We start from the raw sequence: 57,671 nt of genomic DNA, 5'->3' as shown, positions 1-57,671 counted from the left end.
GCCAAGGAACGTTCGCGGATCGTGTTCTCGATTTCCTTTTTCAGTCCGCTATTTTCTTCAATAACCTTCGCCATTGCCGAAACAAAATCTTTCGGATTGTTCAATAATTCGCGCATCTTGCTCACCAATTCAAATTGTTCGCGGATCACGGCATAGGCATGCGTGCCGGTAATGGCTTCAATGCGCCGTACGCCCGCGGCGACAGCCGACTCTGACGTAATCTTGAAAAAACCGATTTGCCCGGTAGCAGGGACATGTGTGCCACCGCAAAGCTCTTTAGAAAAGCTATCCTCGAAGGTAATAACGCGCACATAATCGCCATACTTTTCACCAAATAGCGCAGTCACGCCGGCGTCGAGAGCCTCTTGAAATGGAACCATACGTTCTTCTTTCAACGGTATATTCTGTCGTATTTTAGCGTTGACAATATCTTCCACTTGCTTGACTTCTTCAGGCGTGATCTTGGCGAAATGAGAAACGTCGAAACGCAACAGATCGGCATTGACCAACGATCCTTTTTGATTGACATGATCACCCAACACTTCTTTCAACGCCGCGTGTAGCAAATGTGTCGCGGAGTGATTATTTTCCGTATCCACACGCTTGCTTTTATTCACGATAGCTTTGAAATTACCCTCTAGCACAGCAGGAAGCTCATTCACCAAATGAACAATAAGTCCATTTTCCTTCTTTGTGTCATGGATGACCACCTTTTCATTGGATTCAGCAAGTAGGATACCCACGTCGCCGACTTGTCCACCACCTTCTGGGTAGAATGGCGTTACCGATAAAACGATCTGGTATTGATCTTTTCCTTTTGCGGTTACCTTCCGATATTTCAACACTTGCGTAGTCGCTTCCAACGTATCATAGCCGACAAAAACACTTTCTTCATCTTCCTGCAGCACAACCCAGTCTCCCGTATCAATAGCCGTAGCCGCACGGGAGCGTTCCTTTTGCTGCTGCAAAGCCCGTTGAAAGCCTTCCATATCGACATGCAGCCCTTTCTCTCGCGCTAGCAAATCAGTTAAATCGATGGGAAACCCAAACGTATCGAAAAGTTCAAAAGCGAAGTCTCCATCAACAGCGGCGTGATCGGCAGCGTAGTTTTCAAAACGTTGGATACCTGTTGTCAACGTTCTCAAAAACGATACCTCCTCCTCTAATACCACTTTTTGTACAAAACCTTGTTGTTGTATCAATTCGTCGAAAACGCCTTCAAATTGTTTGGCCAGCAAGGGAACAAGTTCGTTCAGGAAAGGTGCCTTGAAGCCCAAGAAAGTATAAGCGTAACGCACAGCGCGACGCAAGATACGACGAATCACATAACCGGCTTTATTGTTCGACGGCAATTGACCATCTGCTATGGCAAAGCATACGGCACGAATATGATCAGACAACACGCGCATCGCAATATCAGACTTTTCATCGGCGCCATATGCGATAGCCGAACGCTCCGCGATATATTGGATAATAGGCTGAAATACATCCGTATCGTAGTTGGATGTTTTACCCTGGATCGCGCGCACAAGACGTTCAAACCCCATCCCGGTATCGATATGCTTCGCAGGCAAAGGTTCCAACGTCCCGTTCTTTAAGCGGTTGAACTGCATAAATACCAAGTTCCAGATTTCAATGACCTGAGGGTGGTCTGCATTCACTAAATCCTGGCCACGCTCTTGCTGGCGTTCAGCGTCATTGCGCATATCAAAATGGATTTCCGAACACGGCCCACAGGGCCCCGTTTCACCCATTTCCCAAAAATTATCTTTCTTATTCCCGAGTAAAATACGATCTTCCGGGATCAACGCTTTCCAAAAATCGAATGCCTCGTTATCGCGGCCCAAGCCCTCTCTCTCGTCACCCTCAAAAATCGTAACATAGAGACGATCTTTATCCAATTGATACACCGAGGTAAGCAGTTCCCATGCCCAGTTGATGGCTTCTTTCTTAAAATAATCGCCGAAAGACCAGTTGCCCAGCATTTCAAATAAGGTATGGTGATAAGTGTCAATCCCTACCTCCTCCAGATCGTTATGCTTGCCCGACACGCGCAAACATCGCTGTGTGTCGGCCACACGAGTATATTTGGGCTGCGCCTCACCTAAAAAATACTCCTTAAACTGGTTCATCCCCGCGTTGGTAAACATCAAAGTGGGATCATTTTTTACAACGACAGGTGCCGAAGGAACAATTTGATGGGATTTGCTTTTGAAAAAACTTAAATAAGCTTCACGTATCTCTTTACTGGTCATGGACTACTAAACTTTTTTTATTGTGCGAAGTTAATTAAAAATGATTGCTCTTCCAATCCACAATCTTCGGATGCATAGATTGGTGATTAATCATGCAAATTACTGGTCTAAACCGGATTTATTTTAACATATTATACGTACATTTATACAGTAACCCACATTTTTTTATGAAGAAACTCCTTGTTCCGACTGATTTTTCAGACAATGCATTTTTAGCCGCGCAGTATGCAGCAGAGCTTTGCCAGAAACAAAAATACAGCTTACACCTCATTCATTTCTATACGGCTACATCCTCTGCTTTTGATGATGCAGAACAACAGGCTGACGCCGACGAGTCTGATCTCTTAAAGGCCGATATCACAATAAAGGATTGGGCAGATCGGCTGGAAGCTCTTTATCCGGGCTTGTTGATCTCTTTTCATAACGAACGCGGTTTGTTGGATGAGGGATTACCGAAAGAAGCCGCTCGAGAGGGCTATGCTGCCATTGTAATGGGAACCACGGGCGTTACTGCAGACAAAAATATATTTTGGGGAAGCAATACAGCTTTGATAACAGCAAAGGCGCCAATTCCCGTGATCGCGGTGCCCAATAGGCCTATTGAGCACACCGTGAATAAGGTTGGCTTGCTGACCAATTTCAACCAAGAAGAGTTACTAACGTTGCATGAATTCACACACATTTTTAAAGACAGCATCGACCTCAGTTTGATTCACGTTTACAAGGAATCCGACTCTGAAGCATCAATCAGCGCGCGCTTAGACTCCTGGCTGTTCAATATTCGGGAATTTTCCGCCGTTCGCCATATTGACAAGCTTATTGCACCGATCGTGAAAGATGATAAAGATCTGGACACGATCCCAGAGGTCGTGGCCCAACTGATTGAAGAAAATCAGTTGGACATTATTTTAATATCAAAAAGCAGGAAGACATTTTTTGAGCGCCTATTCACACCATCAGTGTCTAAAGCGATCACGCTGGCGCTGCAAAAGCCAGCATTTTTCGGCAAAACAGTTTAACATTTTCCACCATGAAAAAAATATTGATTCCCGTAGACTTCTCTGAGTATTCTCAATGTGCGGTAGATTATGCCTGCCAACTTACGCTTGCCCATAACGATGCACAGGAACTGGAATTGGTACACGTGTTTACGAACCAATCGAATCTGTATGTGAACCGAGAATATGGTACGACCTTAAAAGATCCCCAAGTTGAGGTTGCGAAAGCTGAAATGGAGAAATTGAAGGAGGTTATTCGTATAAAGTATCCGCAGGTTCGCTGTCAGGAACTCTTTAAATCGGGAAACCTCTACGAAGAAGTGAGCAAGGTTACCGCTGAATTCCAGTATGACGCTGTGGTCATGGGCACTAAGGGAACATCAGGCTTGGAGGCCCTCTTCTTAGGGAGCAACACCTATGATGTGATATTGAATACGAAGACACCTGTCCTAGGCGTTCCGAAAGGATCCGATGTGTTTAAGAAAGAGCGTATTGGATTACTTTGCAACTTTAAACCAGCGGAAATCGAAGCCTTGCAGCAAGCTATCCAGCTCTTTGGAAACGGCTTTGAGCTAATTCTCATCCACGTCAATAAAGACGATCGAGATATTAAGCTCATTGACGAACAATTTAAAAGTTGGATAGCAGAAATTATTACAAGCACGGGCATAGACGACATTTCCTACACCGTCAAATCGCAGGCTTTGTATAACCGTGCTGTCGAAAATATTTCGCACGCGATCAACAACGCCCTTATAGACGAACAAATAGATATTATGCTGGTCACAAAAAGTCGAAAAAGCTTTTTCAGACAGATCTTGGGGGAAAATATTGTCCGTAAGCTAGCCTATCAAATGACAATCCCAACGCTATTTGCACGCGTACACGCAAAAGAATAAAAAAAACAAGTGGCATACTATTTTGCTACACAGACTATCTGCGATCTTGCTACAACATATTGCAGATAGTCTTCTAAAAAGCCTCAGCGCTGCACATGCGCACTCCTGACGACGAATTACTAAGCCGAATCATGTCGAAATCTACAGCCTTTTTTTTGTCGAAAAGAAACTACAAAAATTAGCGGTGAGACACAAAGCGTGTATTTTACTTTTTTTTTGGCAAAACAATTGCATAGGGTGAAACAATATAATATACTTAGTAACATTTCTTATATGGGAAACTTTAACTTTAAAAAAAACGTAGCCTTTTTAGGCTTATCTTTCATGATTGGCGGTCTGTCTATGGCACAAGCTCAAAACACGACAACTATTGAAGGAACCACACCACTGGGGTCGGAAACACAATACAGAACTTGGTCTATCGGCGTCAACGCGGGATTGTTGAACCAAGGAAATATCTTCGGTTTTAACCAAGATGGCTTTACCAAATTAGAGCATAACGTAGGCTACAGTGCATACATTAAAAAACAACTGTCGCCATCATTTGGTATCAAAGCACAATATCTGGGCGGTAAAGTGGGCGGCACCAATGAAGATGCTGTAACCGGACAGATATCCGCTTTTGAAACAAAAATGCCTTGGTCTGCAGCATTATCGGGTGAGTGGACGATGGCGAACACCAACTGGCGCTTATTTAACAGCATCATCAAGCCATATGCTGCGATCGGACTGGGTGCCTTGAATTTCGAAACTAGCACGACCATGGATGGAATGGTTTCTACGGCTGAGAAGCAAACGAAACTATACGTACCGGTTGATTTCGGGTTTAAATTCGCGGTAGCGAAAGGCATCAACCTTGATCTAGGCTACCAACTAAACTGGGCGAACCAAGATTTCGACGGAAAGCCAGCAGGCCAATATAAAAACGATCTGTTCTCTTATGCACATGCCGGTATCGAAATCGCGCTTGGAAATGGATCAAAACCTGCGCTTAACAACTCCAACCCTGTTGCCACACTCGTAAACGACTATACGGCGAAGTACGATGATTTAAAGGCAGAGCGTGACGAACTTGTCGCGGCAAACAATGCCTTAAAATCACAAATGGAGACGTTAAACCAAGAGCTACAAGACGATGACGGCGACGGTGTAGCCAACAAATACGATAAATGTCCAAACACACCTGCTGGGGTAAAGGTCGATGGAGCTGGATGCCCACTACCGGAAATGAAGAATGAAACCCGAGTGATCGAGAAAATTGTGGTTACTGAAGAAGACAGAAAAGTGGTTGACGAAGCCATCAAAAATTTAGAGTTCGACTTAAGTAAATCGACTATCCGTTCGACTTCATTCCCATCGTTGAATCGCGTAGCATCCTTGCTTATCGAAAAGAACTTCAGTTTGAAACTTGCAGGACACACAGATAATACAGGCTCAATGCAGGTTAATATGCGCTTGTCCAAAGAACGTGCGGAAGCAGTAAAAGCATATTTGGTATCGAAAGGTGCAAATGCATCACGCATCGAAGCAACGGGTTACGGACCAAACCAGCCGATTGCAACCAATGCAACTGCTGAAGGCCGTCAAGCTAACAGACGCGTAGAGTTTACATTGTATTAATAAATAAAAAAAGACTTCTCGATTGTGCGGGAAGTCTTTTTTTTGCAGTGCGTAATGGGTAATGCGTAATGATTTTAGTACTTAGTATGTAGATGTTAGATTCTAGTACTTTTTGATTTTAACTTTTCACTTTTCACTTTTGACTTCTCACTTTTAACTTTTTAATTTTTACTTTTTACTTTTTACTTTTTACTTTTCAACCGAACATCCCCTCATATTCCTTCGTATAGCGCTTCATGATTTCGCGTCGTTTCATTTTCAATGTCGGTGTGAGCTCACCACGCTCGATACTAAACTCCTCTGGTAGAATAGCTATTTTCTTAATTTGTTCCCAATTTCCGAAATGCTGGTTCGCCAAGCGGACCTCTTGATTGACCCGTTTATATATTGCAGGAGCGGATAAAAATTGGTCCTTAGGAAGCACCGCTAGAGCTGGCTCATGTTCTTTCGCCCAATCTTTGAGGTTCGCATAATGCGGAACAATAAATGCAGCAGCATATTTCATGCTATCGCCCACGACCATCGCCTGTTCGATAAAAGGTGATTCAACCAATTTTGTTTCCATAGGCTGCGGAACAATATATTTTCCGCCCGATATTTTAAACATTTCCTTTTTCCGATCGATAATTTTCAAAAAATTACCATCGACCCACTTGCCGATATCGCCCGTATACAGCCATCCATCTTTCAGCACCTCGGCTGTTGCTTCTGGATTTTTATAGTAGCCCTGCATCACGTTGGGTCCTTTTACCAAGATTTCGCCATCTTCTGCTAATTTAATCTCGACGTCTTTTACCGCATTTCCAACGGTTCCCACCCGAATACCACGGTTATAGAAATTCACGGCAACCAAAGGTGACGCTTCCGTAAGTCCATAACCTTCAAATATAGGAATGCGTGCGGCTAGCAACACACGGATAATTCTCGATTGCAGCGAAGCGCTGCCAGAAACTACGGTTACCAATTGCCCACCCAATGCTGCATGAAACTTATTCAACACCAAACGCCTGGCGAGTGCAAGTTTCTGTCTATAGACAAAGCCATTCGCTTGTTCGGCCGGATCGAAATTCTCGGCAACAGCTATCGCCCAATGGAAAAGCTTTTTTTTCATCCCCGTTAGGGTGGCTCCGGTCTTCATGATGTTTTCAAACACCTTCTCCATTATGCGTGGCACAGCTGTCATGATGTTCGGCTGTATCTCTTTCATATGTTCTGCAATACGTTCCAACCCTTCGGCCACATACACCGTTATGCCAATATAGAAATACGTATAGATGACCATGCGTTCGTAGGCATGGCATGGAGGAAGAAAAGTCAGGGCACGTGCATGGGCTTCCAAGGGCGTCGCCTCGCGCGCCGCAAAGACGCTGCTCAGTACGTTTTTATGGGTAAGCATCACACCTTTTGGTTTGCCTGTGGTACCCGATGTGTAAATTAGCGTAGCTAGATCATCCGTCTGCACGACCGCTTTCAGCCGATTGATATCTTCTTCCGATTGGTTGCGACCGATCTCAATAAGCTCTTGCCAATTTCTGGAGTCAGCAAATTCATTGATCGCAAAAATATGCTTCAGGGAATAAATGGAGTCCGTGAGGTCACAAATGCGTTTGTAGAGATTTTTATCACTCACAATACACAATCGTATCGCGGCATCGTTGAAAATAAATTGGTAATCCGCATCGGTGATGTTTGGATACATAGCCACGGTTACCGCACCAATCTGCTGGACAGCAAAGTCAACCACGTGCCATTCATAGCGGCTCTCGGCAACAAGTCCCACTTTTTCTCCAGGCTTCACATCAAGTGCCAACAATCCTTTCGACAGCGCACGTACATCGTTCAAGAACATCGAGGTCGTTATTTTTTGCCATTGTCCGGCAGCTTTACGTGCAAACATATCCAGATCAGGGTAAAGATCCAATTGCCGATAAGCCAAATCAAAGATTCTATGTGGAGTAGTCATATAACAATTTAATTTTACGGATAAAGAAGGCAAATTAGCCAGCTTAACCACTAGAAAACGCCGTTGCATGATATTTGTTCAATACGGAACTCAAGGCTGTAGCCAATAACATTTTGATGCTATACAACGAAAAAGGCCAGACATCTTGAAGAATGCCTGGCCTTTATCAAAAAAAGAATGCTTAATATTTAGAGCGCGATGTTGGCTTTTTACCAGAGAAATCTCTGAAACCACCAGCAGATTCGCTTCTGTCTCTAGATCCGCGTCTGTCACCGCCGCGTGATGAGCGTTCGCCACCACGATAACGATCACGATCGCCGCCACGGTTTCTATCACCACCGCGTGGACGACCACTGCGGCCTTCTGAACGACCTCCGCCAGCTTCACCGGATATCTCAACCCGTACCTGACGACCGTTGAAATCTACGCCTTTAAATCCGTCGAATACTTTGTTGACTTCTGCATCTTCCACTTCGAAAAAGGTGAACACACCTTTCAGGTCAATTTTACCAATTGATTTCCCAGAAATTCTTGTGGTGTTGCAAATGAAGCCCAACATATCTCCACGGGTAAACTCATCCACAGAACCTAAATTCAAGAATAGACGGGTATAACCTTTAGAAGACCGCATAGGACGTTCGCCGCGTTCACCTCTATCACCATCTCTTCTGCTATCGCGTGCGTCGATGTTGAGGTCCGGAGCATTTTGATAGTACTCCAAGAAGCGGTTGAATTCCAATGACGCAAAGCGCTTGATGATATCTTCTTTAGATAGATCTTGCATGCTTTCCATAATTTTAGGAATGAATGGTGCGATCTGCTCTTCATTGATGTCAACATTGTGCACTTTATCGATCATTTTGAAAAGTTGCTTTTCACAAACCTCAGCTCCTTGTGGAACTTCTTTCTTTTCGAAAGGCTTGCCGATAATCTTTTCGATATGACGGATTTTGCTTTGTTCTTTGATATTCACCAAAGATAGGGAAATACCTGTTTTACCCGCACGGGCAGTACGACCAGAACGGTGCGTATAGTTTTCAACTTCATCAGGTAAAGAGAAGTTGATTACGTGCGTAACATCATTCACATCAATACCACGAGCTGCAACATCCGTAGCGATTAATAATTGAAGGCTACGCTCGCGGTAGCGTTTCATTACTTTATCACGTTGTTGTTGAGACAAGTCACCGTGCAAGGAGTCGGCATTATAGCCATCTTTCACTAAAGCTTCTGCAATTTCTTGCGTTTCAATCTTCGTACGGCAGAACACAATACCGAAAATTTCGGGATAGAAATCCACAATACGTTTGAACGCCGCATATTTATCTTTAGCCTTAATTAAATAGTAATGGTGTTCAATGTTCGCGTTACCTGTATTTTTCGTACCTACGGTAAGCTCAAAAGGATTGCTCATATAGTTTTGTGCTATACGACGAACTTCCTTAGGCATAGTAGCCGAAAATAACCAAGTTTTTTTGCTGTCTGGCGTTTCCGAAAGGATGTTGTTGATATCCTCTTGGAATCCCATGTTCAACATTTCATCTGCTTCGTCCAACACGACATATTTTACGTCGGAAAAATCGATGGCATTTCTGCCGATGATGTCTAACATACGGCCGGGAGTAGCGACAACGATCTGTACTCCGCGACGGATTTGACGCAATTGATCGGAGATGTTTGCACCACCATATACCGCAACAACATTTACATTGTCGATGTACTTAGCGAATTTTTCAAGATCTTTTGCGATTTGTAAACACAGCTCACGAGTAGGACATAATACGAGTGCCTGTGGGTGTTTTTGAGTAAAGTCAATTAACTCTAATAATGGAAGACCAAATGCCGCGGTCTTTCCTGTGCCGGTTTGGGCTAATCCGACAAAATCGTCGTTACCAGTCAGTAATACAGGAATGGCTTTTTCCTGGATGGGAGATGGTTTTTCAAAACCGATCTCAGCGATGGCATTAACAACTTCATGACGGATTCCCAAGTCTAAAAATGGGTTCATGAAATAAAATATACAATAGGCTCTATTGCCTAAGGCGGTGCAAAGATAGGAATAATATCTGATTAAACGAAGCTTTTAATCATGCATATGTCACAAAATCAATAAGATTTGTAGAAAATCGTCGATCGCTATGAACGGCTATGCTGTTTGATTGCCCGACGGCGAGATGCGCGCAAGCGGGAATGTCTTGAGGGATAATGCCGTTTGCTCGTCATATTATTGAATACAAGCGCCACGACAAACAGAATAAGGCAACCGGTAAGTACTGGGCTCAAGACATACCAATAACCCATCGAAGCTATGGTTGTGCCGCTGCTTACGGCAATGAGTGCTGTCGCTCCTCCAGGCGGATGCAAGGTCCGCGTGACCTGCATGAGCACGATAGACAAGGCCACGGCCAATGGGGCGGTAAGCCAAATGATATCAGGCAGCACCTGGGCGACCGTAACCCCGGCAATAGCCGAAACTACATGTCCACCGATCAAATTGCGCGGCTGTGCCAAAGGACTTTCAATAGCCCCATACACCAAAACCGAAGAGGCTCCGAAGGAGCCTATCAGGAAAATATTTTCAGAAACCGGAAGCCGTAGTGACTGCAAAAAAGCAATCAAAAAGATCCCAACGAATGCGCCTAGGAAAGACCAAAAATGTTCGCGCGGATCAACAAGCGTCTCTTTGTAAAAAACGTAGCGATAAACGCGCAGCTGCCTATGTAGATGCTTTTTCAAACGAAACTAGTTGCTATTCCGCTGACGGATGGCCTCATAAATTACCACGGCGGCCGAAACAGAAACATTTAACGAACCAATTTCGCCAAACATCGGGATTTTCGCCAATTTATCGGAGATGCGAATGAGATCATCTGATACGCCTACATCTTCTGCTCCCATGATGATACAGGTCGGCGTGGTATAATTAACATCGTAAATAGAATCCTCCGTTTTTTCCGTGCTGACAACCAACTGCACGCCAGACTCTATCAAAAATCGTCCTACCTTGCCCAATGAATCTTGGCGGCAAACCGGAATTTTATATAGCGCACCTGCGGAGGTTTTGATCGCATCTGGATTGATCTCTGCGGATCCCTTTTTTGGAACTATAATAGCATGAATACCTGCACATTCTGCAGTACGGGCAATAGCACCCATGTTCCGTACATCCGTCACGCCATCCAGCATCAACAGAAACGGTGTCTCACCCTTCTCATAGATTGCCGGCAGAATATCTTCTATATTATGGTATGTTATCGGCGAAATCACACCGATAACGCCTTGATGATTTTTGCGGGTAATGCGGTTCAGCTTTTCCACTGGAACTTGCTGAAAACTTAGATTATGCTCTTTCAACAATGCTTTAAGCTCTAAGAATAAGCTTCCGCTTAATCCACGCTGAACAAATATGGATTCGATCTCTTTGCCACTGTCAATAGCTTCTATGACTGCACGAATACCAAAAACCATCTGATTTGACTCTCTCTTCTCGCCCCTATCGCGCTGTTGAAAATGTTGCATTATTGAATAATAAAAAAGTGAAAAAAGTGAAATTTTTGAGCTGGCTATTTACTTCCGCTATAGAATTTCGGGGGCAAAGATACAAAAAAGAACGTTCAATTGGGGAATATGCTCGATTAACTCAAACCAAGATTAAACGCTTTTCGCAGGGTTTCCAAAGCAGGATTTTTAGAAACCATGGCCTGATATTTTTCTTGTGCGGTGTAGGGCTTACGTACCTTGGTCATTTCCACCTGTACACCCTGCAGATCAAGCGCAAAATTGTTCAGTTGGACCCGTAGGTAATTTAAGATATCAATCTTACCCACTTTTAAGTCTTCCATCTGTACAGCATTTTCGACATCCACCTCAATCAGGGTACCGTTGAGTCGTGGCGTATTCGCGGTCATGATGGTGTATAGGGTAACACGCGTCGTCTTTTTTAGATCCTCCGCGAAAGCATTCCATTTGCTGAGAAAAACATTCAGCGTAATTTCCTGATAAGCATTCCCTTGTACCAGCGCATTCTCTTCCGATTCTTCAACGGGCTTTTCTTCGAAAATGGTGTTTAGGTTGGGAATATCAATAGAGGAAGAAACCTTGCCCCATCCTTTTTTAGGTGTTGCGTTGGCACCAATTTCCGCCGGTTTGGTAGTAGGTTCTACCCGGACTTGCACAGGAGGCACCGCTTTTTGTTCGGGCTGGCGCGCCACCACTGGTGGCTGAGCGGGAATGGCCATGCCATTGCTATCTGCTGAGGCCGACGCTTTTGGCTGGTTCGCTACGGATTGTTCAGGGAGTTTTTTTTTTACCTCAGTCGACGCTGAGGGCATAAAACTTCCTTGCTTACTCAGCAGTATAGCGGCCGAAAGATGGCACATCTTTAAGAGAGCCAGCTCAACCTGTAAGCGTTGGTTTTTGCTATTCTTGTAATTGATTTCGCATTGGTTGGCAATGTTCAACGCCGACAGCAATAGCCCCGCACTCAACGCTTGCGATTGCTCAAGGTACTTACGCTTAATAGTATCGCTGACGTCTAAAAGCTTCAGGGTAGCCGGCTCTTTTGATACCAAAAGGTTCCGGATATGGGTGGCCAAGCCACTGATAAAATGGCCCCCGTCGAAACCGCTGTTTAAGACCTTATCGAAAATAAGCAAGGCTTGTGCGGCGTCTTCTCCGGCAATGCGATCCACCAACTGGAAATAATAATCGTAATCCAGAATATTCAGGTTATCAATAACCGCTTGATAGGAGATGTTTTTATTGGAAAAGCTGGCGATCTGATCAAACATTGATAAAGCATCCCGTAGTCCACCATCAGCTTTTTGTGCGATGATGTGGAGACCATCGGATTCAAAAGTGATGGATTCTCGCTGCGCAATAGACGCCAGATGCGTAGCCATATCTTCTACCTTAATCCTGTTAAAGTCAAAGATTTGACATCGCGAAAGTATCGTCGGCAAAATTTTATGCTTCTCTGTTGTCGCTAAGATAAATATCGCATAGGAAGGTGGCTCCTCCAAGGTTTTTAGAAAGGCATTAAATGCTGCTTGGGAAAGCATGTGTACCTCATCAATGATGTATATCTTGTATTTTCCAGCTTGCGGCGGTATCCGCACCTGCTCAATCAAACTACGAATATCATCGACGGAGTTATTAGAGGCCGCATCAAGCTCATGGATGCTGAACGAATTTCCATTTTGGAAAGATTTACAGCTATCGCAGGTGCCGCAGGCTTCTACACTTTCTGTGATGTTTTCACAGTTTATCGTTTTGGCCAAAATACGTGCGCAGGTAGTTTTGCCCACACCCCTCGGACCGCAAAACAAGAAAGCCTGTGCCAGTTGGCTATTGTGGATAGCATTTTTTAGTGTGCCCGTAATATGGCCTTGCCCCACGACAGAATCGAAAGTGACGGGGCGATATTTCCGTGCCGAAACAATAAAATTATCCATTGCACGAAGATAGAAAGTAAAATTTGAAAATTGAAAAGTAAAAACAGGAAAAAGATAAGGCCTGTATGCGCCAATAACCAAAATAAAAATTAGGGTAACGACCGAAGGTCTTGCAAGATCAATACCTACACACCTCAAGGTATTATTTTTTTTAAAAAAAAATGTAATTTGTTATCCGTGTCAAACGTACCAAGTCATTACGCGTATGCCTTAACAAATTGATTTATGCAAAACACTTCCCGCTTGAGGAACATAGTATTGTTCAGCTTTATCATACTGAAGTTTATTCTTCAATATCATGTATTGGGCGATGCTTACGAATTGCATCGTGATGAATTTCTCCATTTAGATCAAGCAAATCATTTGGCTTGGGGCTACCTTTCGGTTCCGCCAATGACATCCTGGATTTCCTACCTAATCGGGCTATTGGGCAACAGTATTTTTTGGATAAAATTTTTCCCTACGCTCTTCGGCGCCCTCACTATGGTCGTCGTCTGGAGGGCGATAGAGGCCTTGCAAGGAACCCTTTTTGCCTGCATACTCGGGGCTACTTGCATCACGCTTTCTGTCCTTTGTCGGTTAAATGTGTTATACCAACCTAATTCGCTTGATGTCCTGTGCTGGACCAGCGTGTATTACTTTCTACTCCAGTATATTCGCAGCGACCGGCCAAAATGGCTTTACTTTCTTGCGGTAGCCTTCGCCATCGGATTCTTGAACAAATACAATATCGTTTTCCTTTTTATCGGCCTGTTTCCCGCGATCACGATCACTTCGGCAAGAAAAGTCTTTTTCTCGTCACACTTTTACCGCGCCTTGCTCCTGGCCTTCGTCTTAGTCTCGCCTAATCTATTTTGGCAGTACCGATATGACTTTCCGGTATTCCTTCACTTAAATGAGCTTGCCGATACGCAACTTGCCCACGTCAGCCGTTGGTCATTTATCAGTTCACCGCTTTTTTATTTCTCAGGATCTCTCATCCTTATGCTCGTCGGCCTCTATGCCCTCGCTACCCAAAAAGCTTGGATAACATATAGGCCTTTTCTTTGGGCATTTGTTTTGACGTTTGCGCTCTTCATTGCCCTGAAAGCAAAGAGCTATTATGCCATCGGCATGTATCCTATTTACTTTGCATTCGGAGCGGCCTACACAGAAAAACTTTTGTCTAACAGCACATGGTTCTATCGTGCCGCACTCATGATATTGCCCATCCTATTCTTTTTACCAATGTACAACATTGCATTCCCTAACAAACCGCCCGAGTACATTGTCAAACACCAGGAGATTTACAGAACATACGACATGCTACGCTGGGAAGATGGAAAGCAACATGCCTTGCCCCAAGATTTTGCAGATATGTTAGGATGGAAAGAGTTGGCGAGAAAAGTGGATAGCGTGTATAGCCTGATAGTATCTCCAGAGCAAGCACTTGTCCTGTGCGACAACTATGGTCAGGCGGGCGCGATTAACTATTACTCCACCAAAGGGATCCAAGCAGTTTCCTTCCAAGCAGACTACGTTAATTGGTTCAATCTCAACAAGCCTTATAAGCATTTGATCCGGATCAAACAATCGCGGGAAGAGGAGCAAGAAATGCGCACAACGGCTCCCTTTTTCCGAAAGTCTGTCAAGGCGGGTCAAGTCACTAATGTCTACGCGCGCGAATATGGCACCATTATCTTTCTTTTTACCGATTCCAAAATCGATCTCAACGAACGTATACGTGCGGAATTGCAAGTACAACCGGCGTTTTTTCACCGAGATAATTAGCGTACTTGTTAAAGCGTTTAGATACACACTCCCTGAAAAAGATTACCTTTCTAGGACCCGCTTAAACAATAAAAATCCCGTGTCTCACGACAGGGGACTTTATTAACAAAATTTAATTTCAAGTATTATTCCAACATATACAGGACAGTCGTAGCGGCCTTTTTGTTTAAAAAAATTTGATTTTTCTTTAACCGTTACGGATGTCCGCCCCCACCTGCTGCACCGTATATCTGCCCGTTAGCATAGCTTGCTTCACTATCCGCTAGCTGCACAAATATAGAGGCCAGTTCAGCGGGCTGTCCTGCCCTACCTAATGGCGTATCACCACCAAAGTCCACCAGCGTCTCCGGATCTTTACTGCAGGCCTGCAATGGTGTCCAAACTGGCCCAGGTGCGACACCATTCACGCGAATACCTTTCGGGCCTAACTGCTTGGCCAGTGACTTCACAAAGCTTACATTAGTTGCCTTGGTGAGGGCATAGTCCAATAGCGTTTCTTCCGGATCATATGCCTGCACCGAGGCCGTCACGATGATGGCCGACCCTTCCGGCATGTGCGGGATAGCGGCCTTCGTGATCCAAAATGGCGCGTATACATTGGTTTTCAAGGTGTCATCAAAGCTCTCATCGGGAATATCCAATATAGAATCATAGCTCTGCTGATAGGCCGCATTATTGACCAATATATCCAAACCGCCCAATTGCTCCACCACATCTTCTATCAGTTGACGACAAAAGCTTTTATCCCGGATGTCGCCGGGTATACCAACCGCTTTTTGGCCAGCCTCTTCTATAAGCGCAAGTACATCCGCAGCATCCTCCTCCTCGGCAGGCAGGTAGTTGATCGCTACATCCGCTCCCTCGCGTGCAAATGCAATAGCCGCAGCGCGGCCAATGCCGGAGTCGCCTCCGGTGATAAGGGCGAGCCTGCCCGCTAGTCTTCCGGCGCCGCGATACGACGATTCTCCATGATCGGGCACCGGATCCATCCTTTTCGCCAGGGCGGGAAAAGGTTGCGATTGCGCTGGGTATGGTGGCCGCGGATATTTATTTACAGGGTTCTCTCGTATTATTTTCTTTTCTTTCATAGCCAACTTGTTTGTTTCAACTAACGAACGGCGTTTGGGCCATTCGGTTTTGCGGAACTGACATCCAGGAAATCAACGACGCCTTGCAGCAGAGAAAAAGAGCTTATACAAAAGGCCATACTACCTCGCCAGGTAAGTAGGTTATCGCCAGGAAACACGGTTGAGAGCTCTGTCTTTTCCATTGCATGGTTGCGGCTATTCCGCGCTGAGAAACATCAACCTACGCTCATCGTGATGCTTTAGCCGCATCACGTAGGCGCTTGATTTCATCATGTCCTTCCTTAACACCAAAAGCTTGTTTCATTACCAGGGATAGGGCATCTCCGGCCAAGTTTGCGTGATCCAGCGTAGCCTTATAGGCAGCTTTAATCGCATCTTCGCCGCGCTCGGCCTCCTCCAGAATGCTCAATCGATCCGTACCGCCAAATAACGATTTAACATCAATCCATGCTCGGTGCAGCGCTCCGGTAACGCTCGTACCGGTTTCAGCATCGCCACCTTCCCGCGCAACAACTAGGCTTAGCTCTTGACTAAAGGTTCGACTCTGTTCGCTATAGCGCTGAAAAATGCTTTTCAGATCTATGTTTTCATCCTGAATATCGGCGATGGCTTTCTCAAAGCCTGCTACTCTATCGTTGTTGATTTCGATCAACTCATTTAAAACTGCTAGATTTCCCATAATAACTGTCTAAATATGTTTTTTAATTGTATTGTTGAGGTTTGTATGTTATTAACCCTCCGATTGCCGCTGCGTTATCCCGTTGGCCAAGCAAGCAAGAAACCTACGCCTGCTAATGCGAGTCTCGCGTCACCGCATCGCCAGAACTTCCACGCAAAAAATCGAAATCAGCACCTAAATGTGCTTGCTGCACATGGTCCTGATACAGTTTTGCATAGCCCCGTTCGGAGACGGGGTAAGAAGGTTTCCACATCGCTCTACGCGCGTCAATTACCGCTTGGGAAAGCTCCACATTTAATGTCCTTGCTATGGCATCCAGCGTGATCACATCGCCAGTTTCTAGAAGCCCAAACAAGCTGCCTGTAGCGGCTTCCGGCGACACATGTAACACCACCGTACCAAACGCTGTGCCGCTCATCCGCCCGTCAGAAATACGTATCATGTCTGTTATGCCACGATCAAGCAATTTCTTCGGAATACCCATGTTACCGACTTCGGGCATGCCTGGGTATCCTTTTGGCCCTACATTTTTTAAAACAAGGATCGTGTTTTCATCGACATCCAGATCAGGGTCATCAATGCGCGCTTTAAAATCCTCTATGTCCTCGAAGACAAAGGCCGGACCACGATGCCGCATCAAGTGCGGAGAAGCCGCCGATGGTTTCAAGACCGCGCCATTTTCGCAAAGGTTTCCTTTCAGCACCCAAATTCCGGAATCCACTTTTACCGGCGATGCCAATGGCGCAATTATAGCGTCGTTGTGCGTTTCTGCATGCGCTACGTTCTCGCCCATCGTTCGCCCAGTAACCGTCATTGCGTCGCCGTGTAGGCGTTCTTTCAAATTGCGCATAACAGCGGGCAATCCGCCGGCATAATAGAAGTCTTCCATAAAAAATTCACCAGATGGCTGCAAGTTTACCAGAAGTGGAATATTTTTTTCAATACTTTCAAAATCCTCGATAGCGAGCGAAACACCCATGCGACCTGCGATAGCCAACAAGTGAATGATAAAATTGGTGGAACCACCTACGGCGGCATTCGTCATAATAGCATTTTCAAATGCTTTGCGCGTCAAGAGGCTGGACAGCTTTACATCCTCGCGCACCATATCAACAATACGCGCCCCTGATAGTTGCGCTAGCACTTTTCTCCGTGCGTCGACCGCCGGGATAGCTGCATTATGAGGTAAAGTGAGTCCCATAGCCTCGACCATAGTCGCCATGGTGGAGGCTGTACCCATCACTGCGCAATGTCCAGGGCTGCGGCACATGGATGCTTCAGCCATATACATTTGCTCCTGCGTCATCAATCCGGCGCGACTCTCTTCACTAAACCGCCAGATATCGGAGGTTGCAATACTTTTATTCAAATACCGGCCCGTCAACATCGGCCCGCCCGACACCATTATCGTCGGAATATCCACGCTACAGGCGCCCATGAGTAACGCTGGCGTAGTTTTGTCGCATCCACAAAGCAGCACCACACCATCAAGTGGATTGGCACGGATGGATTCTTCAACATCCATACTTGCCAAGTTTCGAAACAACATGGCGGTAGGTTTCATCAAGGTCTCGCCCAATGACATCACCGGAAATTCTAAAGGATAGCCTCCCGCTTCTAGTACACCGCGTTTTACCGATTCCGCTAACTCTCTTAAGTGGGCGTTGCATGGCGTTAACTCTGACCAAGTGTTGCAAATGCCAATGATAGGCTTGCCCGAAAATTCATGATCCGGAATGCCCTGATTGCGCATCCATGCGCGATAGATAAAGCCATCTTTGCCCTTACGGCCAAACCATTCTGCACTTCTTAATTTTTTATCTCCATCCATGTAGGATTGTTTACGCCTTGTGTCTGCCATCGAATAGTGAACAAACGGCCTTACATAACGTTTTTTCCAATCCGTTGTTATATCTCGTCAGTCAGGACACGGACTCCAAAACTTTGCGAAAGCAATCCATGTTGCTCGAGATAAACGTTTTTCCCTTTCTTAAAACTTAAATGGTTTTTAACAGTTCTTTTTAAAACAATATGTACATCATATGGCAACAATTATAAATAAAACAGATACAGAAGAAGTGGGTCTGCATGTTGCGGACTATGGTTCGGGACAACCCATCATTTTAATTCATGGATGGCCATTGAGCCATAAGTCTTGGGAGCAGCAGATTCCTGCCCTGGTAGAAGCAGGCTACCGCGTTATAGCGTATGATAGACGTGGGTTTGGGGAGTCTGATAAACCTTGGGATGGCTACGATTACGACACGCTAGCCGGCGACCTACATAAAATAATTACGGAGTTGCAACTCAGCAACGTAATTCTAGCTGGCTTCTCGATGGGTGGTGGCGAAGTTGTTCGATATATCAGCAAATATGGGGAGGATAATATCTCAAAAGTGGTTTTAATCTCGTCGATCATTCCGTTGGTAAAGCAGAAAGACGACAATCCCGATGGGGTTCCGCCAGAAAAACTGGAGGAGATCGCCCAGGCTTTAAAAGATGATCGCGTGGGATTTCTAAAAGGCTTTCACGAGCAATTTTACGGTGTGGATAAAGATCCGTCTGCGGTATCGAAGGGTCAGTTGGACAATGATTTCATAATCGCGTCCCAAGCGGCGCCCCAAGCTACCACGAAAGCAGCAGATGCGTGGGCAAATACTGATTTCAGAGCGGAATGCGCCAACGTTAGCGTACCGACATTGATTATACATGGAAAAAAAGATGCGACTGTACCCTTCGCAAGCGCCGGCCAACAGGCTAGCCAACTGATTAAGAACAGTCTATTGATTACGTATGACGATGCCGCACACGGCTTAAACATCACGCATGCGGAACGCTTAAATAATGACTTGCTAGGCTTTCTGCGTGCCTAGATAACACGACTTTGGAGCAGCATTCGCTGGCGCCATTATCTAGAAAGTGTTTTCTGTTATATCCTTCTGTGGAAGGTAATAATGGGAAACGCTTTTTTTGTTTGCAGCTCGCCTAACGCGTTCGCTTTCTTTATTTTTGGATAACGCCCCGGCATTATCAATAAAATCTATGCAATAATTTGAAGACGGCTCGCTGTTTTAGCTATTTTTACCGAAATAGATAAAACCGAAATGGCGCAACAAATTAACTTACGTGTTTTTAAAGATTTTTTTAAGTCAAGCAATGCCGGTGGGATGTTGCTTTTCATGTGTGTGATTATGTCGCTTTTACTGGCGAACAGCCCTTGGGCTATGTCCCTGCAAAATCTATTGGACACTGGATTCGGCTATGAGAATGATACGATACACCTCAACTACTCCCTACTGCTCTGGATCAATGACGGCCTGATGGCGATCTTTTTCTTGCTCGTGGGGTTAGAGATAAAGCGGGAAATTGTGGAAGGGGAGTTATCATCCCCAAAAAAAGCATCCCTCCCCATTTTATGTGCCATTGGCGGCGCAATAGTTCCCGCCATAATTTACCTCAGTATAAATGCTGGTAGAGCAACCGCTGGCGGTTGGGGAATCCCTATGGCAACGGATATCGCTTTTGCACTTGCCGTTATCGGACTTCTAGGAAACCGAATTCCCGCAAGCTTAAAAATTTTCCTCGCTGCACTGGCTATTGTTGATGATTTAATTGCGATTCTAGTGATTGCCTTTTTCTATTCCTCGGGCATCCATGGTACGTATTTATTATACGCGGCTATCGGTGTTCTGGTATTGATCGCAATGAATCGGTTTAACGTTCGCAATCCGTATCTATATCTAATTCCCGGCGTTTTTATTTGGTATTTTATCCACCACTCCGGCATCCACGCCACGATAGCTGGCGTATTGGTGGCCATGACGATTCCCACGAACGATACTGCTGTCGAATCGCCTCTGGAACGTTTGGAACATGCATTGACGAAACCTGTCAATTTTATCATTATTCCGCTTTTCGCTTTTGCAAACACGAATATTACGCTTACGTCTGACATGTTTGCGGGTCTTACTTCGCCACTTGGGCTTGGTGTTGGTCTTGGTTTATTATGTGGCAAGCCAATTGGTATCCTGATCACCTCTCTTGTCTGCACCAAAACCAAAATAAGTGCTTTACCCGCAGGAAGTTCCTGGTCGCATATTGTTGGAGTTGGGCTACTTGCCGGAATCGGCTTTACGATGTCAATTTTTATAGCCATCCTGTCCTTCGATGATCCCTATCACATTGCAGAAGCGAAGTTAGCCATCTTAGTGACCTCGTTGCTTGCTGGAGTTGTGGGCTATCTACTATTGCGTAAGGTCGGGAGCGCGGCGAAGATGAATGGGTAAAGAGATGCCAAATTTTTCTAGATGTTGGGTTTATTTGAGGAATGGTGTGAGGATTCGATCCTGAATTTTCGGAGCGAGGCGACGAAATAGACAAGCTTCATCCGCATCCAAAACCGCAGTATGTTGCTCAATCTTTCGCCACAACTTTTTTGCTTTTTCAAGTTGATCCAGATCGGCATATGCCACAGCCAAATACATAGCGGTTTCAAGGGTATCCGTGCCTATCAAGTCTTCACGGAAGTGCTTTGCTAACAACGGTATCGCCTCCGTGGCACGGCCTTGTTCAACCAAAATATACCCATGTAACGATTCAACAGCCATAAACTTTCCCGCAAGCGCGCGAGCTTTCAGAATCATGTCTTGAGCTTCGTCTAGCTTGTCGAGCAGTAGATATACATAAGCTAGATTATGGTAGACATAGGTTTCAAACACTTTAACATCTGGATCGTTTATATGATGCAGCAAGTTCTGCAAAATGCTCTGTGCTTCGCTATATCGCCCTTGCTTGATGTGCAGCACGGCGACGTTGATATATTGTATTTTATTAGCATCAAGATTTGAAGCATATGTATCGTAAATTTTTAAGGCTGCATCATATTTCTTTTCTTCGATCAGATCGTTTGCCTTCATCCATTCGTCTTGTAGCGGATTCAGTGATAATTCCTCTTCCTTCATAAACGGGATGCCGAGCAACTGTCTGCCGTCGGAGTCGATTGCGATGCCCATAAATTTACCCTTAAATGGAATAAGGTTTACAACGCCCATAACGAGGTTTGCAGCACCGAATATGGGTAACCACTCGATACCATCTTTGCGCAGAAAAGAGTGTGGCCAATGGTATAAAAAGTTAATAGCGAAAAATAGATTGAACAATGGACCGCCCAATATGGTGATAAATCTTCGGGTTCGCCGCTTTGTACTTCTTCTATACACGGTAAGTACGGCTCCGGAAAACAGCGTGGCATGAATAGCGAGCTTGGCGCCAAAAAAACGCCAGACTGCTATCTTGGCACCCGTTCCCAAGGTTATCTGCCAAGGACGCTCCCCTACTAAGCGAGCAGCGACGTAGTGCCCTGCTTCATGACAGACCACACTCAGCGCTAGCGCATAAAGAAACCACAGGTAGCTCCCTACTAAATAAGCCAGCATAACGGTTTCTTTCATTGAAAAAAGATGGCCATAACGAGATAGGCAATCCAGATATTCCCAGGAAATACCACAATACGTATTTTACGAAGAGTAAGGCTTACAGTGTTTATAGCATGCACGATTTGGTACGTTTATACTCCAATAGCAGTAGCAAGATAATGAACGTTCAGCACATGCGCAACTGAAGCAGCCTATCTCTTTTAACCTAAACAAAAAGATAAACAGATCGACAAAAATATACAGTTTATTCTAAATAAAATTAAAAAGACGCTCATCCAACACGTCAACGGACTATCTACCACGTAGCGACTTCACAATTTACAGCTGTTGATCGTGGGCTAAGTGTGGGCGCGAAGATGTTCTTTTGTGTTACCCTTTTATTAGAAAAAGATGTAGCCTATCAATTTTTCAGAAAGCCTACCGTTCCCCTTCCGGACGAATGGGAACGAAGTAACTTCCCGTTAAGGTCATAAATCAATACCTGACTGTCATCTTCATAAGGGCTATAGGCAGAAAGGAAAATCCGATCATCAATAATCGCTAAACCGTCGATGTATTCACGCGTCTTGGGAAAATCCGAACAGGTGAATAATGGTTTTGCAGGAGCCTGTTGAGCCTTCACATCCAAAACATATACGTCAAGTCCTATTGTGAAATATAACTTACCTTTATTTACTTCGAGATCATAAGCGTCGGCCATACCGCTCAATTTGGTTTGATGAATGATTTTTCCACCTGAATCTAACGTGTATATGTAAGCGTTATTTTCATCCCATTCCCTGGTGAGCGCATAAACATTTTCGTTATCGGTAATCAATGAAACTACCCTTCCTTTAGGTAAAGTGCCGCCTCCTCTTACCGTGTTAGTCTCGCTATCGATCAAAGAGATTTGATTGCTATAAGAATTTTGATCCGGCACAAATAGTATTCCGTTGAGTATCACCATTGAGTTGACATAGCCGGGCAAAGATATTCTCCTGATTAGGGATAGGGAATGCCTGTCCAAAATTGAAAGCTGATTAACCCCGTCGTTGAACCTTGTGCCATTACTGACATAAATAAACTTATCGTTTAACACAATAGCGGTGGGGCTTTCTAAGCCAAAGGAAGTTTCAGCATTTTTTTTAGCCGTGTAACGATTACTAACAACCAATCTTTGGGAGTCATTGAAGACACAATAAAGTAAGCTATCTTTAATGGCCGCTCCACGCAGAACATTTCCCATTTCTTCCCCGTTGCTCTTTACGTAAATATCCAGATCGATCGTTTTTAAATCGCTCGAAATAAAGTCCAGTCCGCCTCTAAAGTCCGAAAAAGTACCTTCATTCAATACAAATACCCCACCGTCAAAAGTTCCTAAAGATTTTCTATCTTCTTCTATCTCTGGATCTTTTTTGCATGAGCTGGCTACACCAATTACAACAAAAAACCACAATTTAACCATGATTTGAATCCGCATATCGTTATCTGCTACTTATCCATCAAAGATAATTGAATTTGATTAAAAAAGAACAAATTATAAATTAAAGACAATAAATCACAAATATATAATTGAAGCAATCAGATAAGGAAAATTTAACTGCAAATATTTTGAAAAACACAACATTGATGAAACTTATAGTATTCAATTTGGCAACATATCCAGACATCTGCTACAAGAACAAGAGGTCGTACTCTATACAATCATATATACCGTACATAAATCACCATATCATCGGAGAATTCGATGACATGGTGATTTAAAGACCGTGAGGATCAATCAGCTATTTTGCAACATCCCACTTCACGTCAGTGACTAACTTATCTATATGTTCATAAAATTGCGTCAGTTCCGGTGTGCCACGTCCGCCGTAGTCATTGACTTTTTTTTCCTGCTCTTTACCGTACCGTATAGCGATATTGACCGATGGAAGATCAGAAACATTGCGGTTTCCATAGGTCTCTTTCAGGTTCTGGTAGTCCAATGTATGAAGCAGCTTGACTAAATTTTCCCAGTCTGCCTGTGGTACTTTTCCAATAAATTTACCTTTAAGCTTATTGGGCAGATGGTCGCGGGCATCTAACGTCGCTGTACCATCCGCGCTGATCTGCACTTCGTACATGGGGCAAAAGCCAAAACAAGGTGTGCGCTCAACCCATATACTGCTTATATTTCCAGCTTTACTACCCCTATCTTGCTTGGCTGTTTTACAAGAAGCAAACAAAAAGGCAACGATCGCAAAAAGATATAGATATTTCATAGCGTATTTTGGATAGTGATGACCAAAAATATTGCCAAACTATACCATGCAAAAAAGACGGCCCCATCGGAACCGTCTTTTTAAAACTATTTTTACGTTGGAAAGGTCTTATAGGCCTACTGTCCAACCCTGTGTCCAAGTAGGGGCATTTACACCATTACCAGCACCTGTTGCGTTAGCATTTTCAGTAAACAATCTAGATACATCAACTGCTGCACCAGCTGTCGAAGAGCCTTTTGATTTCGTAGTGACGTTATCAAATCTAACATTGGTCGCTTTTAATGTACCTGCAGTAACAAATGCAAGGCTCTCATCGTGTTGAATATCAAATCCTGTACTCCAATTGCTTAACACAATGTTATCGAAATTACCATTCGTTCCAACACGCATTTTAATAGCCTGCGGTTCAGATCCTACTGCACCAGCTCCTATCAATGTCATGTTTTTAATGGTAGGGTTAGACAAAGGAGTCGCAGCATGATTACTCGAGTTGTTATCAGCTTCTATACCTCTGTTGCCAGCGTTCGTTCTTTTTCCGTACCAGTTTTCACCTGTACCATTCCAACCTTCTGTCCAGTCAAAAATATCATCACCAACAACAGCCGTAGATGTATTAAGGGCAACTAAATATCTCGCATTCACCGTACCACCGAACCATTCAAAAGCATCATCCGATCCGTCTAGAGATTGCACGTATTCAACCGTTGTTCCGCTACCTACACCGAAGAATGAAAGGCCATTAAACTCTTTCTCACTGTTATAAGAGTATCCAGAATATTCAATTCTTAAATATTTAATGGATCCTGAATTGTCATTTGCAACTGTACCGCCATATGTTAAATCTGAAACCTCAGCAGAAGCCGTAGTTCCTCTATTGATTGGAGCGCGGCCGCAGATTACAAGTCCACCCCAAGCACCTGGAGTTTTCGTAGTTGACGTCATGACCACTGGGCTCGTTGCTGAACCTTCTACATTAATTTTACCACCTTGAGCAACACCTATATAACGAATCTCTTGACGAGTTGCTGAAATATCCGTAGCTTCAATTATTACACCCGGTTTGATCGTTAACGTAGCACCATTTCTAACGACTACTTTACCAGTTAGTTTATAGGTTCCAGATTCTAATACTACGTCTCCGTCATTGATATCGCCTTGGAAATCGTCGCGAATCAACTCAAATGATGAGTCTTCATCTGGACCAACTGGATCGCTATCACTACAGGCAGTAAAGGCCAATGACCCCATCAAAAACCCTAGACCTAAAACTCTAGCTTTCAAAAATGTAGATTTTCTCATTTTTATGTGATTTAAATTTATAATGCAAAAATAATTTCTCATAATTTCTTAATCATTAAGACAACATTACCATTATATTAAGCACTTAAAATATGTTATATTTAAGCCCCAGGGCGAATCTTACTCCTTTCTGATAGGATAAAATTGTCACCGGTGCATTTTGGTTCTCCTGCACTCTTTCATACGTTGGATCCAATAAGTTTCTAGCTGTAACATCGATACCAAAACGTCTATTCAGTTTATACTTCAAGATAAAATCCAACGTGCCGACACCTTTATCAACCTGATTGCCTTTGCCCTCTGTCCCTAACGCATACAATCTGTCAGAAAAATGATTGTAAACAACAGTCGCCATTAAATCTGATTCGGCATTCCATTTCTTCATGTACGATACGTCAGCATTCGCCAAGAAATCAGAGGCTCCAGTAAAACTCGCATTATCGTATGTAAGATTTAAATTGAAATTCGTCTCGTTTCTAACTTTCTCAGCACTTAGATCTTGATTGGTTTTCATATAGGCAGCATTAGCTCCTACCGATAACTTATCTCCATTTTCGAATGATAAGATATCTTTCTTAATTTCTATTTCCGCACCATACACGGTACCGTAGTCTCCAGTGTTTAGAAAAGAGATATCATTAGTAGACGATGCCAATGTCACTTCGTTTATAGGGTCTTTTATATATTTCCCGAAAGCAGTTACAGATAACAGCTCGCCCGACTTAGGAAACATTTCCCATTTCAGATCTAGATTATAATCTTCAGAAGGATACAAATCTGGGTTACCTATCTTGATCTCTGTTACGTCTTCGTAGATGAAGTATGCCCTCTCCTTGAACTGCGGAAGCGTGTATGTTTTGCTAGCTCCTAAACGAAGATTCTGTTTATCACTAACTTCATACTTCAACATTAGATTAGGAAGAAGACCATTGCGGTTAAATGTGTTCGTAGTTCCCGATCTATCCAAATTTGTCCGGTAAAAGATAGACTGCATAATATTCTCATACCTGAACCCTACAATTCCCGTCAATTTATCCGTCAACCTGTAATCCACATTAGCAAAAGCCGCATGTATATTTTGTCTACCCGTATAAACTTGAGGAAAGTCTTGCACAAAACCCTCTACCCCGAAATATTCGTTAGCATAATTTTCCCTATTGAAAAAAGCGTCTAAATTATTTGGGTCAACTTGCTGCTCTAATCCCGTAGCGCTAACGCGTAAGTTGAATTGGATATCCTCAAATTCTCTTCGTTTGATTTTTCCATTGTACCCGATTGACAACTTTCCCCGAGAGTTATCAGGATCTCCCAACTTATAATTACCTACCAAATTAAATGCAAGCTCATTTTCTGTCAAGTCTTGGTAATACCGATGGTTGTCCGTTGGTTGGTTTTGTGCGATAGCCCGGAAATTCAGATTATCATCGTGCCGCGTTATGTTCTGCGTACGGTCAGGTATGGAGCTCAACACGTTATTATAAGATGCGCCCCAGTCGATACCAATCTTTTCTGTAAACTGATGATTACCTAATAATTGCTGTACAAAAAGTTTATTTTGAATGAACGTTCCTCGTTGAATGATTCCTGTTCCGTTTTCCGCTAAATCACGGATAAAGCCGCTGTACGTATCGCGAAACTGATCCGAAGAATTAATGACCAATTCGTTATAGGTAATCTTATGGTTAGGGTTAATCATGTAGTTCACGTTAAACATTGCAGTAGAATTTGTTGAAAAACCAAACCGTGTTTGATTGAAATCTTTCAAGCGTTCTCCGCCTGCAGCAACACTTCTATTTACGCCTTCTCGGTAGTTAAAGTCGCTATTATAGTTTAAAACAGCGAAGAAACTTAACCGTCCTCCGTTCCTAAAGTTGATTGATTTTCCACCCAAAATCCCAAAATTGGCAGGTATTGGGGCTACACTGACAGGATTCAGGCTGTTATTAAAATTATACCCTCCTAATGGATCATTTGGAACGCCGTAATTCACAAAACCAGTCCGATTAGGTCCTTGCTGCAAATTGAAGTTGCCCCATTTATTTGCAACGTTTGTGTTTACACTGCTACCTAAGGAGATCTCAAGTAAACCTTTCCCTGAATAGTCTTTGGCAGCAATATCGACATTACCTCCTGCAAAATCACCAGACATGTAAGAATTGTACACCTTATCAATAGCTATAAAATCTACAATGTCTGTGGAGAAAATGTCTAAGTTGATATTCTTGCGCTCTGGATTATTAGATGGAATAGGTAGCCCATTGTATGATGTAGAATTATAGCGATCGCCCAATCCACGTACATAAACTTGATTACTTCCGTCTATCTTTGATACACCGCTCATCTTAGCCATGGCTGAAGCGGCATCGCCAACGCCTTTTCTGGCTAATTCCTGAGATCCCACTTTCTCCACCATAAGATTAGAAAGTCTTCTTTCGTCTAGCAAAGCGATTTCACTTGCGCGCTCGCGGCGTCTGGTAATGACAACTTCGTCCAATGTGGAGCTGGCATTTACCAGCGATACGGGAATAAACTCCCAGCTGTTTGTTTGTAGATTAAATTTTGTAGAATCGGCATTGTATCCCACAAAAGTACTGACCAATGTATATTCGCCGCCTTTGCTTGGTAGCGCAATAGAAAATTCACCACTTTCGTCTGTTGAGGTGGCGAGATTGCTGTTAGCAATCTTAATACTTACTCCGGGAATAGGTTGGTAGGTTTCTAAATCAAGAACCTTGCCTTTAACTCCAAATTGCTGTGCTCTAACCATGGAAACATGGATGGTTAATAATGAAATGATTAAAGCAGCATGATAGGCGAACTTGTTCATAGCGTGTTAAAATTATGTTGCAATATTATCACCTAAATATTAGCTCGGTGTTATCACACGGTTATCAAAACATCACCTGTTTGTTAAGGGAATATTAATAGAACAGTAAGTTTCTGTTACACTTGCTATGCTGCAAATAGTGACATCATTCGTCATACCTCCGCAAATGGACCGTAAAATAGCTTGTGGAGGCTTACGCCAGCAAAGGGATTGTATTTTTTTCGTTAATGAGAGTAAATGCAACCCTATTTCATTCGCCGTTCTATGGAATAGTTAGTAATTTGCAACATAAAACAAAAATGTATGGCCGATACCGTCTTATCTTCTGTTAAGCTAAGCTATCAATACCCGCAAGGCGTAAAGCTCGACTTTCCAGATATACATATATTGAAAAATCAGCATAGTTTGTTGCTCGGAGATTCAGGAAAAGGAAAAACCACGCTGCTGCATCTATTAAGTGGTCTATCCAAACCAACGCACGGGGAAGTGCAGCTTATGGAAAGAAACCTCTACAGCCTATCTGGCTCTGCACTCGATGCATACCGCGCAAAAAACCTAGGATTTATTTTTCAGGAAGCACATCTACTAAAAAACCTCAGCGTTGCCGAAAATATCAAGCTCGCGCAAAGTCTGGCCAAGCTGCCCGTGGATGAGCAAGCCGTTATGCATATGCTGAGCGAGCTTCAGCTAGCTGATAAAGCCAAGGCGCTTCCTCAGCAACTGAGCCGTGGACAGAAACAACGCGCTGCTATTGCTCGTGCCTTGATCAACCGCCCCGGACTACTATTGGCTGACGAACCAACAGCTTCGCTCGATGATACCAACACTGCACTAGTTCTTAAATTACTATTTGATGCAGCCGAAAAACATGGCGCTACATTGCTAATTGCTACCCATGATAAGCGCATTAAAGATAAGTTTGTACATGCCTATCAACTGTAAGCATGGGGCTATTCAATAATACGGTAACCAACGAATAAAAAATGAGATTGGAGAATGGCAAGCCCATCGGCCTGCTGCCAAAACAACACCCGATATGAACAATATACAACTTGTTTGGAAAAATATAACACAACAGCTGGGCTCCACCTTGCTCAGCGTATTGCTTACCGCTTTTGGTGTCGCTATTTTATGCGTCATCTACATCACGGGCGATGCTTTTGAAAAACAACTCAGCAACAACACCAAAAATATAGATCTTGTAGTGGGTGCAAAGGGCAGCCCGCTACAGCTCATTTTAAGTTCGCTTTACCACGTTGACAACCCAACTGGTAATATTGCTTTAGCGGAGGCACGTAAACTCGGCGACAATCCATTTATAGAATTTGCAGTGCCTATATCTCTAGGTGACAATTACAAAGGCCACCGGCTGATCGGTACTGAGCCTAGTTACTTAGCGCTCTATGCGCTTGAAATCGGAGAAGGAAAAATCTGGAACAAATCGTTCGAAGCAGTTATTGGGAGCGACGTTGCTCGGAAGCGTGGCCTAAAGATTGGCGATACCTTTAATACGGCACATGGACTTTCGGCAGAAGGACATGTGCATGATGAACACCCTTTCCGGGTTGTCGGCATATTAAATAGATCAAATTCGGTTGTCGACAACTTGATACTGTGTAATCTAGAAAGTGTATGGGATGTACACGGCATTGCGCATGGGGAAGAAGGTGGCGTCCACGATCACGCGACGGAACAGGAGCATCAGCACGCCAATCATGATCATGAACACGACCATGCGACAGCACAGGGAGATCAGCATGACCACCATGGCCACCATCATGAGGGGCAGGCGCATGAGGAAGAGCTTGTTTCGGAAAAACCAAATGACGTATTTGTAAAAAATATTGGCGAAGATATGCTGGAACATCGCGGGGATGAGGTAACGGCACTGTTGGTGAAGTACGCCTCGCCGGCCGCTATGGGGATTGTGCCTCGTCTGGTAAACCAATCGACGGATATGCAGGCCGCATCGCCAGCGATAGAAAGCACCCGTTTGTTTTCCTTACTAGGCGTAGGACTGGATTCACTGGCTATACTGGCCTACGTAATCATGTTTATAGCCGGTTTAAGTGTTTTCATCAGCTTGTATAATGCCTTGAAAGAGCGTAAGTATGATCTAGCCATCATGCGCTCCATGGGGGCATCACAAACTAAACTTTTCGGGCTTGTGTTAGTCGAAGGCTTAGTGATCACGTTTATTGGAGGTCTTATCGGTTTGCTATTGGGACATCTTGGTCTGTATCTGATCAACCAGCAGGCCAGCGAAAGTGCAGATTTCATCGAGGCATTCCGTGTGAATAGCCAAGAATTATTGTTAATTTTGGCTGCCTGCATCATCGGTATGTTTGCGGCCCTTATTCCTGCGATTCGTGCTTATAAAACATCCATTTCGACAATCTTAGCAGATAAATAACATGAAAAAAATAATTCTTTTTGTATTCTTGAGTTTTTGCAGCCTTTCCCTTGTACGGGCTCAGGTTGGCCAGTTTCCTGAAATGAATGTGCCTGACCATACTCCCATGATGAACAGCACTTGGGAAGCGATAGACAAAATGATGTACAAAGTGACCTACGAGGGAAATAAGAAAGTGTATACGCCTACCTATCCGCCGGTATTGAAAGCATTGGAAAATAAAACGGTTGAACTTCCCGGCTATTTGGTTCCCCTAACGAGTGGCCGTTCGCATAAGAAATTTATGCTTTCCGTATTGCCCGTGATGCAGTGTATGTTTTGTGGATCAAACGGCATTCCCCCAATGGTCGAAATCTTTTTGAAAGATGGATCGGTATTGTTTACCGAAGAACCTATTAAGATAAAGGGAAAAATGAAATTTAATCCCGAGCCTTTGAAAGGCAATTCAGAAATACAGGTGGTAGATGCTGTTGTGATTAAGTAAGGCAAATACGTTGTAGGGTGGTATAGTTCCTTAAACAAATTGTCCACCCCACATCCGTTCCGCCGCATGCCCCGGCAAGGCAAATGCTTTTGTAAGTTAGTGTGTTTTCTGAAACGAATGTCCTCCCCACAACCTCTCCGTCCTTGCCAGGACAGGGCCTTCCTTTTTTTTCTAAAAAAAGGAAGCAAAAAAATCGTCGCTGAATTTTTGTTGAATCCTTGTTGGGTGGTGCAAAGGCAAATGACTACATACGCAACAGAAATAAGGCGACATCTCGTTTAATAATAATCCCTGCAATCACTTAATCTACCAAAGCTTTTCTCAATACTAAGTACTACATACTATCATCTATAAAAAGGCGACATTTCGTTTAATAATGATCCCTGCAATCACTTATCTATTAAAGCTTTTCTCAATACTAAGTACTACATACTATCATCTATAAAAAAGCGACATTTCGTTTAATATTGGCTGGAAGTGATACAATATAAAATACTTGAGCTTGTCGCAATACGCAATACCCTTTCAAATGCGACACGTCGTTTAATAAAGATTAAGTGAAGTTAAAGGTAAAAAGTGAAATTTAACGGTGGAAAGTATCACGGTTTGTATCCCGTACAATTTCTACATACTAAAGACTACAATCTACATACTGAGTACTAAAATCTAAATACTAAACACTAAAATCTAGGTACTAAGTACTAGCATCTATATACTAACACTACCTATTTAACAAAGCAATTTCTAAGCAGCTTGCTAGCGCCGCTGTTTCGGTACGCAGGCGGCTTGTCCCTAACGATACCGGATGGAAGCCTAGTTCTAGCGCTTGTGCGATCTCGTTTTCAGAAAAGTCACCTTCGGGCCCTATCAGGAGAACGTAATGTCCCCCAGGTTTACAGAGGTGGTTAAGGTATTGCTTTTCCGTATCCACGCAATGCGCAATGCATCGCACAGCATTCAAATTGTCAGCTTGCGTTTTGAAAAACTGGTTTAATGATGTAGCGGAGTGTATGGTAGGCATATACGCCTTGAGCGACTGTTTCATGGCCGAAACCACCACTTTATTCAATCGATCGGTTTTCACTTCTTTGCGCTCAGAATGCTCCGTAATGATCGGTGTGATCTCGTGCACACCAATTTCCGTTGCCTTTTCCAGAAACCACTCGATGCGGTCTATATTTTTGGTTGGTGCTACGGCGATATGCAGATGGTAGTCAAGCTTCCCATGCTCGTGCACAACGTCGTTTATCACGAGCGTCGTACGTTTCGGGTGCGGATCCAGAATAGCCGCCGTATACCACCCCCCTCGCCCGTCAACGAGATAGACCCTGTCTCCCGCAACAAGTCGCAGTACACGCACCGCGTGCTTGCTTTCCTCTTCGCTCAGCACGAAGTTTTCATGCTGTGGCTCCAATGTTGGCGTATAAAATAAGTGCATGGAATTAATCTTCGTCGATATCGTCGTTTGGCGTCTCGACAAGGTCTAGCTTAACAAACTCGATATTTTGCTGTGTCTTTTTTATAATGGTGATGGCGTAGCCTTCCACCTCTCTCACTTCGCCAACGTCTGGAATCTTCTCAAAGAAATGGCTTACTAGTCCCGCTATGGTGTCATAATCGGAACTTTCCGGTAGCGCTAAAGGTAGGTATCCATTCGCATCATGCACATTTGCTCCGGCATCAACCATATATTCTGTCTCCGAAATACGCTCAACTAATGGTGTTTCCTCATCATACTCGTCTTGGATCTCACCAACAAGCTCTTCGACAATATCTTCCAGTGTAACCATTCCTGCCGTTCCACCAAACTCATCCAGCACGATGGCGATTTGAATGCGCTTCAGCTGGAACTCCGTCATCAAGTCATTGATCTTCTTGGTTTCTGGAATGAAATAGGGTTTACGCATGATATTTTTAAGCACGACCTGCTTCCCCTTTACAATAATGGGGAGAATGTCCTTGGTATGTACGATACCGACAATCTGGTCAATATTATCGTCATAGATAGGAATACGGGAATACCCCTCTTCGGTAACGGTATTGATAAATTCATCGGCTGAATCGAGCATATCCACCGCGACAATCTTGGTACGCGGTACCATGATATTTTTAACAATGCGTTCGTTGAAATCAAACACATTTTTGATAAGTTCATGCTCTGCATTGTTCAGTGCACCACTTTCTTTACCTTTCTCCAACAGGTACTGCAGTTCTTCGGAGGAGTGGCTTGCTTCGTGCCCATGCACATCAACACCGATAAGGCGAAGTAGGAAGTTTGCAAAACCGTTTAACAACCAGATGATTGGCCGAAAGATGTAATAGAAAAACTGCAGCGGCGCCGCGATACGCATGGTGGTCGCCACCGGACGCTGAATAGCGATCGATTTTGGCGCTAATTCTCCAAAAACAATGTGTAAAAAGGTAATGATACTGAAGGCCAGAACATGGCCTAAGTTTTTGGCAATCGGTCCGGAAAGTTCAATATTGACAAGTCCAAAAATCTTATGGACAATCTCCGTCATCACAGCCTCTCCTACCCAACCTAAAGCAAGTGACGCTAAGGTAATACCCAATTGCGTTGCCGCAAGATAGCCATCGAGATGTTCTGTAATATTTTTAGCAATCTTTGCTACTTTGCTGCCTGATTTCGCTTGCAGCTCGATCTGCGAGGCGCGTACTTTGACAATGGCAAATTCCGCAGCTACAAAAAAACCGTTTGCTAAAACCAAAAATATTGTCCAAAAAATGTCGATGGCCATGTTAGGGTTTATTTATTTCCGAATTCCTTGTTATACAATTCGATACTCTCTAAAAGGATTTCCTGTGCACGTGCTCTGCCGTGAAGTCCTTCTACTTGTACAGACTTCTTTTCCAGTGCTTTGTAGCTTTCAAAAAACTGAACGATTTCCTTCATTACGTGTGGAGCAAGTTGCTCAATATCTGTAATGTAGTTATAAATCGGATCATTTTTAGCCACCGCAATAATTTTGTCATCCTGCTCGCCACCATCAACCATGTTCATCACACCAATAACTTTGGCTTCCACCAATGTCAACGGGAGAATATCAACAGAGCAAATAACTAAAATATCTAAAGGGTCTTTGTCATCACAATAGGTTTGTGGAATAAAACCATAGTTCGCAGGATAAACAACCGAAGAACTTAGTACACGATCTAACAAAAGTAGTCCCGTATCCTTGTCTAATTCGTATTTTCCTTTGGAACCATTGGTGATTTCAATAATCGCATTGACGGAATTTGGCAAGTCGCTACCAGGAGCTATCTGATGCCAAGGATGTGTTTTACTCATTAATTATTATTACTGTTTGTTTGTTTTGTTTGCTTTTAACCACCTCTTCAATAAAGCTATCGCTATCGGCAAAAAGGCGATAACAATAAGCGCAACGATAATATACTCTACGTAATTGATTATTGCCGGAAACTTAACGCCCAAAAAATATCCTGTCAACGTAAGGAGACTTGCCCATAGGAAGGCACCCAATACATTATAGATGACGAATTTTCTGAAGTTTAGTTTTACTACGCCCGCAAATATCGGTGCAAAGGTACGAATAATAGGCACAAAGCGTCCAATGACGAGAGCGGTTCCACCGTATTTTTGGTAAAACTCTTCGGCCATGATAACATATTTACGTTTGAAAAGAAAGGAGTCTTTACGTTTAAAGAGAACGGGCCCTGTTCGATAACCAAACCAATAGCCGGCAAAATTACCCAAAACTCCGGCGCCAAGAATGCCCAGATACATTGTTGTAATATCCACATCGATCTTCCCTAGGGCACAGAACAGCCCCGCTAAAAACAGCAGGTAGTCGCCCGGTAAGAAGAAACCGAAAAACAGCCCGGTTTCAGCGAAGACAATCAATACAACAATATAAAACCCTCCATGGCTCAACAGGTATTCCGGATCCATCAACTGCTGAAACGACAGCAACAAGTCTTGCATATTATCTATTTAAGGAGCAGCCGAGAGGCCGCTCTTGAAATCCCTTTTTAATACTATGAATTAGCTGAATGTGTTACTTCTGAAATGGCTTCGCGGATAGATTCCGCAATCGTAGTCAATTCGTCTTCTGTTAAATCTAGCTTGGGGCGCCCGAAATTCATATCATCCACGTTATTCAATGGAATCAGGTGAATATGCGCATGCGCTACCTCCAGGCCAACAACGGCAATGCCTACCTTGCGGCATGGAAAAACTTTTTTAATCCCTTGACCTACAATCTTGGCGAAAACCCACATACCCATATATTCATCGTCATGGATATCAAAAATATAATCAGTTTCTTTTTTCGGAACCACCAAAACATGACCATGGGCTAGTGGACGCACGTCCAAAAACGCCAGATAATCATTACTTTCCGCTACTTTATATGCTGGCGCCTCACCCGACACTATCTTTGAAAAAATCGTTGACATATTTAATCTTCATTAAGAATTACCAACAAACTTAGATAAATTTGCTAGTAATTGCAATTATAATCGCCGTGAATATTTACCGGCCACTTCCGTTTATTCCACTGTCCAAGCTTGTATGCAGCCTGAACATAATATGTTGCAAGCCCATCTTATGCATACCTTATTGTACAGCTCTCTCTATGCAAAAAAACGGCCACATATGCTGTAGCCGCTTTCTTTATATCGTATTTAGTGTGTGCGGTTATGGCAAAACCGCACATAACCGTTCACAATGCTATCGTGATATTTCTAATATCTCAAACTCCAATACACCGGCAGGTGCCTCAATCTGCGCAACCTCACCAACCGATTTACCAAGCAAACCTTGCGCTATCGGCGATTTCACGGAAATCTTGCCCGACTTAAGGTCCGCTTCCGTTTCTGAAACTAGCTGATAAGTCATGACCGCGTTATTCTTTTTATTCTTGATCTTTACATAAGACAAGGCCAACACTTTCGAGGTATCCAACACAGATTCGTCGATGAGTCTTGCCGTCGCCAATACTTCTTCCAATTTGGCAATTTTGGTTTCGTGTAGTCCTTGCGCTTCCTTCGCCGCATCATACTCGGCGTTTTCTGATAAATCTCCTTTATCCCGTGCTTCAGCTATTGCTTTAGCAATATTAGCCCTGCCTTCTGTTTTTAGATACTGTAGCTCCTGTTTCAGCTTGTCTAAACCTTCTTGCGTGTAATAAGTTACTTCTGCCATATTTTTACCTTATTTATTTTACAAAAATCAAAAAAAAGACAAGACCATACCATCCATTTTCAGGACAACATGGTCTTGTACTTGTACCTCGATTGCTAAGATAGCAAGCAAGATTCATAAAACCAAATTTCTCTTCTTTATTCTCCCTCTTCGCTATCGACAAATTTGTAACCCAAACCACGCACGGTTTGCAGATAATGAGGTTTGTCTGGATTAGTCTCAATTTTCTTGCGAAGACGAACCACATGCATATCGAGCGTACGGGTATTGACATTCGAGCTATACCCCCACACGACCTCCATCAATTGCTCCCGCGTAATTTCTTTGCTTACATTTTGAAGAAAATACAGCAATATTCTATTTTCTAGTATCGTCAGCTCTATTTTCCGTCCATCGCGCACCAGGGAATGGATGTTAGGATGATGCTCTGTATTGCCGAAACTATACACATCGTTATTTTTTGGCAAAAAGAAACGCACTTTGTTCTCGATCATGGCTACAAGCACATCCATATTGAAGGGCTTTGTTATATAATCTGTAACGCCGTAGCTGTAAGCATCAATCTTATCGACGTCCTGAGACTTTGCCGTCATCATAATAATGATATTTTCAAAGCCTGCTTTTCTGACCGATTCACAAACATCTATACCTTCTTTACCGGGAAGCATCCAATCCAATAGGACAACGGCCGGCATTTGCTGTAAGATCAGCTCTTCCGCATCATTGCCGTTACTCGTCTGAATGACTTTGTATCCTTCGGCTTGCAAACGATGGGCAACCAGAAAACGAAGATTTTCATCGTCCTCAACTACCGCTATGGTGATATCTTTACTCATAATGTTTACTTAATTCTTTTTTGGACCGAGAGGCAGAACGAGTGTAAATGTGGTACCTTGGTTAAGCACACTATCTACCTTAATTTCACCGCCCATAAAATCTACTATTTCCTTACAGAATGCTAAGCCCAATCCAATACTTCCTTGTTGATTAAACTGGTTCTTGACTCTGTAAAATTTCTTAAAAATGCTGTTAAATTCCTTTTTATTAATGCCTATGCCCTGATCTTTAAACCTAATAACAAAATTCTTTTTATTTTGTTGTACGTCGATATTTAAAAACTTCCGTTGCCGTTCTGAATACTTATAAGCATTGTCGATCAAATTTTGAAAGACGCTCAGTAGCAACGTCGTATCAACGACCATATTGTTTTGGACATCGATGTGATACGAAAAGTTTAAATCAGGATATTTCAATTTTACTGCATCAAAAATGGGCGCACAAAATTCGGCGACATCAACCTCTTCCTTATTTGGCTTTATAGACTTATTTTCTATCTGAGCGAAAGACAGCAGTTTATTCATCAAACTGTTCAACTTGTCTGCCTCTTGATCCAGTATTCTCCCATACATACGCTGTTCGTCGCTGGATAGTTTTTCTGAACTCTGAATATTATTGCCTGCTATCTTGATAACGCTCACCGGCGTTTTAAATTCGTGGGTGAGGTTATTGATAAAATCATATTGCAACTGAAATAATTTGCTATTGATGGTCACATTCCGATAAATCAAATAGGCAATAAAGATCAGAATAAGATAGATGATGGAGATTCCTGCACTAACCGGTAAGAAACGCCGATTTATCTCTTTATTTAAAAAGTTCTCTGAGCTGGTATATTGCAGCTTATAGTCAGAAAGGGCGCCTGGCAGTGAGAGCTCTGTCTGAAAATAAAATCGTTGGTCGGTTACGTTGCCCGAAACAATCGGTAAAATCTCGATCTTTTCATAGAGGTTCGGCGCCACATTTTTAATCTGGATCTTACTGGGATTGATCAAAAATAGGAACATGTCTTGGTCATACCATACTACAGGATTCTCCTGCGAAGACATAAGCCTTTTGTAAGCGAGTAGATCTGCAATGCGGGGAATGTTCATATAGGATACCTTCCCAGCGTTAAGGGTGTAAAAGACCTTGTAGATATCGCTGTCTGACATCCGCGTCGAATCATTGACGCGGTCTAGAAATGCCACAAATTTGAGCACCATACTATTAAAGTCCTCGGTATAGGCTCGGGTTTCTGTGCTTTCCTTACGTTCCGCAACCAATCGATTCTGCTCGTCTAATTGAAAAGAAATCACACTTTTTGGATAGACCAGCAAATGGTTGTACTTAATCCCAGCTTCGATAGAATCAGAATTGGTTACGGTGATGTCGTAAAATAACACACTTTCCACAAAAGCATTCTTACGAACGATGTCATTCACATACGAGGCCGCTTTGACAGAATCGAGGTACCCCTGGTAATATGATATTTCTGGAATCTTATCGTTGAAAAATTCTTGGAAGGGTTGCACGGACTGGTCGAACACTTCTACTTTTCGATTATTAAACTCCGTTTCGATAAAGTTTGCAATCATCGACCGTGCGGCCAGCATAGCCACCACGAAAAGAATGGTTACTAGCACCACAAAGGCGATTAGTAATCCAAAGTTCTTGCGATATTTTAGCTGGTTGTATGCCATGGAGTCCTACAAGTACTTGCTTAAAAAAGACGCTACTTCCTGGTAATAGCTAATAACATTTTCATCACTTTTAAATCTCCGTCCTTCTTCTTCCTTATAGATATATTTGATCGGCACATTGTTGTTTTTAAGCTTTTGCACAAACTGATTAGCATCGGTCAGCGAGCTATACCGGTCATTCCCTCCTTGCGCAAACATAACCGGTATTTTCACCCGATCAGCATGAAAAACGGGGGAAATGGCTTTAAACATTTCATACTCTTTGCTTGGGTTACCAATGATATTGTACACCAAACGTAAATACTGTTGCTGGTGGGGTGGAATTTCCCGAATATAGGTAAACAAGTTGGTATAGCCAGACATGGATATCGCACAGCGATAGAATGAAGAGTTATACGTTGCGGCGTGTAAGGCTGAGTATCCCCCGAAACCTGTGCCCATAATGGCCACACGCTTCTTATCGACTACGCCCTGATGGATCAGTGTCGTGACGCCATCGATAATATCGCTTTGAATTTTGCCGCCCCATTCTTTAAAGCCCGCTGTCCAGAATTGCTTCCCGTAACCTACGGAACCTCGATAGTTCAGCTGAAAGACGAGATAGCCACGATTTGCCAAAAACTGCACTTCCGCATCGAAATCGACGCTTTCTCGCCGATTTGGACCATCATGGACAAGCACTACAACAGGTAAATCCTTTCGAGCTTTGGAACGTGGGTATGTTAAATAACCATGAATGGTCAAACCATCTCTACTCTGGTAGCTCATGGATTGTTTGGGGGATAGTGCGGCTTTCGCTAATTTCGGATTCATTTCGGCGAGCAGCTGCGTTTTTTGTGTTTTTACGTCATAGTGATATACCCCCCCGGCATTTACATCCGTGGAAATCTTTACGATCCAGTGGTTTAAGCTGCTGTCCGTATCAAGTATGTCAATAGACTGGTTTTCGAATTGTGCAGCCAAGGTTTCGAAATGACGTTGAAACACCTTATTAAAAAAGAGCTTTTTGGGTTTATCAGCCGTATATTGGGCAAATACCATTTCCTGTAGATTGTCTGAGTAACCTTGTGATTCCAGATCGACCTCGCCATTACTGTAAAGCAAGCGTTCCTCTTTGCCGCTTTCGATATTGTATTCGACCAAAGACAGTTTGTCTCGCCCGTCGTTGGATAGTGCATAGATGATGTTTTTCTCTTTCTTTACAAAACCCAAAGGTTGAATCAGGGTTTGATAATCGGTCGTATACACCCGTTTAAAAGGTGTATCTTCTGTAGGTCTGTATAGGATACTTTCCTGCACACTATCGCTTGTCATCGCTAAGCGTACTTTACCATCAGGAGAGGGAAACCAATTGAGAATATTACCAGGATTACGCGTGACAAGCTGAGGTGACCGTCCGTCTAAAAACACTTTATACAGATCGAATGCGGTGGAGTCACGATCATTCAATGATGCGAGCAAGAATGATCCGTACAATTTTTGCGACTGTAGCCAACGCAGCCTTGCTTTCTTTACGGGCATCAACGGTATACTTTGCTCGCTATTAATGGAGATACTGAATATGCGAAGGCTATCGGAAGGCGAATGGCTATTGGAATAAACGAGGGCTGAATCCGATGCCCAGAAGAAATACTGTACGTTCATATCCGATTGGTAAGTCAGCTGTTTAGACTTTGCTTTATCGCCCAGATCGAGAATGAATATGTTGCGGCAATGATCGTCAATACCCAGATAGGCAATGCGTTTTCCATCAGGTGAAATTCGAAAATTGCTTTTCTCGGGTTTTACAAAAAAATCTTCTACAGGGATAAGTTGATCGGCACTTTGCTTATCTCTGCAAGCGATAACAATTGCCAGCAAACCCAAAGCAAAACCCCAAAGCAAAAATCTATACATGTTCTATCCTATTCCATTTCAAATATTGGCATTTTTTTATGAAAACACGCACGTGCAACCTTATTTTTACAGACAGGATGTCCGTAAATTTTGATAATTTTACGCATGATTTTATACAATATCTCCATCATCATCGATGATAGCAGCCATGATGATTTATTTCCTTGGATCAAAAGCCACTTGAAAACATTAACAGTGGAAACCAACTTACTGAAAATGTTGGACTCTCCACACGAGGGCACGACGTATTGCATACAGGTCCGAGCAGCCGATCCCAGCGCTATAGAAGCATATCAAGCGGAAATTCTCCCCGCACTTAGCGAATACATCGCTGCTAAGCATCAAGAAAAAGCATTTTTGTTTGATAGTAAAATGGAGTATCTCCCGCTAGATCAATAGCCAGTATATCGGTAAAAGTCCGACGCGAATTTATAAGTATCTCGAAATCGTCCGATGGACCCAATACGCTACTGCTCCAGATTTTCCTCGTATTGCGGATTATAGCGCACTTTTGGCGAAAGATAGTGCAGTAACACCAATCGAGAAAAGCGTAAATTAAAGGGTGCGAAGAGGAAGATCGCCGAAAAGAGCACGATGATATAAACCCAAGGAGATTCGCTTTTCGTGATGAAAGCGGTCGCTAAACCTAGACTGACTACCTCTGCTACAGAGAAAGCATAGCTTACGTACATGGCTGCATAGAAATATCCGGGTTCAATTTCGAATTTAAGCCCACAATGTGGGCAGTGTTCATACATCTTTTGTCTTTTGAACCCATACATCGGCCCTTCAAACATCTTCCCTACCCGACAGCGCGGACATTTGGATTGTAATAGGGCGGAAAATTTAGATGTCGGCATTGACTTATGCGTTATCTTTCAAAAGGAGAAATGCGCTTTGGTTGGTTCTTACGGTATTTTTTATACCACAAAATACCGACGCCCACAGCGATAAGGTATGGAATAGCGAGGAGGAATAAAATCCCGTCGTTAAGTCCTTTCCCTTGGGTATTGCCATTCGTCGTGCTATTCTCCGCATTCAATGTACACATCGCGCACTGTGCGGAGAGCTCCGTGCTAAGAAATGCACTTACCAACACGATGCACAGTATGAGTAGCGTTACCTGTTTTATTTTCATCTCACAAAAATAACCTTTTTTATGCAAATAGTTAATGCTTTACCGGAATTGCTTTACAGCAACACATTAAACTTTTCCCAAAAGCCGTCCATAGGCAACGCAGCGGTAAGCAGTGTATCTTCCTCTTTGATAGGATGGACAAAGCGCAAGGCACGAGAATGCAGACAGATAGAACGGCGCAAACTTCCTCGCGGATAACCATATTTGTTATCACCTACGATGGGGCAGCCCATATAAGCCAACTGGCAACGAATTTGATGCGTACGTCCGGTCAGGGGATTAACTTGGAGCAGGTAGTAACCGTCTAACTCTCCTAAGATCTCGTAATCCAATTCAGCAAAACTGCCACCTTTCACTTCCCGGTCGTAAGCTTTAGTAATCATTTTTTTACGATCTCTTAACAACCAATTTTTCAACGTGTCTGCTTTTCGAGGAGGCCTATTACGCACCAAGGCAAGGTATGTTTTTGAAACCTTCCGATCATGAAAAAGCCTATTCATCCGGTCTAAGCCCTTGCTTGTTTTAGCAAAGAGAATCATCCCGCTTACGGGGCGATCAAGACGATGGATGACACCAAGAAAGGCCCCGTTTGGTTTATCATATTTTGCGGTCAAGTATTCCTTGACCATTTCTTCCATAGACTTATCACCCGTCGTATCAACCTGCACGATATCACCAGCACGTTTGTTAATTGCTATATAGTGGTTGTCTTCGTAAATGACATCCTTATCCGTTATACCCATTACTTCATTTAAAAAGAAAGACACAGCTTTCCCTACCTATCTGTTTAAGGAGTCTTGTGTCGTCCTCGCTTTTTCCTTTTCCTGCTTTCTAAAATAGCCTCTGAAGAGGAAATTACTTTGAAGCGCTTTCATATTATCGTCAAGCTTTTCGGTACTGAGGTTCAGATTGCGTAAAATCTGCTTTATTTCCGTAGCTGCCTCTGGATCGTTCGTTAGCACGCCAATAGCATTATCCTTGTCATTCAGTCGAGCAGACGTAGTATTTAAATTCTCCATCAAGGCAGAAGCTGTTTGGGTAACTCCTTGCAACTGAGCGGCAGACTCCCGTAGGCTAGAAAATACGGCTGTATCTGTCGTGAGATCATGAATAAGACCTTGGTTGCTATTCAGCTTGTTCATTAATATCGCTAAATTTGCCGATGCTTTGTTTGCATCACTCATCACCTTATTGAGTGAACCCACAGAGCTTTTCAACGACAAAGCAATTGTCGAATCAGTCAACAACGCGCCAACTGTTCCTTTACCTTCCACCATCTGTCTCGATAACACAGCAAAATTTTTGGTGATCTCGACAAGATTTTCATTATTGGTCTGTAAGGTAGCGAACATGGCCTCGGTATCGGTGCCGCTAACCGACTTGACAACGTCGCCATTTTTTATTGCCGCAGCTTGGTCAGATCCACCGATCAAGCTGACAATGGCATTACCGATGAGGCCGTCGGAACCTAATTTTGCAACAACGTCTTCCCGAATAAATTCGCTGGACTTTTCCTCGATATGCATGACGACTTTTACATCATCGATGCTTTGGAACTTAATGTCTTTGACAATCCCGACCTTTACACCAGAAAACCAGACATTGTTACCCACCTTTAGGCCTTTCACATCATGAAAATAGGTGGTCACAACCAGATTTTTGCTAAATTTGTTTTGTTGTGTGCCCAATACCAGAATACCGGCCACCAGAATGACCAATCCGATCAAAACAAATAATCCAACCGTAAGCGTACGCTTCCTTTCGTTTGTACTCATATATTTTTAAACAATAAAATTATAATCATAAAATGATTTGACACGGGCATCGTCCGTATCAAAAATTTCTTTGAATGTCCCCTGCCTTTCAAATTTACCATCAAGCAGCATCACCATTCTATCCCCCACCATCTTCGCACACGCTAAGTCATGCGTAATGATAATGGAAGATGTATTAAAGCGTTCTTGAACCTCATTTATCAGCGTGTTGATATCCAAACATGTTATTGGATCCAGACCCGCCGTTGGTTCATCATATAGCATAATATCGGGCCGTAAGATCAAGGTTCGCGCTATGCCAATACGCTTCCGCTGTCCACCGGATAGCTCTGACGGCATTTGGTTGATTGCTTGCGATAGTCCAACGCCTTCAAGCACCTCTTCCACTTCCTTATTTATTTCGGCTCGCGACAGGTTTCGCTTATTCCGCACAAGAGGGAATTCGAGGTTCTCCCGTACCGTCATACTATCGTACAAGGCGCTGTTCTGAAACGAAAAGCCTATGCGTTGCCTAAGTGTGCGTAGCGCACGTTCATCAAGCTCATTAACTGTTTCTCCCAGAACCCGAACATGCCCCTTATCTGGCGTTAGTAAACCCGAAATGAGTTTGATAAGTACAGACTTTCCTGTCCCCGAACGACCGAGTACAACCAAGTTTTCGCCTTTAAACAGTTTCACGTCAACATCTCGGAGAACGTGTAAACTTCCAAAAGATTTGCTCACATTATCCACGTGGATCACGACTTCGTTCCGGTCGATATGTACGTTGTTCTTCTCCATCCTCTATTAATTTAACAGGGCCAACAATTGAACGATAAGTAGTTCCTCCACAAAAACCAAAAACATCGATGATACCACCGCACTATTTGCTGCTTTCCCGACGCCTTCTGTACCCTTCGTTGAAAAATACCCTACGTAAGAGCTTGCAAAACCTATTGTAAAACCAAATACCACGGCACGAATGACCATGGCGAAAACATCCTTGGCCGCTATCGTTTCAAAAACCTGCGTAAAAAATGCAAGCATGCTTAAATCATCCTTTCCTACAATACTGAGGTAGCCACCGATAAGGCCGATGCCCGCCACGTAGAAACAAAGGATAGGAATCATCAAGGTCGTTGCAACAATACGCGTAGAAACCAGAAATTTGGTCGGGTTTGTTCCGGATACCTCCATGGCATCAATCTGCTCCGTTACATTCATGGAGCTAAGCTCGGCACCAATTTGCGAGCCCACTTTTCCGGAAGCGATCAAAGCAGTGACCAAGGGTGCTAGGGCACGTACTATGGCAATGGAAATTAAGGCGGGCAGCATGGATGTCGCACCAAAGTCCTCCAAAGAAGGCCGCGATTGCTTCGTAAAGACAAAACCGACAATAAAGCCTGTCAAACTAATCAATGGGAACGATTTCCAACCAATTTCATAACATTGGCGAATAATCTCTTTGAACTCATAAGGTGGTGATACCGCTTCTCGCAAAAAACTCATCATAAAACGATGTATTCGTGCGAATTCGATAAGTAGTTTTTCTATTTTACTTCCCATTTAAGTATGAAGTTAACACTGCTTCCGCAAATAATAGCTTGTCAAAAATACCCGACAAATGTACAAACTTTTGTTTTTTCATTGATATAGAGTTTTCTAATTATTACATAACCAATATTATTCGCATTTGTTTACAGATTATTTCAAACATTAAACCTTCGCTTCATCAACATAGTCATAATAGTAAAATAGATTAGTTTCACCATTAAAAGATAACACTATGAAACGTTTCAATTCCCACCGCTTCTACATCGCCATCGTGACGATTTTAGTAAGCCTATTTTCATGGAGTAGGGCATCGGCTCAGCCTTACGGCGACGTGTCTTTTGATGTCTTCTATGATGAATTATCTCCTTACGGACAATGGGACAGAGATGCGCGTTATGGCGACATTTGGTTTCCAGACGTGGATAGAAACTTCCGCCCATATGGCACGAATGGCTATTGGACAATGACGGAATATGGTAACACTTGGGTCTCTAACTACGATTGGGGGTGGGCTCCGTTTCACTATGGACGCTGGGTGCACACCAATTACAACGGTTGGGGCTGGATTCCAGATTACGAATGGGGACCAGCTTGGGTAGATTGGAGAAGTGGGGGCGGTTACTATGGATGGGCGCCAATGGCACCGCGCGGTGTGACCGTATCAGTGGGATTACCGTTAAACCTTTGGGTGTTTTTACCTGTACGACGGATCTACGACCCTTATATTTCACGCCATTGGAGCTATGGTCAGCGCAACGTTTTCAATCGTACCACGGTGATAAACAATACCTACACTGTTAACAACCACCATTATTATGGAGGACCTGGCCGCCGGGATATCGAGCGCAATATTGGTCGTCGCGTTACCGTACGGGATATCCGCACAAGTGATCGTCCGGGACGCTCTCGGGTGGACAGTAGATCGGTATCACTTTATCGGCCAGACCGCAACGCGGTTCGTTCATCGGCCACGAATAATACACGTGGAACCAGCCGCAGTGCCGTCAGTAGTGGCAGGAGTGATCGCGCTACGGGAAATACGCGTGGGTCTGCCACAAGCGGAACACGGGCAACGACAGAAAGCCGTTCCACACGCGCTGCCTCTTCGTCACGCGGCACGCAGTCTGGAACGCGCAATACGGTAGGCAGCGGTCGTACGAATAGGGAGAGCGCCACGCAAAACGACATGCGAAATACGCGCGGCCAAGCCCGCTCTACAGCGAGTGGACGTGGCACAGCCGTCGAAAGCCGTAGTTCTTCCACTAGTACAGGAGGTCAGCGCAGTAGCGCAACATCTAGACCGCAGGTTGAAAACCGTAGTGCGCAGCCTACGCCGGGACGCAGCAGGGGCATGACTACCGAACGTCCTCAAAACAGGCAGCAAACGGCTCCGCCAAGCAATGAAAGCCGTTCAAGGCCTACGCAAGAGCGAAGCCGCCCTGTTCAGCAGGCCAGTCAGCGTAGTAGCAGCGCAGGATCGCAAGTAAGCCGCGCCAGTTCCGGCCGAAGCGAGCAAAGCAGCAGCACGGGACGCAGCAGATCATCCAGCACAAATGCGGAGCGTGGCTCTGGCCGCTCAACGCGCTAAGCACAAGACATATCTATTTTAATTGAAGCAGTGAAGGCGGTGATTGAAAAATCCCGCCTTTACACATGTACTGCAAAAGCCCATCCGCCTTGGTTTACGCTGTAGAACCACATAAACACCTCTTACCATACGACGCGCTCCAACAACAACGTTCTATCACCCTCCATATGCCTTTTTTTTATTAACTTCACCCGTTTTTACGAGCACATTTTTGCATGGCAACATTCTCTTCTATCCTAGATAATGACTTTTACAAGTTCACGATGCAATTTGCCGTGAGCAAACTGTTCCCAAAAGCGAGGGCGAGGTACCAATTCATTAATCGTGGAAAGCATCGCTTTCCGGCCGGGTTCGATAAAATTCTGCGTGAAGCCATCCATGGCATGGCAGCGTTAAAGCTAACTAAAGCCGAGAAACATTTTTTGCGTGAAAAGTGTCCTTACATCGATCCAACCTACCTGGATTTCCTGCAAGGATATCGGTACGACCCTGATGAAGTTAAAATCGAACAAGATGGTGAAGATTTACAGGTCAGTATAGAAGGCTATTGGTATAGAACAATTTTATGGGAAGTGCCCATCATGTCGTTGATCTGCGAACTCTATTATGAAGCTCAAGCGATGGAGCGTATACCTGATGCGGAGGTGTGTAAAATAGTTGCTGACAAAATGCAAAAGTATGATCGGCTCCATATTACCCTAGCCGATTTCGGAACACGACGACGGCACTCCTATACCGTGCATGATCTTGTCATCCGTACCTTAAAAAATCATCCCTCAAAGACCTTTATAGGCACATCAAATGTGCATTTAGCGATGAAGTATGAAACCACACCCATCGGAACACATGCCCACGAATGGTTTATGTTTCATGCAGCAAAGTACGGCTACAAAATGGCCAACTTACTCGGTTTAGAACACTGGGCCGACGTGTATCGTGGCGATCTAGGAATCGCACTTTCTGACACCTACACCACCAAAGTGTTCTTCTCTCATTTCGATAAAAAATTGACTAAACTGTTTGATGGTGTACGTCACGATAGTGGCGATCCGATCACCTTTGCACAGATGACGATAGACCATTATAAACAAAAAGGCATTAACCCACAATCTAAAACGATTATCTTCTCCGATGGGCTAGATTATGAGAAGGTGAAGAATATAGCCGCCTTCTGCCATAACAAAATAGGTTACTCTTTCGGGATCGGAACCGACTTCACAAATGATGTGGGACTTCCACGGATGAATATTGTGCTCAAGATGGTAGAAGCCAAGCCTGATGAAGGTCAGTGGACGGAAGTGATCAAACTATCGGATGAACCCAACAAGCATACCGGTGCAGAAAAAGAGATAGCGATTGCGAAAGAAATCTTAAAGATACAGGAATAATGGAACGCGACGTTTACGGAGAGGCACTGTACGACTTTCATAAGTTGAATATGCTGCAGGAGCCCCTGCTCTTACACAGCAGTTACGGAGATATTGAAGAGATGCCTATCGAGGTGTTCTTCAGGGAGCAGGAAGATTTTCCCGAATTGGAACATATTGCGTTGGCCCTTTGCGATGGCCACGTGTTGGATGTAGGTGCCGGCGTTGGTAGTCACGCCCTATTTTTGCAGAACAAGGGGTTTAATGTGGAGGCTATTGAATACTCACCTACCGCAGCGCAGATTATGACGGAGCGCGGCGTGCAGCAGATTATTCAAGGCGATTTCTTTGAACTGCGCGATAAGTGCTACGATACCTTGCTTTTTTTAATGAATGGCATAGGCTTAGCGGGAACTTTAGAAGGGCTTCGCCATCTATTACGCCATGCCAAGACGCTCCTTAGCGATAAAGGGCAGCTGTTATTCGACTCGTCCGATATTGCTTACCTCTATGACGAATACAAGATTCAAAAACCCGACTATTACTTGGGTGAAATCGAATTTCAATATGCGTACAAAGGCACGTTTGGGAAACCTTTTCGCTGGCTCTATATCGATCAGCAGGAATTGATCAGAATTGCCCGCGAAGAGAACTGGGTTGTACAAATTCTTTTTGAGGATGATAGCGACCAATACTTGGCGCGCATGGAACCAAGGAAATAGCGCCAATCTTTAATACTTTAGTCGAATCGAATAGATTATTAAATCATCAGATTGCCGCGTCGTCGTACCTCACTCCTCGCAAGGACGATTTAAAGACGTATGCCTTTCTTTCTCCAATCACTATTAAACAAGAATCGTGGTTCCGATACGAGATCTTAAGCGCCGGCCTTGCGAGAAGGCACAACGAAGCAATCTTCCGTTTAGAATCGCGGAGATTGCTTCGTCGTCATTACGATTTAAGTCGTGTGTACCTTTGTGACAGCTAATCAATCCATTCGAAGCCCGTATACGGCACTAAGACAGCGGGAACACGAATTCCTTTGTCGGATTGATTATTTTCTAAAATAGATGCAACAATACGGGGTAATGCTAGCGCGGATCCGTTCAACGTATGGGCCAACTGCATTTTGCCCTCCGAATTTTTAAAGCGAACTTTTAACCGATTAGACTGGTATGTTTCGAAATTGGAAACGGAAGAAACTTCCAGCCATCGTTGCTGCGCCGCACTAAACACTTCCATATCGTAAGTCAACGCAGACGTGAAACTCATGTCGCCACCGCATAAACGGAGTACCCGGTAGGGTAATTCCAGCTTTTGTAGCAACTGCTGTATATACAAGCTCATCTCTTCAAGCACGGCATACGATTTGTCAGGATGAACAACTTGTACGGTTTCCACCTTATCAAATTGATGTAGTCTGTTTAACCCGCGGACATGTGCGCCGTAGGATCCAGCTTCACGGCGAAAACATGGCGTATAGGCCGAGTGCTTAATGGGAAACTCTTCTTCTCTTACAATAACATCACGGTACAGATTCGTAACCGGCACTTCCGCTGTGGGGATCAAATAGAAGTCATCGCCGGTGACGTGGTACATCTGCCCTTCTTTGTCTGGCAATTGCCCGGTAGCGAAAGCAGAGGCTTCGTTGACAAAAATAGGCACTTGAACCTCGTTGTACCCCGCTTCTGCCGCCTCATCCAGAAAGAAGTTTATCAGTGCACGTTGAAGACGCGCGCCCTTGCCCTTGTAAACAGGAAATCCCGCTCCCGTGACTTTTACGCCCAATTCAAGGTCGACAATGTTGTATTTCGTCAGCAACTCCCAATGCGGCAAGGCCTCCGTATGCAGGCTGGGAATCTCTCCATGCTGCAGGACAACCTCGTTATCATCTGCAGCGTGTCCTGTGGGTACAGACGTATGTGGTAAATTTGGAAGTTGCACCAATTTGTCATGCAACGCTTGCTCAATCTCAGCAAGATGATCGGTCAATTGCTTTACACGTTCCTTATACCCGGATGATTGCGATTTTACAGCTTCAGCTTCTTCTTTCTTACCTTGGCGCATCAAATCGCCAATTTGCTTAGCGGCAGCATTAGCCTCAGCGGCAATAGCGTCTGACTCGTTCTGAATTTTACGACGCGATTCATCCAGTTGAATAAGCTCATCAACTAAATCAACCTCTTTAAAATTCTTCACAGCCAATCGTTCGATCACCGCATCTCTGTTTTCACGGATATAATTTATCTGTAACATAAAAATAAATAAAATAACATTCTACTTGGACAAAGATAAGAAGTGGAACGGAAATCAAACATTTTCATCAACATTCCAAAAAAACATTTTTATAATTTCCATTTTAACATTAAAACATTTTTATTTTTATGATATTTTCATATATTTGATATTACACTGCAAGAATTAACAATTAGTTGATATCGGGATAATTTCCAGTTCACACCGGTACCCTATTTTTGAAGTATAAAATTTAAAAAAACGATTATGTTAAAAGATTTAGAATTTTTCGAGCAAGAGATCTATATAGATCTGCTGGAGTTTGCCTACGATGGCGACGATCATACCAGCTTAGAAGATTAGTTGTCGGGGGAAGGTGATCACGAAAGTAGCTGACAACAATTCCATAGAATTCCGTCGTTACTCATCACAATACCCGACAACTAAACCTTCCTACACCACTTCTAACAATCAATTAACCGTTCTGCCTACCTTCTTTTTTCTTACACAATTCATCTATCAGCTGTTCTGAAGATGGTTTTATGGATTTCCCGGTCGGGATAATTTTACGATATCTTCGCCCATCCGGCATTACTCTTTACTCATTTAATTTCCTAACTTTGGCTATGCTTTACTTAGTACCAACGCCCATTGGCAACCTGGAAGATATGACCTTCAGAGCCATTCGCATCTTAAAGGAGGCGGATATCATCTTGGCAGAAGACACGCGTACCAGTGGTCCGCTGTTGAAACATTTTGGCATCGAGAAAAAGGTGTTTGCCCACCATCAACACAATGAGCATAAGGCGTTGGCCGAGATCATTAAGTTTTTAAAGGAGGGACAAACGATTGCTTTAATATCAGATGCAGGCACGCCAGCGATCTCGGACCCTGGTTTTCTGTTGGTACGGGAAGCGATAAAAGAGGGTTTAGACGTGCAATGCTTGCCGGGTGCGACCGCATTTGTTCCGGCCTTGGTCAACTCGGGCTTACCAAACGATCGTTTTTGCTTTGAGGGTTTTTTACCTGTTAAAAAGGGTCGTCAAACACGGATGAAGCAGTTAGTCGATGAAACGCGCACCATGATTTTTTATGAATCTCCACACCGCGTTTTAAAGACGATTGACGAATTTATTCAGTATTTTGGTGAAGAGCGCGAAGCTTCGATATCCAGAGAGCTGAGCAAACTTTATGAAGAAACGGTGCGTGGAACATTGGCAACTTTAAAATTACATTTTGAGAACCATCCGATAAAGGGAGAGTTCGTATTTTGTGTAGCTGGATCTGCTGGTTAAAGATCTGCGATGTTGGACCTGTATACTTTGAAATCTGATTTAATAACAAGATGGCTATAGAGAAATTTTTACAAGATGGACAAGACCCCAAGGTGGTTGAAAAAATCCATGATAAAATAATTGATATGTTAACCGCCGGTGAATATATCCAATATATATCGGTGCAGAAGAAGCCTGCCGTAACCCTGCTTCCGGATAGTATTACCGTGAGTAATAAGCGTATTTTTCTCTGCGAGTTTACGAAACTTGGTTTAGCGACTAATTTTGAGATTTTTTCTTGGAATGATATCAAGGACATCGCGTTTAAGGAAGAGATTTTCGGTGCAAAAGTCACTGTTATTCCACCAGCGGGGGAGAACCTGACCATAGACTATATTCCGAAAGTACAAGCGCGGAAGCTCTATCAATTGATCAAAGAGGCTTTGGAAAATAGAAACGCAACACCTGCATCGAAGCCAGCTGCACCAGCAGCGCCAACACCTGCAAAGGAGCCCGTGGATAAAGAAGAACGTCCGTCGATGAACGCAGCTAGCGATGTACCTACAGAAGCGCCGGCCGCGGCAGCGATCATTCGTCCAGATGCTGAACCAACGAAGGAAACGCCCTCACCATTACCTGGAAACAATATAAGCCCGGCGGCTGATGAAAAAAGCATAGTTACTAACGAGGATGAACTTACCCTCAAACTCAAAAAGCTGAAAACACTTTACGACCGGCAGCTCATTACCCAAGCGGAATACGAAAACAAAAAATCAGAACTCTTATCGCAACTGTAAGAAGTGAGGAATAACTACTTATTAGCGCTACTGAGCGCCTGTCTATTATGGCTGGCCTGGCCACCCATCCCCTATAGTAGCCCGATTTTGTTCTTCGCATTCGTACCGCTTTTGTTTGCCGTGGAACGCGTGATCCGGAGTGATGAGAAGCGTAAGGGCCGACACGTGTTCCGGCTCGCTTTCCTGACTGGTTTTATTTGGAACACCGCGTCGATCTATTGGGTTTACAATGCCATGAGCGCCTATTTGCCAGGATATGTTGCTATCCTTATCGCGTTGATCCCTTTTGGGCTGGGGCCACTCTTGATGGCATTGGCTTTCCGCTTGTATTATCAGCTTCGCAAAAAAACAGGCATCGGCTATAGCTTTATCGGTTTGGTCTCCTTCTGGCTAGGCTACGAATTTTTGCACCAATGGTGGGATCTTGCATTTCCCTGGATGACCTTAGGAAACGGATTCGCCAACTTCCACCAACTCATACAATGGTATAGCGTGACCGGGGTATTCGGAGGGTCTGTTTGGATTTGGGTAGCCAACATCCTCGTTTTCCTTCTTGTTTGGCAGAAGCGTGAAAAGGTAGAGGCGATAAATAGCAAGAAGCTCTATTTGGCATTAGGGGTTACTATTGTTGTACCATCTACAATCTCCTTTATACAGTATGGTAGCTACACCGAACATATCAATCCATCCGAGGTGGTCGTCGTGCAGCCTAATGTTGATCCATACGGAAAGTTCAATTCCATATCGCCCGCAGCGCAGCTTGAAAATCTGATCGCACTTTCCAACAGCGTTGGGAAACCCAATACCGAATTTTTCATCTGGCCGGAGACAGCCATCTCGGCACACGGCAACATCGATGAGGAGGAGTTTAGAGACTATCCTGCGTATGACAGTATTCAGTCATTCCTGAATACCTACAAAAATGGCAGTGTACTGTCGGGTATTGAAAGTTATCAAGTTTACAACTATCAAAAAACAATTACGGCACGCGATTATGGAAATAACAGGTTTATAGATCCGTTCAATGCAGCTGTACTAATCGATCAAACCAGCAAACTGCAGTTTTACCACAAGTCGAAGCTTGTGCCGGGCGTCGAGCAGCTTCCGTTTGGCGATTTTCTTGCTTTTATGAAACCGCTTTTTGCCCATTTCGGTGGCTCGACAGGTGGCTACGGAAGCCAAGAAGAACCATCTGTTGTCTACGCACGAAGCGGCATTGGCGCCGCACCTGTCATTTGCTACGAGTCAATCTGGGGAAATTACGTAGCCGAATACATTAGGCAGGGTGCGCAGTTTATCGCCATCGTGACTAATGACGGGTGGTGGGGCGATACGTCGGGGAAAGATCAACACCTCGCCTATGCAAAGCTACGAGCTATTGAGAACAGACGTTGGGTGGCACGTTCAGCCAATACAGGTATTTCTGGTTTTATTAACCAGCGTGGCGATGTGGTGCAACATACGACATGGTGGGTACCTGCGGCGCTGACGCAAGAGATTAATCTAAACGAAGAGCTTACTTTTTACACCCGGAATGGCGACATCATCTTATATGTGGTCCTTACAGGAGCTTTTTTTTCCATCTACAATATGGTCCGACGAAAAAGTCGCTAGCCCCGTATACTATCATGAAGGTCGTGATAGCGCTAGCAATGTACATGCCGCAGCGGCTATTTTTACATATTGCTTAAATATGTTGTACCTATTTACCATTCCTTTGCTTATTTTTGCACCATGCAAGTATATTTCGATAATGCCGCGACGACACCGCTAGAGCCTGAAGTTATAAAAGTGATGACGGAAACGATGCAGGAGAATTTCGGTAATCCATCTTCTATTCATGCCCACGGCCGTCAGGTAAAAACAATCGTGGAAAAAGCCAGAAAAACGGTTGCCGGACTTTTAAAAGCGTCTCCTTCAGAGATATTCTTTACTTCGGGCGGTACCGAAGCGGACAACATGGCGATCGTGCGGTCTATTATCGATCTAGGCATCACGCATGCAATCACCTCTCCTCTAGAACATCATGCGGTATTGCATACGCTAGAGGAACAGGAAAAGCGCGGACTGATCCATTTAGATCTTATCCGGTTGGATGAGTTAGGCAATGTCGACCTTGCTCACCTTCGTGAACTTCTTGCCGCCAACCCGCGCACGTTTGTGTCGCTGATGCACGCAAATAACGAAATAGGCAATCTGACAGATATTAGGGCTGTAGCCGAAATTTGTAAAGAATTCAATGCAGTATTTCACTCGGATACCGTACAAACAATGGGGCATTATGTTCATGACCTTAGCGATCTGCAGATCGATTTTATTACGGGAGCGGCGCATAAATTTCATGGTCCTAAGGGCGTAGGTTTTCTTTACGTCAACGGAAGAAATAAAATACAGCCGCTGATTTATGGAGGGGCTCAAGAACGGAACATGCGCGGAGGGACAGAAAATGTATATGGGATTGTGGGCCTTGCTAAAGCACTTGAATTGTGCTATCAGGAGATGGAGCAACACCGAGCACACATACAGGGATTGAAAGATTACATGCTTTCCGCACTGCGTGAGGCTATCCCTGCTGTTACCGTTAACGGCAACAGCGAAGCTGAAAAATCTCTATACACGGTTCTCAACGTATCATTGCCCTGTACCGAGATTGCCGACATGCTGCTTTTCAGTTTAGACATCGCGGGTGTATCGGCTTCCGGCGGCAGTGCTTGCAGCTCTGGTTCCGAAATAGGCAGTCACGTACTTCGTGCGCTGGCTTGCGACACAAATCGCCCATCCGTTCGGTTTTCGTTCAGCAAATACAATACTAGAGAAGAAGTGGATTTTGTCGTCAAGACATTAAAAGATCTATGTGAAAATCATCAGTAATCAACTTTCACGTTATCTAGGACGATCCTGATACGATCTGGAAAATGTTAGCGCTGTAAGCAACACATTGCGTTTGGATGGAACATCAAAAGGTGCTTGGTCAAGACACTTTTGGCTGCTTGGCCACTTCACCTATAGTCGATGAACAATTGCAGAAACTGATCGTATACCGGAGATGCATGGACCTCATGGCAGTCTTAGAAAGAATGTTTTTTTGTGCTTAGTGTTCCAACGAGTGAAGGACATAACGTTCGGCTAGATCGCCTGTGATTTCCTTACCTGATAAGTCTAATTGCCTAAGCTGATTGAGTTCAACTTTGTATTTGTAATCCAAACCTTCAAGGTTCAATTCGCCATTATCTAGTTCCCACTTGCCGGATTTGGAGAATGCTTCCATGCCCTTTCCCACGTAAACATACTCGAGTGTGTAGCCTTTATCGTTAGCTAAGGTCAGCACCGTTGCAATAGCGTCGCAATCCGTACAGGGAAGATCACCACGATAAGACCCAACCAATCTACTTTCTGTAATTTTTCCGAATTTGCTGTTGTCGACACTAGCGTTCGTACGAGTGTTTATGCAACCAACGATTGCAGAAAACGCAAGTAAAAGTCCACTTAAATATACAACAAAACGCATTACATCAGATTTTGCATAACAACTACAAAAAAGATACCACAAAATCCTAACGATGCAATTTCTATGCTTTTTTAGTCATCCCAATCATCTTCCTCTATACCCATGGCCAAATTATAGGCCGCTAACAGCTCGCCATAAGCATGTCTATTTCGCATACGTTGGGCCACTTCCATCCCTTGCTTATACATGGCTAATGATTGCTCCCGCTCACCAATTTCATCCAAATATTTCGCAAAGTGATAATATGTGCCTACATAGTCTGGATGCATATTCACCAATTCTTCGAAGCCGGCTAATGTCAGTTCTGCATTGCCCGTTTTTTTATATTCTAAGGTTAACGCATACTTCAAAAATGGCTCCTGCGGAGATTCCTGTAAAAATTGCTTGAGTTCTTCTATTCTCGTGCTCATAACATGAATTTTCTGCTAAATCTGCTCAAAAGTACGAAAACTACGACGTCTAAGGCCCATGTTTATCAAAATAGCTTAAACAAAATTTACTATGCTAGCATAGAAAATGACACTCTATTGACCTTACCGAATAAAGCCAAAATTTTGCCATTTTACAAAAATACAACCTGAACAAATAAAATATCCTTAAAAAGGACGCTATTTCATTACGATAAATCATCGATATCATGAGGCTAACCAAAAACTGACTGTATTTACGTCATCCCAGAATTGTTTGATTTTATACCCGAAAATCAATAGGTTTGCGATAAGCCGGTCGAAGAAGTTAGATTAACTTCGGTTGGCTGAATGGTATCGTGCAGCTGTGCGAACACGATGTTGCGAAAAAAATATAAACTGCTAAATATAAACTGATGAAGATACTCGTATGTTTAAGTAATGTTCCGGACACTACATCAAAAATTACATTTACGGATAATAACACCCGATTCAACAATACTGGCGTTCAGTACATTATTAACCCGTATGATGAGATCGCTTTAGCGAAGGCTGTAGAATTGGCCGAAGGCGGCAAAGCAACGGTTACGGTGATACACGTTGGTGAGGCGGATGCCGAACCGACCATTCGAAAAGCTTTAGCTGTTGGTGCCGATGAAGCTGTTCGGGTCAATGCGTTTGCACGCGATGCCTGGTTTGTTGCTCATCAGATTGCGGCCTTTGCTAAATCGCAGCAATTTGATTTGATATTGACGGGACGTGAATCGATAGACTATAATGGCGTTCAGGTGCAGGGCTTTCTTGGCGAGCTACTCGCTATTCCTTCCGTATCCATCGCGAAAAGTTTACAAGTCAATGGAGACGAAATTACGGTAGAGCGTGAGATTGAAGGCGGAAAAGAGGTCTTATCAGTAAGTTTACCTGTGGTCATCGGTACTGCAGAAGGTGTAGCTGAACCAAAAATCCCGAATATGCGTGGCATTATGACGGCGCGAAGCAAACCGCTACAGGTTATCGATGCGATCG

51 protein-coding genes (2 of these 51 only partly in view) are annotated in these 57,671 nt (G+C 43.7%); 18 read left to right on the top strand and 33 right to left on the bottom strand.

What is annotated here, in order from left to right:
* Positions 1-2,255, bottom strand: partial view of an alanine--tRNA ligase gene (gene alaS, locus B0I21_RS05635; RefSeq protein WP_133639476.1) — the 5' portion only. Its footprint begins 358 nt before the window's first position; the window shows 2,255 of its 2,613 coding nt (coding positions 1-2,255); the start codon lies at positions 2,253-2,255; its stop codon lies off the left edge, out of view.
* 167 nt (positions 2,256-2,422) lie between these two features.
* On the opposite strand from alaS, the gene B0I21_RS05630 reads away from it, so the two are divergent.
* The 3 genes from B0I21_RS05630 to B0I21_RS05620 all read left to right on the top strand — a co-directional run bounded on the left by B0I21_RS05630 (position 2,423) and on the right by B0I21_RS05620 (position 5,772).
* Complete coding sequence (locus tag B0I21_RS05630) at positions 2,423-3,274, top strand: universal stress protein (RefSeq protein ID WP_166637779.1); 852 nt, start codon at positions 2,423-2,425, stop codon at positions 3,272-3,274.
* Between the two features lie 11 nt (positions 3,275-3,285).
* The gene (locus B0I21_RS05625) at positions 3,286-4,152 is read left to right on the top strand and encodes a universal stress protein (protein ID WP_133639474.1); all 867 of its coding nucleotides are present in this window, start codon (positions 3,286-3,288) and stop codon (positions 4,150-4,152) included.
* A 273-nt stretch (positions 4,153-4,425) separates the two neighbouring features.
* On the top strand, positions 4,426-5,772 hold the full coding sequence (locus tag B0I21_RS05620; RefSeq protein ID WP_133639473.1) for an OmpA family protein: 1,347 nt from the start codon (positions 4,426-4,428) through the stop codon (positions 5,770-5,772).
* A gap of 196 nt (positions 5,773-5,968) precedes the next feature.
* Here the strand turns inward: B0I21_RS05620 and B0I21_RS05615 are convergent, their stop codons facing one another.
* The 5 genes from B0I21_RS05615 to B0I21_RS05595 all read right to left on the bottom strand — a co-directional run bounded on the left by B0I21_RS05615 (position 5,969) and on the right by B0I21_RS05595 (position 13,188).
* The gene (locus tag B0I21_RS05615) at positions 5,969-7,735 is read right to left on the bottom strand and encodes an AMP-dependent synthetase/ligase (RefSeq protein ID WP_133639472.1); all 1,767 of its coding nucleotides are present in this window, start codon (positions 7,733-7,735) and stop codon (positions 5,969-5,971) included.
* A gap of 181 nt (positions 7,736-7,916) precedes the next feature.
* A complete protein-coding gene (locus tag B0I21_RS05610; RefSeq protein WP_133639471.1) occupies positions 7,917-9,743 on the bottom strand; it encodes a DEAD/DEAH box helicase in 1,827 nt (608 codons plus the stop codon).
* 128 nt (positions 9,744-9,871) lie between these two features.
* Entirely contained in the window at positions 9,872-10,471 is a 600-nt protein-coding gene (locus B0I21_RS05605; RefSeq protein ID WP_133639470.1) for an HPP family protein, read from the bottom strand.
* A gap of 6 nt (positions 10,472-10,477) precedes the next feature.
* Positions 10,478-11,254 (bottom strand): 23S rRNA (guanosine(2251)-2'-O)-methyltransferase RlmB, encoded by a 777-nt coding sequence (rlmB, locus tag B0I21_RS05600; RefSeq protein WP_133639469.1) that lies wholly within the window; start codon positions 11,252-11,254, stop codon positions 10,478-10,480.
* 116 nt (positions 11,255-11,370) lie between these two features.
* Positions 11,371-13,188, bottom strand: coding sequence for a DNA polymerase III subunit gamma/tau (locus tag B0I21_RS05595; RefSeq protein WP_133639468.1), 1,818 nt, complete (start codon positions 13,186-13,188; stop codon positions 11,371-11,373).
* Between the two features lie 243 nt (positions 13,189-13,431).
* Between B0I21_RS05595 and B0I21_RS05590 the strand changes: the two genes are divergently transcribed.
* On the top strand, positions 13,432-14,958 hold the full coding sequence (locus tag B0I21_RS05590) for a glycosyltransferase family 39 protein (protein WP_243835955.1): 1,527 nt from the start codon (positions 13,432-13,434) through the stop codon (positions 14,956-14,958).
* Positions 14,959-15,152: 194 nt separating this feature from the next.
* On the opposite strand, the gene B0I21_RS05585 is transcribed toward B0I21_RS05590, so the two are convergent.
* The 4 genes from B0I21_RS05585 to B0I21_RS05575 all read right to left on the bottom strand — a co-directional run bounded on the left by B0I21_RS05585 (position 15,153) and on the right by B0I21_RS05575 (position 18,556).
* Positions 15,153-16,046 carry an SDR family oxidoreductase gene (locus tag B0I21_RS05585; RefSeq protein ID WP_133639466.1) on the bottom strand — a complete coding sequence of 298 codons (894 nt, stop codon included), beginning with the start codon at positions 16,044-16,046 and terminating at the stop codon, positions 15,153-15,155.
* Between the two features lie 20 nt (positions 16,047-16,066).
* Positions 16,067-16,228, bottom strand: a complete 162-nt coding sequence (locus tag B0I21_RS20020) for a hypothetical protein (protein WP_166637778.1) — start codon at positions 16,226-16,228, stop codon at positions 16,067-16,069.
* A 44-nt stretch (positions 16,229-16,272) separates the two neighbouring features.
* Positions 16,273-16,725, bottom strand: coding sequence for a ferritin-like domain-containing protein (locus B0I21_RS05580; protein ID WP_133639465.1), 453 nt, complete (start codon positions 16,723-16,725; stop codon positions 16,273-16,275).
* 112 nt (positions 16,726-16,837) lie between these two features.
* Entirely contained in the window at positions 16,838-18,556 is a 1,719-nt protein-coding gene (locus tag B0I21_RS05575) for an IlvD/Edd family dehydratase (RefSeq protein ID WP_133639464.1), read from the bottom strand.
* Positions 18,557-18,767: 211 nt separating this feature from the next.
* Between B0I21_RS05575 and B0I21_RS05570 the strand changes: the two genes are divergently transcribed.
* Together B0I21_RS05570 and nhaA are read left to right on the top strand one after the other, a co-directional pair.
* On the top strand, positions 18,768-19,598 hold the full coding sequence (locus B0I21_RS05570; protein WP_133639463.1) for an alpha/beta fold hydrolase: 831 nt from the start codon (positions 18,768-18,770) through the stop codon (positions 19,596-19,598).
* Positions 19,599-19,829: 231 nt separating this feature from the next.
* Positions 19,830-21,011 carry a Na+/H+ antiporter NhaA gene (gene nhaA, locus B0I21_RS05565; RefSeq protein WP_133639462.1) on the top strand — a complete coding sequence of 394 codons (1,182 nt, stop codon included), beginning with the start codon at positions 19,830-19,832 and terminating at the stop codon, positions 21,009-21,011.
* Positions 21,012-21,041: 30 nt separating this feature from the next.
* Here the strand turns inward: nhaA and B0I21_RS05560 are convergent, their stop codons facing one another.
* The 5 genes from B0I21_RS05560 to B0I21_RS05540 form a co-directional block, all read right to left on the bottom strand.
* A complete protein-coding gene (locus tag B0I21_RS05560; protein ID WP_133639461.1) occupies positions 21,042-22,175 on the bottom strand; it encodes a M50 family metallopeptidase in 1,134 nt (377 codons plus the stop codon).
* 385 nt (positions 22,176-22,560) lie between these two features.
* Entirely contained in the window at positions 22,561-23,619 is a 1,059-nt protein-coding gene (locus B0I21_RS05555) for a YncE family protein (protein WP_208292265.1), read from the bottom strand.
* A 304-nt stretch (positions 23,620-23,923) separates the two neighbouring features.
* A complete protein-coding gene (locus B0I21_RS05550; protein WP_133639459.1) occupies positions 23,924-24,400 on the bottom strand; it encodes a DUF6438 domain-containing protein in 477 nt (158 codons plus the stop codon).
* A 108-nt stretch (positions 24,401-24,508) separates the two neighbouring features.
* Entirely contained in the window at positions 24,509-25,741 is a 1,233-nt protein-coding gene (locus tag B0I21_RS05545) for a hypothetical protein (protein WP_208292264.1), read from the bottom strand.
* Positions 25,742-25,784: 43 nt separating this feature from the next.
* Positions 25,785-28,526, bottom strand: a complete 2,742-nt coding sequence (locus tag B0I21_RS05540; protein WP_133639458.1) for a TonB-dependent receptor — start codon at positions 28,524-28,526, stop codon at positions 25,785-25,787.
* Positions 28,527-28,829: 303 nt separating this feature from the next.
* On the opposite strand from B0I21_RS05540, the gene B0I21_RS05535 reads away from it, so the two are divergent.
* From B0I21_RS05535 to B0I21_RS05525, 3 genes are all read left to right on the top strand, one after another.
* On the top strand, positions 28,830-29,468 hold the full coding sequence (locus tag B0I21_RS05535; protein ID WP_133639457.1) for an ABC transporter ATP-binding protein: 639 nt from the start codon (positions 28,830-28,832) through the stop codon (positions 29,466-29,468).
* Between the two features lie 94 nt (positions 29,469-29,562).
* A complete protein-coding gene (locus B0I21_RS05530; protein ID WP_133639456.1) occupies positions 29,563-30,939 on the top strand; it encodes an ABC transporter permease in 1,377 nt (458 codons plus the stop codon).
* Between the two features lies 1 nt (position 30,940).
* On the top strand, positions 30,941-31,423 hold the full coding sequence (locus B0I21_RS05525; RefSeq protein ID WP_133639455.1) for a hypothetical protein: 483 nt from the start codon (positions 30,941-30,943) through the stop codon (positions 31,421-31,423).
* A 721-nt stretch (positions 31,424-32,144) separates the two neighbouring features.
* Here B0I21_RS05525 and B0I21_RS05520 read toward each other — a convergent pair.
* The 9 genes from B0I21_RS05520 to B0I21_RS05480 form a co-directional block, all read right to left on the bottom strand.
* Positions 32,145-32,861, bottom strand: coding sequence for a 16S rRNA (uracil(1498)-N(3))-methyltransferase (locus tag B0I21_RS05520; protein WP_133639454.1), 717 nt, complete (start codon positions 32,859-32,861; stop codon positions 32,145-32,147).
* A gap of 4 nt (positions 32,862-32,865) precedes the next feature.
* Positions 32,866-34,182 carry a hemolysin family protein gene (locus tag B0I21_RS05515; RefSeq protein ID WP_133639453.1) on the bottom strand — a complete coding sequence of 439 codons (1,317 nt, stop codon included), beginning with the start codon at positions 34,180-34,182 and terminating at the stop codon, positions 32,866-32,868.
* Between the two features lie 8 nt (positions 34,183-34,190).
* The gene (locus B0I21_RS05510) at positions 34,191-34,733 is read right to left on the bottom strand and encodes an inorganic diphosphatase (RefSeq protein ID WP_133639452.1); all 543 of its coding nucleotides are present in this window, start codon (positions 34,731-34,733) and stop codon (positions 34,191-34,193) included.
* Positions 34,734-34,742: 9 nt separating this feature from the next.
* Positions 34,743-35,387 carry a DedA family protein gene (locus B0I21_RS05505; RefSeq protein WP_133639451.1) on the bottom strand — a complete coding sequence of 215 codons (645 nt, stop codon included), beginning with the start codon at positions 35,385-35,387 and terminating at the stop codon, positions 34,743-34,745.
* 53 nt (positions 35,388-35,440) lie between these two features.
* On the bottom strand, positions 35,441-35,860 hold the full coding sequence (locus tag B0I21_RS05500; RefSeq protein WP_133639450.1) for an HIT family protein: 420 nt from the start codon (positions 35,858-35,860) through the stop codon (positions 35,441-35,443).
* Positions 35,861-36,134: 274 nt separating this feature from the next.
* The gene (greA, locus tag B0I21_RS05495; protein WP_133639449.1) at positions 36,135-36,608 is read right to left on the bottom strand and encodes a transcription elongation factor GreA; all 474 of its coding nucleotides are present in this window, start codon (positions 36,606-36,608) and stop codon (positions 36,135-36,137) included.
* A 137-nt stretch (positions 36,609-36,745) separates the two neighbouring features.
* Complete coding sequence (locus tag B0I21_RS05490) at positions 36,746-37,444, bottom strand: response regulator transcription factor (protein WP_133639448.1); 699 nt, start codon at positions 37,442-37,444, stop codon at positions 36,746-36,748.
* A 9-nt stretch (positions 37,445-37,453) separates the two neighbouring features.
* Positions 37,454-39,127, bottom strand: a complete 1,674-nt coding sequence (locus B0I21_RS05485; protein WP_133639447.1) for a sensor histidine kinase — start codon at positions 39,125-39,127, stop codon at positions 37,454-37,456.
* A gap of 6 nt (positions 39,128-39,133) precedes the next feature.
* The gene (locus B0I21_RS05480; protein ID WP_133639446.1) at positions 39,134-41,023 is read right to left on the bottom strand and encodes a S9 family peptidase; all 1,890 of its coding nucleotides are present in this window, start codon (positions 41,021-41,023) and stop codon (positions 39,134-39,136) included.
* Positions 41,024-41,128: 105 nt separating this feature from the next.
* On the opposite strand from B0I21_RS05480, the gene B0I21_RS05475 reads away from it, so the two are divergent.
* Positions 41,129-41,422: a DUF4286 family protein gene (locus B0I21_RS05475; RefSeq protein WP_133639445.1), complete on the top strand. Its 294-nt coding sequence runs from the start codon at positions 41,129-41,131 to the stop codon at positions 41,420-41,422.
* Positions 41,423-41,490: 68 nt separating this feature from the next.
* On the opposite strand, the gene B0I21_RS05470 is transcribed toward B0I21_RS05475, so the two are convergent.
* Genes B0I21_RS05470 through B0I21_RS05445 form a run of 6 tightly spaced genes read right to left on the bottom strand, consistent with a single transcriptional unit; the run spans position 41,491 to position 45,424 of the window.
* On the bottom strand, positions 41,491-41,883 hold the full coding sequence (locus tag B0I21_RS05470; protein ID WP_133639444.1) for a DUF983 domain-containing protein: 393 nt from the start codon (positions 41,881-41,883) through the stop codon (positions 41,491-41,493).
* An 11-nt stretch (positions 41,884-41,894) separates the two neighbouring features.
* Positions 41,895-42,161, bottom strand: a complete 267-nt coding sequence (locus tag B0I21_RS05465) for a hypothetical protein (protein ID WP_133639443.1) — start codon at positions 42,159-42,161, stop codon at positions 41,895-41,897.
* Positions 42,162-42,214: 53 nt separating this feature from the next.
* Complete coding sequence (locus B0I21_RS05460) at positions 42,215-42,904, bottom strand: RluA family pseudouridine synthase (protein WP_133639442.1); 690 nt, start codon at positions 42,902-42,904, stop codon at positions 42,215-42,217.
* A 36-nt stretch (positions 42,905-42,940) separates the two neighbouring features.
* Positions 42,941-43,936 (bottom strand): MlaD family protein, encoded by a 996-nt coding sequence (locus tag B0I21_RS05455; protein WP_133639441.1) that lies wholly within the window; start codon positions 43,934-43,936, stop codon positions 42,941-42,943.
* Between the two features lie 6 nt (positions 43,937-43,942).
* Positions 43,943-44,716, bottom strand: a complete 774-nt coding sequence (locus B0I21_RS05450) for an ABC transporter ATP-binding protein (protein ID WP_133639440.1) — start codon at positions 44,714-44,716, stop codon at positions 43,943-43,945.
* Between the two features lie 6 nt (positions 44,717-44,722).
* Entirely contained in the window at positions 44,723-45,424 is a 702-nt protein-coding gene (locus B0I21_RS05445) for an MlaE family ABC transporter permease (protein ID WP_394346344.1), read from the bottom strand.
* Between the two features lie 277 nt (positions 45,425-45,701).
* On the opposite strand from B0I21_RS05445, the gene B0I21_RS05440 reads away from it, so the two are divergent.
* From B0I21_RS05440 to B0I21_RS05430, 3 genes are all read left to right on the top strand, one after another.
* Positions 45,702-47,057: a DUF6600 domain-containing protein gene (locus tag B0I21_RS05440; RefSeq protein WP_133639438.1), complete on the top strand. Its 1,356-nt coding sequence runs from the start codon at positions 45,702-45,704 to the stop codon at positions 47,055-47,057.
* 215 nt (positions 47,058-47,272) lie between these two features.
* Positions 47,273-48,445 carry a nicotinate phosphoribosyltransferase gene (gene pncB, locus B0I21_RS05435; RefSeq protein WP_133639437.1) on the top strand — a complete coding sequence of 391 codons (1,173 nt, stop codon included), beginning with the start codon at positions 47,273-47,275 and terminating at the stop codon, positions 48,443-48,445.
* Positions 48,445-49,146: a class I SAM-dependent methyltransferase gene (locus B0I21_RS05430; protein WP_133639436.1), complete on the top strand. Its 702-nt coding sequence runs from the start codon at positions 48,445-48,447 to the stop codon at positions 49,144-49,146. Before pncB ends, B0I21_RS05430 begins: the two co-directional genes overlap by 1 nt.
* Before the next feature lie 262 nt (positions 49,147-49,408).
* Here B0I21_RS05430 and serS read toward each other — a convergent pair whose 3' ends face one another.
* Positions 49,409-50,680, bottom strand: a complete 1,272-nt coding sequence (gene serS / locus B0I21_RS05425; protein ID WP_133639435.1) for a serine--tRNA ligase — start codon at positions 50,678-50,680, stop codon at positions 49,409-49,411.
* A gap of 605 nt (positions 50,681-51,285) precedes the next feature.
* Here serS and rsmI point away from each other — a divergent pair.
* From rsmI to B0I21_RS05405, 4 genes are all read left to right on the top strand, one after another.
* Positions 51,286-51,954 (top strand): 16S rRNA (cytidine(1402)-2'-O)-methyltransferase, encoded by a 669-nt coding sequence (rsmI, locus tag B0I21_RS05420; RefSeq protein ID WP_133639434.1) that lies wholly within the window; start codon positions 51,286-51,288, stop codon positions 51,952-51,954.
* A gap of 50 nt (positions 51,955-52,004) precedes the next feature.
* Positions 52,005-52,730, top strand: coding sequence for a PH domain-containing protein (locus B0I21_RS05415; protein WP_133639433.1), 726 nt, complete (start codon positions 52,005-52,007; stop codon positions 52,728-52,730).
* 3 nt (positions 52,731-52,733) lie between these two features.
* On the top strand, positions 52,734-54,344 hold the full coding sequence (gene lnt / locus B0I21_RS05410) for an apolipoprotein N-acyltransferase (RefSeq protein WP_133639432.1): 1,611 nt from the start codon (positions 52,734-52,736) through the stop codon (positions 54,342-54,344).
* Positions 54,345-54,464: 120 nt separating this feature from the next.
* Positions 54,465-55,601, top strand: coding sequence for a cysteine desulfurase family protein (locus tag B0I21_RS05405; RefSeq protein WP_133639431.1), 1,137 nt, complete (start codon positions 54,465-54,467; stop codon positions 55,599-55,601).
* Between the two features lie 220 nt (positions 55,602-55,821).
* Here B0I21_RS05405 and B0I21_RS05400 read toward each other — a convergent pair whose 3' ends face one another.
* Both B0I21_RS05400 and B0I21_RS05395 read right to left on the bottom strand, forming a co-directional pair.
* A complete protein-coding gene (locus tag B0I21_RS05400) occupies positions 55,822-56,238 on the bottom strand; it encodes a copper resistance protein NlpE (protein WP_133639430.1) in 417 nt (138 codons plus the stop codon).
* A 71-nt stretch (positions 56,239-56,309) separates the two neighbouring features.
* Entirely contained in the window at positions 56,310-56,648 is a 339-nt protein-coding gene (locus B0I21_RS05395; protein ID WP_133639429.1) for a tetratricopeptide repeat protein, read from the bottom strand.
* Positions 56,649-57,061: 413 nt separating this feature from the next.
* Here B0I21_RS05395 and B0I21_RS05390 point away from each other — a divergent pair, with 413 nt between their 5' ends.
* On the top strand, positions 57,062-57,671 hold the 5' portion of the coding sequence (locus tag B0I21_RS05390) for an electron transfer flavoprotein subunit beta/FixA family protein (protein WP_133639428.1). Its footprint extends 128 nt past the window's final position; only the first 610 of its 738 coding nucleotides appear in the window; its start codon is at positions 57,062-57,064; the stop codon falls past the right edge of the window.

The sequence above is a fragment of the Sphingobacterium paludis genome (assembly GCF_004364125.1).
Taxonomy (GTDB): Bacteria; Bacteroidota; Bacteroidia; order Sphingobacteriales; family Sphingobacteriaceae; genus Sphingobacterium; species Sphingobacterium paludis.
This window is presented reverse-complemented; position numbering and strand designations above follow the sequence as displayed.

Bases quoted from the DNA above. Each gene is read 5' to 3' on its own strand.
- B0I21_RS05485 (WP_133639447.1), bottom strand. From the start codon at position 39,127: ATGGCATACAACCAGCTAAAATATCGCAAGAACTTTGGATTACTAATC.
- B0I21_RS05470 (WP_133639444.1), bottom strand. From the start codon at position 41,883: ATGCCGACATCTAAATTTTCCGCCCTATTACAATCCAAATGTCCGCGC.
- B0I21_RS05530 (WP_133639456.1), top strand. From the start codon at position 29,563: ATGAACAATATACAACTTGTTTGGAAAAATATAACACAACAGCTGGGC.
- B0I21_RS05515 (WP_133639453.1), bottom strand. From the start codon at position 34,182: ATGGCCATCGACATTTTTTGGACAATATTTTTGGTTTTAGCAAACGGT.
- B0I21_RS20020 (WP_166637778.1), bottom strand. From the start codon at position 16,228: ATGGAAAAGACAGAGCTCTCAACCGTGTTTCCTGGCGATAACCTACTT.
- B0I21_RS05460 (WP_133639442.1), bottom strand. From the start codon at position 42,904: ATGGGTATAACGGATAAGGATGTCATTTACGAAGACAACCACTATATA.
- B0I21_RS05610 (WP_133639471.1), bottom strand. From the start codon at position 9,743: ATGAACCCATTTTTAGACTTGGGAATCCGTCATGAAGTTGTTAATGCC.
- B0I21_RS05400 (WP_133639430.1), bottom strand. From the start codon at position 56,238: ATGCGTTTTGTTGTATATTTAAGTGGACTTTTACTTGCGTTTTCTGCA.
- B0I21_RS05620 (WP_133639473.1), top strand. From the start codon at position 4,426: ATGGGAAACTTTAACTTTAAAAAAAACGTAGCCTTTTTAGGCTTATCT.
- rlmB (WP_133639469.1), bottom strand. From the start codon at position 11,254: ATGCAACATTTTCAACAGCGCGATAGGGGCGAGAAGAGAGAGTCAAAT.
- B0I21_RS05570 (WP_133639463.1), top strand. From the start codon at position 18,768: ATGGCAACAATTATAAATAAAACAGATACAGAAGAAGTGGGTCTGCAT.
- B0I21_RS05405 (WP_133639431.1), top strand. From the start codon at position 54,465: ATGCAAGTATATTTCGATAATGCCGCGACGACACCGCTAGAGCCTGAA.
- B0I21_RS05430 (WP_133639436.1), top strand. From the start codon at position 48,445: ATGGAACGCGACGTTTACGGAGAGGCACTGTACGACTTTCATAAGTTG.
- nhaA (WP_133639462.1), top strand. From the start codon at position 19,830: ATGGCGCAACAAATTAACTTACGTGTTTTTAAAGATTTTTTTAAGTCA.
- B0I21_RS05475 (WP_133639445.1), top strand. From the start codon at position 41,129: ATGATTTTATACAATATCTCCATCATCATCGATGATAGCAGCCATGAT.
- B0I21_RS05445 (WP_394346344.1), bottom strand. From the start codon at position 45,424: ATGAGTTTTTTGCGAGAAGCGGTATCACCACCTTATGAGTTCAAAGAG.
- B0I21_RS05490 (WP_133639448.1), bottom strand. From the start codon at position 37,444: ATGAGTAAAGATATCACCATAGCGGTAGTTGAGGACGATGAAAATCTT.
- rsmI (WP_133639434.1), top strand. From the start codon at position 51,286: ATGCTTTACTTAGTACCAACGCCCATTGGCAACCTGGAAGATATGACC.
- B0I21_RS05560 (WP_133639461.1), bottom strand. From the start codon at position 22,175: ATGAAAGAAACCGTTATGCTGGCTTATTTAGTAGGGAGCTACCTGTGG.
- B0I21_RS05525 (WP_133639455.1), top strand. From the start codon at position 30,941: ATGAAAAAAATAATTCTTTTTGTATTCTTGAGTTTTTGCAGCCTTTCC.
- B0I21_RS05535 (WP_133639457.1), top strand. From the start codon at position 28,830: ATGGCCGATACCGTCTTATCTTCTGTTAAGCTAAGCTATCAATACCCG.
- B0I21_RS05500 (WP_133639450.1), bottom strand. From the start codon at position 35,860: ATGTCAACGATTTTTTCAAAGATAGTGTCGGGTGAGGCGCCAGCATAT.
- B0I21_RS05545 (WP_208292264.1), bottom strand. From the start codon at position 25,741: ATGAGAAATTATTTTTGCATTATAAATTTAAATCACATAAAAATGAGA.
- B0I21_RS05580 (WP_133639465.1), bottom strand. From the start codon at position 16,725: ATGGGAAATCTAGCAGTTTTAAATGAGTTGATCGAAATCAACAACGAT.
- B0I21_RS05540 (WP_133639458.1), bottom strand. From the start codon at position 28,526: ATGAACAAGTTCGCCTATCATGCTGCTTTAATCATTTCATTATTAACC.
- greA (WP_133639449.1), bottom strand. From the start codon at position 36,608: ATGGCAGAAGTAACTTATTACACGCAAGAAGGTTTAGACAAGCTGAAA.
- B0I21_RS05550 (WP_133639459.1), bottom strand. From the start codon at position 24,400: ATGAAATATCTATATCTTTTTGCGATCGTTGCCTTTTTGTTTGCTTCT.
- B0I21_RS05480 (WP_133639446.1), bottom strand. From the start codon at position 41,023: ATGTATAGATTTTTGCTTTGGGGTTTTGCTTTGGGTTTGCTGGCAATT.
- B0I21_RS05585 (WP_133639466.1), bottom strand. From the start codon at position 16,046: ATGAAAGAAAAGAAAATAATACGAGAGAACCCTGTAAATAAATATCCG.
- B0I21_RS05510 (WP_133639452.1), bottom strand. From the start codon at position 34,733: ATGAGTAAAACACATCCTTGGCATCAGATAGCTCCTGGTAGCGACTTG.
- B0I21_RS05415 (WP_133639433.1), top strand. From the start codon at position 52,005: ATGGCTATAGAGAAATTTTTACAAGATGGACAAGACCCCAAGGTGGTT.
- B0I21_RS05625 (WP_133639474.1), top strand. From the start codon at position 3,286: ATGAAAAAAATATTGATTCCCGTAGACTTCTCTGAGTATTCTCAATGT.
- B0I21_RS05465 (WP_133639443.1), bottom strand. From the start codon at position 42,161: ATGAAAATAAAACAGGTAACGCTACTCATACTGTGCATCGTGTTGGTA.
- B0I21_RS05395 (WP_133639429.1), bottom strand. From the start codon at position 56,648: ATGAGCACGAGAATAGAAGAACTCAAGCAATTTTTACAGGAATCTCCG.
- serS (WP_133639435.1), bottom strand. From the start codon at position 50,680: ATGTTACAGATAAATTATATCCGTGAAAACAGAGATGCGGTGATCGAA.
- B0I21_RS05595 (WP_133639468.1), bottom strand. From the start codon at position 13,188: ATGGATAATTTTATTGTTTCGGCACGGAAATATCGCCCCGTCACTTTC.
- B0I21_RS05575 (WP_133639464.1), bottom strand. From the start codon at position 18,556: ATGGATGGAGATAAAAAATTAAGAAGTGCAGAATGGTTTGGCCGTAAG.
- B0I21_RS05505 (WP_133639451.1), bottom strand. From the start codon at position 35,387: ATGCAAGACTTGTTGCTGTCGTTTCAGCAGTTGATGGATCCGGAATAC.
- B0I21_RS05440 (WP_133639438.1), top strand. From the start codon at position 45,702: ATGAAACGTTTCAATTCCCACCGCTTCTACATCGCCATCGTGACGATT.
- pncB (WP_133639437.1), top strand. From the start codon at position 47,273: ATGGCAACATTCTCTTCTATCCTAGATAATGACTTTTACAAGTTCACG.
- B0I21_RS05615 (WP_133639472.1), bottom strand. From the start codon at position 7,735: ATGACTACTCCACATAGAATCTTTGATTTGGCTTATCGGCAATTGGAT.
- B0I21_RS05455 (WP_133639441.1), bottom strand. From the start codon at position 43,936: ATGAGTACAAACGAAAGGAAGCGTACGCTTACGGTTGGATTATTTGTT.
- B0I21_RS05520 (WP_133639454.1), bottom strand. From the start codon at position 32,861: ATGCACTTATTTTATACGCCAACATTGGAGCCACAGCATGAAAACTTC.
- B0I21_RS05555 (WP_208292265.1), bottom strand. From the start codon at position 23,619: ATGCGGATTCAAATCATGGTTAAATTGTGGTTTTTTGTTGTAATTGGT.
- B0I21_RS05450 (WP_133639440.1), bottom strand. From the start codon at position 44,716: ATGGAGAAGAACAACGTACATATCGACCGGAACGAAGTCGTGATCCAC.
- B0I21_RS05630 (WP_166637779.1), top strand. From the start codon at position 2,423: ATGAAGAAACTCCTTGTTCCGACTGATTTTTCAGACAATGCATTTTTA.